This window comes from Denitrificimonas caeni (assembly GCF_905120345.1).
Classification (GTDB): Bacteria; Pseudomonadota; Gammaproteobacteria; order Pseudomonadales; family Pseudomonadaceae; genus Denitrificimonas; species Denitrificimonas caeni_A.
In genome coordinates this window covers 1-57671 of record NZ_CAJHOA010000010.1, presented here as the reverse complement: position 1 = coordinate 57671, position 57671 = coordinate 1, and the positions used below count along the sequence as shown (strand labels likewise).

55 protein-coding genes, 1 tRNA gene and 1 pseudogene (1 of these 57 running past the window's edge) are annotated in these 57671 nt (G+C 47.2%); 18 read left to right on the top strand and 39 right to left on the bottom strand.

From position 1 onward, the window contains the following. A protein-coding gene (locus JYJ62_RS15180) for an ATP-binding protein (RefSeq protein ID WP_205343081.1) crosses the window boundary here: on the bottom strand, positions 1-323 show its beginning. It extends 1291 nt beyond the left edge of the window; only the first 323 of its 1614 coding nucleotides appear in the window; the start codon lies at positions 321-323; the stop codon falls past the left edge of the window. Next, positions 320-1027 carry a response regulator gene (locus JYJ62_RS15175; protein ID WP_205343080.1) on the bottom strand — a complete coding sequence of 236 codons (708 nt, stop codon included), beginning with the start codon at positions 1025-1027 and terminating at the stop codon, positions 320-322. The genes JYJ62_RS15180 and JYJ62_RS15175 overlap by 4 nt, the downstream gene beginning before the upstream one ends. A 76-nt stretch (positions 1028-1103) precedes the next feature. On the opposite strand from JYJ62_RS15175, the gene JYJ62_RS15170 reads away from it, so the two are divergent. Next, positions 1104-1547, top strand: coding sequence for a GNAT family N-acetyltransferase (locus JYJ62_RS15170; protein WP_205343079.1), 444 nt, complete (start codon positions 1104-1106; stop codon positions 1545-1547). A gap of 290 nt (positions 1548-1837) precedes the next feature. Next, complete coding sequence (locus tag JYJ62_RS15165; RefSeq protein WP_205343078.1) at positions 1838-5302, top strand: PAS domain-containing hybrid sensor histidine kinase/response regulator; 3465 nt, start codon at positions 1838-1840, stop codon at positions 5300-5302. Positions 5303-5426: 124 nt separating this feature from the next. Here the strand turns inward: JYJ62_RS15165 and ccoM are convergent, their stop codons facing one another. From ccoM to JYJ62_RS15155, 3 genes are all read right to left on the bottom strand, one after another. After that, on the bottom strand, positions 5427-5537 hold the full coding sequence (ccoM, locus tag JYJ62_RS15925) for a cytochrome c oxidase subunit CcoM (RefSeq protein WP_420042854.1): 111 nt from the start codon (positions 5535-5537) through the stop codon (positions 5427-5429). Between the two features lie 140 nt (positions 5538-5677). Next, positions 5678-5848 (bottom strand): hypothetical protein, encoded by a 171-nt coding sequence (locus JYJ62_RS15160; RefSeq protein WP_205343077.1) that lies wholly within the window; start codon positions 5846-5848, stop codon positions 5678-5680. A gap of 65 nt (positions 5849-5913) precedes the next feature. Further along, positions 5914-6210, bottom strand: a complete 297-nt coding sequence (locus JYJ62_RS15155; RefSeq protein ID WP_205343076.1) for an aspartate-semialdehyde dehydrogenase — start codon at positions 6208-6210, stop codon at positions 5914-5916. A gap of 157 nt (positions 6211-6367) precedes the next feature. On the opposite strand from JYJ62_RS15155, the gene rapA reads away from it, so the two are divergent. Together rapA and tsaA are read left to right on the top strand one after the other, a co-directional pair. After that, positions 6368-9232: an RNA polymerase-associated protein RapA gene (gene rapA / locus JYJ62_RS15150; protein ID WP_205343075.1), complete on the top strand. Its 2865-nt coding sequence runs from the start codon at positions 6368-6370 to the stop codon at positions 9230-9232. Positions 9233-9285: 53 nt separating this feature from the next. After that, entirely contained in the window at positions 9286-9978 is a 693-nt protein-coding gene (tsaA, locus tag JYJ62_RS15145) for a tRNA (N6-threonylcarbamoyladenosine(37)-N6)-methyltransferase TrmO (protein WP_205343074.1), read from the top strand. 238 nt (positions 9979-10216) lie between these two features. On the opposite strand, the gene lolD is transcribed toward tsaA, so the two are convergent. Next, positions 10217-10912, bottom strand: a complete 696-nt coding sequence (gene lolD / locus JYJ62_RS15140) for a lipoprotein-releasing ABC transporter ATP-binding protein LolD (protein ID WP_205343073.1) — start codon at positions 10910-10912, stop codon at positions 10217-10219. Continuing rightward, complete coding sequence (locus JYJ62_RS15135; protein WP_205343072.1) at positions 10905-12152, bottom strand: lipoprotein-releasing ABC transporter permease subunit; 1248 nt, start codon at positions 12150-12152, stop codon at positions 10905-10907. The genes lolD and JYJ62_RS15135 overlap by 8 nt, the downstream gene beginning before the upstream one ends. A gap of 90 nt (positions 12153-12242) precedes the next feature. Here JYJ62_RS15135 and JYJ62_RS15130 point away from each other — a divergent pair, with 90 nt between their 5' ends. Both JYJ62_RS15130 and JYJ62_RS15125 read left to right on the top strand, forming a co-directional pair. Next, complete coding sequence (locus JYJ62_RS15130) at positions 12243-12806, top strand: PilZ domain-containing protein (RefSeq protein ID WP_205343071.1); 564 nt, start codon at positions 12243-12245, stop codon at positions 12804-12806. Then, entirely contained in the window at positions 12803-13525 is a 723-nt protein-coding gene (locus JYJ62_RS15125) for a glycerophosphodiester phosphodiesterase (RefSeq protein ID WP_205343070.1), read from the top strand. The genes JYJ62_RS15130 and JYJ62_RS15125 overlap by 4 nt, the downstream gene beginning before the upstream one ends. Positions 13526-13576: 51 nt before the next feature. Here the strand turns inward: JYJ62_RS15125 and sthA are convergent, their stop codons facing one another. From sthA to JYJ62_RS15075, 10 genes are all read right to left on the bottom strand, one after another. Continuing rightward, the gene (gene sthA / locus JYJ62_RS15120) at positions 13577-14968 is read right to left on the bottom strand and encodes a Si-specific NAD(P)(+) transhydrogenase (protein ID WP_205343069.1); all 1392 of its coding nucleotides are present in this window, start codon (positions 14966-14968) and stop codon (positions 13577-13579) included. 101 nt (positions 14969-15069) lie between these two features. Next, positions 15070-15276 (bottom strand): (Na+)-NQR maturation NqrM, encoded by a 207-nt coding sequence (gene nqrM, locus JYJ62_RS15115; RefSeq protein ID WP_205343085.1) that lies wholly within the window; start codon positions 15274-15276, stop codon positions 15070-15072. A gap of 8 nt (positions 15277-15284) precedes the next feature. Continuing rightward, positions 15285-16319, bottom strand: coding sequence for an FAD:protein FMN transferase (locus JYJ62_RS15110; RefSeq protein WP_205343068.1), 1035 nt, complete (start codon positions 16317-16319; stop codon positions 15285-15287). 1 nt (position 16320) lies between these two features. After that, complete coding sequence (nqrF, locus tag JYJ62_RS15105; protein WP_205343067.1) at positions 16321-17544, bottom strand: NADH:ubiquinone reductase (Na(+)-transporting) subunit F; 1224 nt, start codon at positions 17542-17544, stop codon at positions 16321-16323. Between the two features lie 13 nt (positions 17545-17557). Then, a complete protein-coding gene (nqrE, locus tag JYJ62_RS15100) occupies positions 17558-18166 on the bottom strand; it encodes an NADH:ubiquinone reductase (Na(+)-transporting) subunit E (protein ID WP_205343066.1) in 609 nt (202 codons plus the stop codon). After that, positions 18166-18834, bottom strand: a complete 669-nt coding sequence (locus tag JYJ62_RS15095; RefSeq protein WP_205343065.1) for an NADH:ubiquinone reductase (Na(+)-transporting) subunit D — start codon at positions 18832-18834, stop codon at positions 18166-18168. Before JYJ62_RS15095 ends, nqrE begins: the two co-directional genes overlap by 1 nt. Before the next feature lie 2 nt (positions 18835-18836). Continuing rightward, on the bottom strand, positions 18837-19625 hold the full coding sequence (locus JYJ62_RS15090; RefSeq protein ID WP_205343064.1) for a Na(+)-translocating NADH-quinone reductase subunit C: 789 nt from the start codon (positions 19623-19625) through the stop codon (positions 18837-18839). Then, positions 19618-20829: an NADH:ubiquinone reductase (Na(+)-transporting) subunit B gene (locus tag JYJ62_RS15085; protein WP_205343063.1), complete on the bottom strand. Its 1212-nt coding sequence runs from the start codon at positions 20827-20829 to the stop codon at positions 19618-19620. Before JYJ62_RS15085 ends, JYJ62_RS15090 begins: the two co-directional genes overlap by 8 nt. A 3-nt stretch (positions 20830-20832) precedes the next feature. After that, positions 20833-22170 (bottom strand): Na(+)-translocating NADH-quinone reductase subunit A, encoded by a 1338-nt coding sequence (locus tag JYJ62_RS15080; protein ID WP_205343062.1) that lies wholly within the window; start codon positions 22168-22170, stop codon positions 20833-20835. A gap of 267 nt (positions 22171-22437) precedes the next feature. Beyond that, positions 22438-23886 carry a glyceraldehyde-3-phosphate dehydrogenase gene (locus JYJ62_RS15075; protein WP_205343061.1) on the bottom strand — a complete coding sequence of 483 codons (1449 nt, stop codon included), beginning with the start codon at positions 23884-23886 and terminating at the stop codon, positions 22438-22440. A gap of 159 nt (positions 23887-24045) precedes the next feature. On the opposite strand from JYJ62_RS15075, the gene mfd reads away from it, so the two are divergent. Both mfd and JYJ62_RS15065 read left to right on the top strand, forming a co-directional pair. Further along, positions 24046-27480, top strand: coding sequence for a transcription-repair coupling factor (gene mfd, locus JYJ62_RS15070; RefSeq protein ID WP_205343084.1), 3435 nt, complete (start codon positions 24046-24048; stop codon positions 27478-27480). Positions 27481-27501: 21 nt separating this feature from the next. After that, positions 27502-28077 carry a CsiV family protein gene (locus JYJ62_RS15065; RefSeq protein ID WP_205343060.1) on the top strand — a complete coding sequence of 192 codons (576 nt, stop codon included), beginning with the start codon at positions 27502-27504 and terminating at the stop codon, positions 28075-28077. 106 nt (positions 28078-28183) lie between these two features. Here JYJ62_RS15065 and msrAB read toward each other — a convergent pair whose 3' ends face one another. From msrAB to JYJ62_RS15005, 12 genes are all read right to left on the bottom strand, one after another. Next, positions 28184-29770 carry a bifunctional peptide-methionine (S)-S-oxide reductase MsrA/peptide-methionine (R)-S-oxide reductase MsrB gene (gene msrAB / locus JYJ62_RS15060; protein ID WP_205343059.1) on the bottom strand — a complete coding sequence of 529 codons (1587 nt, stop codon included), beginning with the start codon at positions 29768-29770 and terminating at the stop codon, positions 28184-28186. Positions 29771-29974: 204 nt separating this feature from the next. After that, positions 29975-30421 carry a hypothetical protein gene (locus tag JYJ62_RS15055; protein WP_205343058.1) on the bottom strand — a complete coding sequence of 149 codons (447 nt, stop codon included), beginning with the start codon at positions 30419-30421 and terminating at the stop codon, positions 29975-29977. A gap of 12 nt (positions 30422-30433) precedes the next feature. Further along, entirely contained in the window at positions 30434-31624 is a 1191-nt protein-coding gene (locus tag JYJ62_RS15050; RefSeq protein WP_205343057.1) for an NAD(P)/FAD-dependent oxidoreductase, read from the bottom strand. Positions 31625-31673: 49 nt separating this feature from the next. Further along, positions 31674-32153, bottom strand: coding sequence for an iron-sulfur cluster assembly scaffold protein (locus JYJ62_RS15045; RefSeq protein ID WP_205343056.1), 480 nt, complete (start codon positions 32151-32153; stop codon positions 31674-31676). Between the two features lie 148 nt (positions 32154-32301). Beyond that, a complete protein-coding gene (gene murB / locus JYJ62_RS15040) occupies positions 32302-33342 on the bottom strand; it encodes a UDP-N-acetylmuramate dehydrogenase (protein WP_205343055.1) in 1041 nt (346 codons plus the stop codon). Further along, a complete protein-coding gene (locus JYJ62_RS15035; protein ID WP_205343054.1) occupies positions 33339-33803 on the bottom strand; it encodes a low molecular weight protein-tyrosine-phosphatase in 465 nt (154 codons plus the stop codon). The genes murB and JYJ62_RS15035 overlap by 4 nt, the downstream gene beginning before the upstream one ends. Then, positions 33803-34570 (bottom strand): 3-deoxy-manno-octulosonate cytidylyltransferase, encoded by a 768-nt coding sequence (gene kdsB / locus JYJ62_RS15030; RefSeq protein WP_205343053.1) that lies wholly within the window; start codon positions 34568-34570, stop codon positions 33803-33805. Before kdsB ends, JYJ62_RS15035 begins: the two co-directional genes overlap by 1 nt. 3 nt (positions 34571-34573) lie before the next feature. Further along, positions 34574-34756, bottom strand: a complete 183-nt coding sequence (locus JYJ62_RS15025; protein ID WP_205343052.1) for a Trm112 family protein — start codon at positions 34754-34756, stop codon at positions 34574-34576. A gap of 13 nt (positions 34757-34769) precedes the next feature. Beyond that, on the bottom strand, positions 34770-35771 hold the full coding sequence (lpxK, locus tag JYJ62_RS15020) for a tetraacyldisaccharide 4'-kinase (RefSeq protein WP_205343051.1): 1002 nt from the start codon (positions 35769-35771) through the stop codon (positions 34770-34772). Continuing rightward, positions 35771-36193, bottom strand: coding sequence for an ExbD/TolR family protein (locus JYJ62_RS15015; protein WP_205343050.1), 423 nt, complete (start codon positions 36191-36193; stop codon positions 35771-35773). Before JYJ62_RS15015 ends, lpxK begins: the two co-directional genes overlap by 1 nt. Continuing rightward, positions 36190-36822: a MotA/TolQ/ExbB proton channel family protein gene (locus JYJ62_RS15010; protein ID WP_205343049.1), complete on the bottom strand. Its 633-nt coding sequence runs from the start codon at positions 36820-36822 to the stop codon at positions 36190-36192. The genes JYJ62_RS15015 and JYJ62_RS15010 overlap by 4 nt, the downstream gene beginning before the upstream one ends. Before the next feature lie 75 nt (positions 36823-36897). Further along, entirely contained in the window at positions 36898-39132 is a 2235-nt protein-coding gene (locus JYJ62_RS15005) for a DNA internalization-related competence protein ComEC/Rec2 (RefSeq protein ID WP_205343048.1), read from the bottom strand. Positions 39133-39271: 139 nt separating this feature from the next. On the opposite strand from JYJ62_RS15005, the gene JYJ62_RS15000 reads away from it, so the two are divergent. Together JYJ62_RS15000 and JYJ62_RS14995 are read left to right on the top strand one after the other, a co-directional pair. Next, positions 39272-39802 carry a DUF2062 domain-containing protein gene (locus JYJ62_RS15000; protein WP_205343047.1) on the top strand — a complete coding sequence of 177 codons (531 nt, stop codon included), beginning with the start codon at positions 39272-39274 and terminating at the stop codon, positions 39800-39802. 48 nt (positions 39803-39850) lie between these two features. Then, positions 39851-39927: transfer RNA gene (locus tag JYJ62_RS14995), tRNA-Met, on the top strand. 230 nt (positions 39928-40157) lie between these two features. On the opposite strand, the gene JYJ62_RS14990 is transcribed toward JYJ62_RS14995, so the two are convergent. Further along, complete coding sequence (locus JYJ62_RS14990) at positions 40158-40370, bottom strand: helix-turn-helix domain-containing protein (RefSeq protein ID WP_205343046.1); 213 nt, start codon at positions 40368-40370, stop codon at positions 40158-40160. A 150-nt stretch (positions 40371-40520) separates the two neighbouring features. On the opposite strand from JYJ62_RS14990, the gene JYJ62_RS14985 reads away from it, so the two are divergent. The 5 genes and pseudogenes from JYJ62_RS14985 (at position 40521) to JYJ62_RS14960 (ending at position 44653) form a co-directional block, all read left to right on the top strand. Further along, the gene (locus JYJ62_RS14985) at positions 40521-40766 is read left to right on the top strand and encodes a hypothetical protein (RefSeq protein ID WP_205343045.1); all 246 of its coding nucleotides are present in this window, start codon (positions 40521-40523) and stop codon (positions 40764-40766) included. Continuing rightward, positions 40759-41997, top strand: coding sequence for a tyrosine-type recombinase/integrase (locus JYJ62_RS14980; RefSeq protein WP_205343044.1), 1239 nt, complete (start codon positions 40759-40761; stop codon positions 41995-41997). The genes JYJ62_RS14985 and JYJ62_RS14980 overlap by 8 nt, the downstream gene beginning before the upstream one ends. After that, positions 41984-42925: a TraI domain-containing protein gene (locus JYJ62_RS14975; protein WP_205343043.1), complete on the top strand. Its 942-nt coding sequence runs from the start codon at positions 41984-41986 to the stop codon at positions 42923-42925. The genes JYJ62_RS14980 and JYJ62_RS14975 overlap by 14 nt, the downstream gene beginning before the upstream one ends. 69 nt (positions 42926-42994) lie before the next feature. Then, positions 42995-44183, top strand: a pseudogene (locus tag JYJ62_RS16000) (IS91 family transposase). A gap of 68 nt (positions 44184-44251) precedes the next feature. Then, a complete protein-coding gene (locus JYJ62_RS14960) occupies positions 44252-44653 on the top strand; it encodes a hypothetical protein (RefSeq protein WP_205343040.1) in 402 nt (133 codons plus the stop codon). Positions 44654-44982: 329 nt separating this feature from the next. Here the strand turns inward: JYJ62_RS14960 and istB are convergent, their stop codons facing one another. The 4 genes from istB to JYJ62_RS14940 all read right to left on the bottom strand — a co-directional run bounded on the left by istB (position 44983) and on the right by JYJ62_RS14940 (position 48718). Next, complete coding sequence (gene istB, locus JYJ62_RS14955; protein WP_205343039.1) at positions 44983-45765, bottom strand: IS21-like element helper ATPase IstB; 783 nt, start codon at positions 45763-45765, stop codon at positions 44983-44985. Continuing rightward, positions 45762-46781, bottom strand: coding sequence for an IS21 family transposase (istA, locus tag JYJ62_RS14950; protein WP_205343083.1), 1020 nt, complete (start codon positions 46779-46781; stop codon positions 45762-45764). Before istA ends, istB begins: the two co-directional genes overlap by 4 nt. A 73-nt stretch (positions 46782-46854) precedes the next feature. Then, a protein-coding gene (locus JYJ62_RS14945; protein ID WP_205343038.1) for an IS3 family transposase occupies positions 46855-47978 on the bottom strand; the annotation gives its coding sequence in 2 pieces (ribosomal slippage) (positions 46855-47732 and positions 47732-47978; 1125 coding nt in all). A gap of 254 nt (positions 47979-48232) precedes the next feature. Next, positions 48233-48718 carry a hypothetical protein gene (locus JYJ62_RS14940; protein WP_205343037.1) on the bottom strand — a complete coding sequence of 162 codons (486 nt, stop codon included), beginning with the start codon at positions 48716-48718 and terminating at the stop codon, positions 48233-48235. Positions 48719-48942: 224 nt separating this feature from the next. Here JYJ62_RS14940 and JYJ62_RS14935 point away from each other — a divergent pair, with 224 nt between their 5' ends. The 3 genes from JYJ62_RS14935 to JYJ62_RS14925 are packed head-to-tail and all read left to right on the top strand — an operon-like array spanning position 48943 to position 53495. After that, positions 48943-51927, top strand: coding sequence for a hypothetical protein (locus JYJ62_RS14935; protein WP_205343036.1), 2985 nt, complete (start codon positions 48943-48945; stop codon positions 51925-51927). Further along, on the top strand, positions 51905-52372 hold the full coding sequence (locus tag JYJ62_RS14930) for a hypothetical protein (RefSeq protein WP_205343035.1): 468 nt from the start codon (positions 51905-51907) through the stop codon (positions 52370-52372). Before JYJ62_RS14935 ends, JYJ62_RS14930 begins: the two co-directional genes overlap by 23 nt. Continuing rightward, the gene (locus JYJ62_RS14925) at positions 52353-53495 is read left to right on the top strand and encodes a hypothetical protein (protein WP_205343034.1); all 1143 of its coding nucleotides are present in this window, start codon (positions 52353-52355) and stop codon (positions 53493-53495) included. Before JYJ62_RS14930 ends, JYJ62_RS14925 begins: the two co-directional genes overlap by 20 nt. A 407-nt stretch (positions 53496-53902) precedes the next feature. Here JYJ62_RS14925 and JYJ62_RS14920 read toward each other — a convergent pair whose 3' ends face one another. From JYJ62_RS14920 to JYJ62_RS14900, 5 genes are all read right to left on the bottom strand, one after another. After that, complete coding sequence (locus JYJ62_RS14920; protein WP_205343033.1) at positions 53903-54556, bottom strand: hypothetical protein; 654 nt, start codon at positions 54554-54556, stop codon at positions 53903-53905. 33 nt (positions 54557-54589) lie between these two features. Next, positions 54590-55789 carry an MFS transporter gene (locus tag JYJ62_RS14915; protein WP_205343032.1) on the bottom strand — a complete coding sequence of 400 codons (1200 nt, stop codon included), beginning with the start codon at positions 55787-55789 and terminating at the stop codon, positions 54590-54592. 62 nt (positions 55790-55851) lie between these two features. Further along, positions 55852-56355, bottom strand: a complete 504-nt coding sequence (locus JYJ62_RS14910; RefSeq protein ID WP_205343031.1) for a MarR family winged helix-turn-helix transcriptional regulator — start codon at positions 56353-56355, stop codon at positions 55852-55854. Between the two features lie 169 nt (positions 56356-56524). Next, positions 56525-57019: a hypothetical protein gene (locus tag JYJ62_RS14905; protein ID WP_205343030.1), complete on the bottom strand. Its 495-nt coding sequence runs from the start codon at positions 57017-57019 to the stop codon at positions 56525-56527. 80 nt (positions 57020-57099) lie between these two features. Further along, the gene (locus tag JYJ62_RS14900) at positions 57100-57585 is read right to left on the bottom strand and encodes an aspartate/glutamate racemase family protein (RefSeq protein WP_232365819.1); all 486 of its coding nucleotides are present in this window, start codon (positions 57583-57585) and stop codon (positions 57100-57102) included. Between the last annotated feature and the right edge of the window lie 86 nt (positions 57586-57671).

Genomic DNA, 57671 nt, shown 5'->3' with positions numbered 1-57671 from the left:
GTAGTATCACTGTGTTTAACCAGCACGCGGCCACGTAGAAGATGCCTGAGATCGCCCCGATCAAAAGTTAAAGACTCTATCGACTTAATCGTCAGCGGGACACCCAATAGCCGACCCCATAATGCAGTAGCGCGTTTGCGCTCAATCGTATCGAGCGCCTCTAAATTAGCGGCCATCAGACGAAACGTGCCGCTCGCTAAGCGTTCACGGTGTTGATCAGCTCGAATCTCATGCGTCAGATGCAGCGCCAGCGCCCCAAAACCTGCGGTTAATATAAGCGCAGCGAGTAAACCGCCATAGATCCTGAAAAAAATCGAGCTCACAACAACTCTTGCGCGGCTTCGCGTACAAATAAGTAGCCTTTATTACGAATGGTTTTTATCACTCGAGGTTGCTCGCCATCATCACCAATGCGTGGCCGGATGCGTGAGATACGCACATCAATAGAACGATCAACACCATCGTACTCAATGCCGCGCAGCTCACTGAAAATCACCTCTCTCGACAGCGGTGTCCCAGCATTGCTCGCGAGTAACCAGAGCAAATCAAACTCAGCACCCGTTAAATCAATATATTTATCGCCTAAGAATGCACTGCGTCGAGCATGATCAATCGTCAGCCGACCAAAGCTCAGCACGCCTGAGGTTGCTCTAGCAGCATCAATAGTATCTGCACGGCGCAATAACGCTTTAATGCGTGCTAACAGGACGGCTGGACGCACCGGTTTGCAGACATAATCATCTGCCCCATCCTCAAAGCCTTGAACTTGATCAGCATCGTCGGTACGTGCGGTTAGCATCAGGATAGGTCCTTTATACTCAGGTCGCACACTGCGGCAAATTGAAAAGCCATCGAGTCCCGGCAGCATTAAGTCTAAAACAACTAAATCTGGCTGCTCGTTAAGAATTCTTTGCACGGCTAAATAACCATCACTTTCCAGCAGCACGAGAAAACCTTGCGCCTCGAGGTACTCACAGGTGAGCTGCGCTAAACGCTCATCATCTTCAACGATTAAAACCGTACTCATAACACCTCTAAAAGCAGACACTCCAAGCGAGTGATTAATAAAGTATGCTTTAGCTATTAAAATGATGGTGCCGATAATGGATCAACACTCTACAAATTTTAGCGCTCAATGCTTAGCTGAAAATCAGCATACTCTATTACGTAAGTTTTATCGTAGCCACAACAGCCCAATGCGTATGACCCAGCAAGCAGATGCCTGGGTGGTACGCGCACCATCAATTATTGCGGGCGTCTGTCTTTCACCTATAGCTGACGGATACTGGTTAACCAGTTTACTTACCGCTCCAGAACATCGCCAACAAGGTGTTGCTAGTTTTTTAATACGACACCTCCAAGTCGCTTATCAACACTCGCCAATTTGGTTGTTCTGTCATCCTGACTTAAGAGGCTTTTACGGTTCTTTGGGGTTTAGACAGACACAGGATTTACCTGAGTCTTTAAGTGGCCGCTTGGCACGCTACCAACAACACAAATCATTAATTGCTATGGCATTTATATGCCACAGCTCGCTAGAAAAATAAGCAACGGTCATCTACGCCGTGTTTCTATCCTATGTTGGCAATTACAAAATAAAAACCAACGCGCCCCTTCTGTCAACGCAGCAAATACTGCAGTGATCGCCCAGTATTATTAAATCGCCATAAAATCAATTGAAACAGTTCAGCTGGTCCAACACATGACTGTATATACATTGCTTACTGGTGACCTTATTAACGACAACACGCGTAAGCATCAGTACCTGTACACGCTATCTTATAGCAACAGTTTTCCTTAATATGATCCTATCTTATTCATGTTTCAGGTCAGGTTAATGTCAATTTCCACAGGACTTATCGCTCTGGTCGCGCTGGCCTATATGGCAATTCTATTTGCTATTGCATTTTACGGCGATCGCCGCGGCACAACTATCAGTCCGCGCATGCGCTCAACTATCTACAGTTTATCGCTGGCAGTGTATTGCAGTAGCTGGACGTTTTTTGGTTCTGTGGGTCAAGCGGCTGAGCAAATCTGGTCTTTCTTACCTATTTATATCGGTCCTATATTGCTACTGACGTTGGCGCCTTGGGTGCTAAAAAAAATGGTCATCATCAGCAAGCAAGAAAACATCACCTCAATAGCTGACTTTATTGCCGCGCGCTATGGAAAATCACAACGTTTAGCCGTTGTGGTCACTCTAATTGCTGCGGTTGGTGTATTACCCTATATCGCCCTACAACTGAAAGGTATTGTCCTCGGCGTCAACTTACTAACCGGCAGCTCAGCTAACTCAACAGGGATGCACGCACAAGATACAGCTCTTATTGTCACCGTTGCTCTAGCCTTATTTACCATTTTATTTGGCACGCGTAACTTAGATGTGACCGAACACCACCGCGGCTTAATGTTTGCTATTGCTTTTGAATCTCTAGTAAAGCTGATGGCATTTATGGCTGTTGGCCTGTTCGTTATTTTTGGACTCTATAATGGCGTGGGTGATTTATGGCAACAGGCAAAAGAAGCGCCAAAGCTCGAAGCGTATTGGAATGAAGCGACCAACTGGCCAGCAATGATTGTACAAACCTGTGTGGCCATGATGGCTATTTATACTTTACCGCGACAATTTCATGTCACGGTAGTGGAAAACAATGACTATAAAGACTTACGTATAGCGCGTTGGGTGTTCCCTGTTTACCTACTTCTTGTCGCACTATTTGTTATCCCGATTGCTCTTGCGGGGCAGTTACGTTTGCCTGCATCCGTTGTGCCTGACTCATTTGTTATTAGTCTGCCTCTTGCCGAAGGTAATCCAACTTTAGCTATTTTGGCCTTTATTGGTGGGGCTTCAGCAGCAACCGGCATGGTGATTGTCGCGGCCGTCACCTTATCGATTATGATTTCCAACCACATTTTACTGCCATCCATGCTGGCTGCACGCACCACTGATCGCCCTTTTGAAGCATTCCGCTATTGGATGCTGACCGCTCGGCGTCTGAGTATTATCATTATTTTATTACTGGCTTATACCAGTTACCGCTTATTAGGCGCCAACACCAGTCTTGCCACTATCGGGCAGATTGCCTTTGCTGCGCTGACACAACTTGCGCCAGCTATGCTGGGCGCATTAATTTGGAAGCAAGCCAACCGCCAAGGCGTTTTTGCCGGCCTCATTGCAGGCTCACTCTTGTGGCTTTATACGCTGATTTTACCTTTGATTGCTAGCAGCATGGATTGGTCCTTAGCATCCTTCCCAGGTCTTATGTGGTTGTCTAACAATCCCTTTGGCCTGCCAATCGACCCCTTAACTCTTGGTGTTTTACTGTCGTTAAGCGGAAACTTTTTACTCTTTGTGCTGGTATCTCTATTTTCGAAGACCCGGGTTTCAGAGCATTGGCAAGCCAGTCGCTTTATTGGCCAACATGTGGGTAGCCGTCAAACATTTACCGTCCAAATCAACGACCTACTCACCTTAGCAGGACGCTTCGTTGGCGAAGACCGCGCCAAGCAAAGCTTTATTCGCTTCGCCTATAAAAAAGGCTCGGGATTTAATCCAGCAGAAACCGCCAGCAGTGAATGGGTGGCTCACACAGAGCGCCTACTCACGGGTGTTTTAGGTGCGTCATCAACCCGTGTTGTTGTTAAAGCAGCGATTGAGGGTCGTGAAATGTACGTCGAGGATGTGGTACGCATCGTTGGCGAAGCGTCCGAAGTGTTACAGTTCAACCGCACATTGCTGCAGGGCGCTATTGAAAACATTACTCAGGGCATTAGCGTCGTTGATCGCTCATTGCGTCTAGTCGCATGGAATAGTCGCTATTTAAAGCTGTTTAATTATCCCGATGACTTGATTCAAGTGGGCCGTCCTATCGCCGACATTATTCGCCATAATGCTCAGCATGGTCTTTGCGGACCGGGCAACGCTGATGCGCATGTCAACAAACGACTGTACTGGATGCGTCAAGGCACTGCCCACACGTCAGAACGCTTGTTTCCTAATGGCCGTGTGATTGAACTGATCGGCAATCCTATGCCTGGCGGCGGTTTCGTGATGAGTTTTACCGACATTACCGCTTTCCGTGAAGCTGAACACGCTTTAAAAGAAGCCAATGAAAGCCTTGAGCAACGCGTTAGCGAACGTACTCATGAATTATCACAATTAAACATTGCCCTCAGTGAGGCTAAGCATGTTGCTGAAAGCGCGAACCAGTCTAAAACCCGTTTTTTAGCAGCCGTCAGCCATGACTTAATGCAACCCTTAAATGCTGCTCGTCTTTTCTCTGCTGCGCTCTCACACCAAGACGCACTGCCTGAAGATGCACAAGAACTGGTAAAAAATCTAGACAGTTCTCTGCGTTCAGCCGAAGATCTAATCAGTGACCTGCTGGATATTTCTCGCTTAGAAAGCGGCCGTATCACTCCGCATTGTCAACCTTTTGCCCTTGGACCTTGGCTTGAAGCCTTAGGTGCTGAATTTACTGCTCTGGCTGAACAGCAAGGGATTGATTTTCGCTTACGCAGCACCTCGCTAAATATCATCAGTGACCCCAGATTACTGCGCCGTATTGTGCAGAATTTTCTCACCAATGCCTTTCGCTATGCCAATGGCAACGTCTTGCTTGGTGTGCGCCGTCAAGGCGAACACGTGCGTATTGACGTTTGGGACCGAGGCCAAGGCATTCCCGAAGATAAGCTACAGTTTATTTTTGAAGAGTTTAAACGTCTCGACAGCCACCAAACACGAGAAGAAAAAGGTTTGGGTCTAGGGCTGGCCATTGCTGACGGTCTTAGTAAAGTACTAAACCACCACATTGAAGTGCGCTCTTGGCTAGAGAAAGGCAGTGTATTTAGCATCACAGTACCGATGTACCGCGGCGTGCTGAATAAAACCATTGAGCCAACTAAAAAAGATAATTATGCGGCGCAACCCTTAGCAGGTTTACGCATACTCTGTGTTGATAATGAAAGTAGCATCTTAGCGGGTATGCACAGCTTATTATCGCGCTGGGGTTGCGAGGTCCTAACGGCCAGCAACCGTGAAGGGTGCCGAACTATTCTCGAAGAAGCTGCCAACCCTGACATAGCTTTAGTCGATTTCCACTTAGACGGTGGTGATACTGGTATTGCTCTGATGACGTGGCTACGCCAGGAAATTAATACACCTATTCCTGGGATTGTGATCAGCGCTGATGGGCGTCCGGAACTGGTCAGTCAAGTCCATGCAGCAGGCCTTAGCTTTTTAGCAAAGCCGGTAAAACCTGCTGCGTTACGTGCACTGATTAACCGTCATATACCCAATTAAGAAAAGGTCTGAATCTGCTTTACTGATTCAGACGCGGCAACGAACGTTATGGCAAACAGCAGACAAAAAAAAGGGCAACCTAAGTTGCCCAAATTGCCTTGCGTGCTCGTGCTGTTAAAAAAGATCAGTTTGACTTGCGATTCTGTTCTTCTTTTCTAACGAAATAGTAAAGTCCAAAGAAGAAGGCGACCATAAGGGCGACTGTACCGATGCCTGCGAAAACCACTACATCCATAAACATTGCCATCTCCTCACGCTTCTAAGTTAACTGCCTATTAAGATACGTCACAATACCCAACAACTCATTGACAGAGGTCAATAGATCTACACTAGATTGCAATCAAAGCACGGAAATTGTGGCATTAAGGTCCAAATTTAACGTTTTTTCTTAGGTTTTTTCTTCGCCTTAGCAAGGATGGATGGCAGAGGCAGTACTTTTATAAAAGCCGCACGAACACCTTGTAAGCGTTTTTCATCTAAATCATGCACACGCCGTGCACGTTCAGTCGACAAATCAATAATATTTTCTAGCGTCTCATTACTCATATTGGCACCTGTTACTGATATTCAAAGCGATCTACTGCAGTCGTTAAGTCTGACATGATGCTCAGCTAAACCTTTAGATCCACCCATAACCCCTTACGCGATAACTCGCTGGTATCTTTATGCTCTGTAGCAGGCAACTCTACTTCGAGTTCGGGTTCAGCCTGCTGCTGTCGCTGTTGTCGTCGACGTTGCTCTTCACGGGCACGCTCCTGGGCGGCAGAGATATTATCTTTTTCGACACCTAGCGCACTGGTTTTAGCACTTTCCTGTACCGGCGTTACCGGTGCAATAGCCGGTTTAGGTTTCACTTCGTCTTGCTGCGACGTCACAGGCACCAAGCCTTGGGGGATGGGGGGCAGCATCTTGGGCACTCCTGCGATAAGTATGCAATCTGCACTATAACCAGTCGCGAATACATTGTCTCGTGGATAACTTTGCGCAGTGTCAGACGATTCAAACGTGTCCTATGCGCAAGTATCCGTTATCATAGCGCGCTTTTTACATCACGCGGAGACAAGCATGACGCAGCAGTATCAACCGGGACAACGATGGATCAGTGACGGCGAGGCAGAACAAGGCCTTGGTACCGTTCTTACTTGTGATGGTCGCCTACTGACCATCCTCTATCCTGCCACTGGGGAAACCCGTCAATACTCGCAGCGCAATGCCCCCTTAACCCGCGTGCGCTTTGTGCCTGGTGATGAAATCAGTCACTTTGAAAGCTGGACTATGACTGTCCGTGAAGTTACTGAAGTCGACGGTTTACTGATTTATTTGGGCTTCAACAGTCAAAACGATGAATGCATATTGCCAGAAACACAACTGTCCAATTTTATTCAATTTCGGATGGCCAGTGATCGTTTAGTCGCCGGACAAGTCGATCCTTTACCTTGGTTTACCTTGCGCTATAACTCGCTGCAACATAACAGTGAGCTACAACAGTCAAATCTTTGGGGTCTGGCTGGTGCTCGTGCACAGCCCATTGCACACCAGCTACACATTGCTCAAGAAGTCGCCGATCGAATTGCCCCTCGCGTGCTCCTCGCCGATGAAGTGGGTCTGGGTAAAACTATCGAAGCGGGTTTGATTATCCATCGTCAGCTCCTCGGTGGCCGTGCCAGCCGTGTCTTATTAATGGTACCGGAAACACTGCAACATCAGTGGTTAGTCGAAATGCGCAGGCGCTTTAATTTGGATGTAGCCCTCTTTGATGCGCAACGTTTTCTCGCCAGCGACGCTGACAACCCCTTTGAAGACTGCCAAATCGCTTTAGTGGCAATGAATTGGCTGGTCGAGGATGAGCGCGCGCAAGCAGCCTTGTGCAGCTGTGACTGGGATATTTTGGTGGTCGATGAAGCGCATCACTTAGTTTGGCACCCTGAGCAGTCGAGTCCTGCCTACCAGTTGGTAGAAACCTTGGCCACTCTTATTCCCAGCGTTCTCTTGCTCACAGCGACTCCTGAGCAACTCGGGCAAGACAGTCACTTTGCTCGCCTACGCCTGCTTGACCCACACCGTTTCCATGACTTAGCGGCTTTCCGTGAAGAAAGCCAACACTACCAAGCCATTGCCGACGCGGTGCGTGAGCTGCTGGAGCAACAGCAGTTAAGCAACAGTGCGCAACAGACTATCCAAGAATTTTTAGGCGATGATAGCCAAGTGTTGATCAGCGCCTTTAATGCCGGCGATCAGCAAGCAGCGCCGCGTTTGATTCGCGAACTGTTAGACCGTCACGGCACCGGACGTTTGTTATTTCGTAATACCCGTGCAGCGATTTCTGGATTCCCTGAGCGCAAACTGCATGCGGCGCCGTTGTCCTACCCTGCGCAATACCTAAATAATCCTGATGATTTGCACGCTCAACTGTACCCTGAAATATATGTCGACGGACCAATAAACGAATCCGACGAGTCCGAGAGCAAACAACACTGGTGGCGCTTTGATCCCCGTGTGGACTGGCTGCTGGAAACTCTGAAGAACCTTAAGCAAGAAAAAGTATTGGTCATTTGCGCTCATGCCGAAACGGCTTTGGATCTCGGTGATGCACTGCGTATTCGTAGTGGCATTCCAGCGACAACCTTCCATGAAGGTATGAGTATTATCGAGCGTGACCGTGCGGCTGCTTGGTTTGCCGATGATGAGTTTGGCGCGCAAGTGCTGTTCTGTTCAGAAATTGGCAGTGAAGGCCGTAACTTCCAATTCAGCCATCACTTAGTCTTATTTGATTTACCTCTGCACCCTGACTTGCTTGAGCAACGAATTGGCCGTCTTGACCGAATTGGTCAACAGCACACCATTGAAATCCATGTGCCCTACTTAACTGGTACCGCGCAACAACGCGTCTTTGAATGGTATCAGCACGCGCTGAATGCATTTTTATCGACCTGCCCTACTGGCAATGCCTTACAACTGCAATTTGCGGAACCGCTAGAAGCGCTGTTGCAGCAGGATGAAGACGATGAAACAGCTTGGCAGGCCTTGTTGGCGAGTGCCAGTGCTGCACGTGTACAACTGGAAAGCGAAATGGAAAAAGGCCGTGACCGTCTTTTGGAAATCAACTCCAGCGGTTCCGGACGTGGACAGGCTTTAGTGGAGGCCATTGCAGAGCAAGATGACACCTTTGCTCTACCGATGTATATGGAACAGCTGTTCAATGCCTTTGGGATTGATAGTGAAGACCATTCGGATAACGCACTGATTTTACGTCCAAGCGAAAAAATGCTCGATGCCAGCTTCCCGCTCGGCGACGATGAAGCGGTCACCATCACCTATGATCGTGAATTGGCGCTGAGTCGTGAAGACATGCAATTTATCACTTGGGAACACCCAATGGTGCAAGGTGGTATGGATTTAGTGTTGTCAGGTTCAATGGGCAACACCGCTGTCGCTCTGTTAAAAAACAAAGCCATTAAAGCTGGCACGATGCTGTTGGAATTGTTGTATGTCAGCGAAGCGATTGCGCCGAAGCATTTACAACTCGGACGCTTCTTACCGCCTATTGCCCTGCGTTGTTTGTTGGATGACAAAGGCAATGACCTGGCCAACCGCGTCAGCTTTGCGACGCTCAATGAGCAATTAGAAAGCGTGCCACGCTCCAGTGCGAGCAAATTTGCTCGCGCGCAACGTGATACATTATTGCGTTTAGTCGACAATGCGCAAGCCACCATGCAACCACGCCATAACGAGCGCGTTGCCCAAGCCAGTGCGGCCTTCACTGCCAGCATGGATGAAGAGATTGCACGTCTGACAGCTCTGCAAGCCATCAACCCCAGTGTCCGCGATGAGGAAATCGACACCTTACACGCCTATAAAGAACAAGGCTTAAGCATGTTTTCTAAAGCAGCGTTACGCCTTGAAGCAGTACGCGTACTGGTCGCTGGCTAACCTGATTGACGCTGCTGCTCAGCTGCAGCGTCAATCGCTACGGAGACAGCAGCATGTCTTATACGCTCAGCCCTATCGGCTATGTACGTTCCTGCTTTAAAGAAAAGTTTGCCATTCCTCGCCAACCTCTCTTAGCTCCTGCCGCACAGGGTTGCATTGAGCTCTTGCCTCCTTATGATCAAGCAGACGCCATCGCCGGTTTAGAAGAGGTCAGCCATATCTGGGTGATATTTCTCTTCCATAAAACCCTAGAAAACACACCACGCTTAAAAGTGCGTCCACCCCGTTTGGGCGGCAATAAAAGTATTGGCGTGTTTGCCAGTCGTGCGACGCATCGCCCCAATGGTATAGGCCAATCAGCTGTGCGCTTAGAGCGTGCAGAAGCTGGGCGCTTATGGATTTCAGGGATAGATTTATTGGATGGCACACCGGTGTTGGATATCAAACCCTATGTACCCTATGCCGATAGCGTACCTACAGCTCACAATGCGATTGCCGATAGCGCTCCCACGCGGGTTCAAGTGGGCTGGCAGATGATCGCTCTACAACACGCTGAGCAGCATGCGCAACGCTTAGAGCAACCACTGGTGGATCTGATTGAGCAGTGCTTGGCGCAAGATCCACGGCCGGCGTATCAGCAACCAGCGCCTGAGCGTATCTATGGGGTCAGGTTTTACGATGTGCAAGTACGCTGGCATTATCTGACTCTGACACACATTGAAGTACTTGAAGTCAGCCCAGCTTAAGCTGTCGATGAGATAACGCTCAATTTGTGCATACTTAAGCACTTGAATGACTCGTGCTTCGAGAGTGAAACACTACAAATGCTCAGAGGTCGATGTGGTGAGCGCAACCATCAAGGGCCTAATAGCGGAGTTCAGCCCTGGATGGGTTCAGCGACGGATTAATATCCACCCCAAAGCACGACACTCCTCCTGCTTATCCTTTGCGAGACACAACTCTATTTTCTTTCTTAGTCTGTCACTACTGTGTTTTAGCCACTGGAATTAAGCGTCCGTTTTCCAAGGTTAGAATGCGGTCCATTTGTTGCGCTAAAGCAGGATCGTGGGTCACCACTAAAAACGCCGTGCCTAGTGAAACCGACAGCTCTAAAATCAACTCTTGAATCGTTTGCGCGGTGCTGCGATCAAGGTTACCGGTTGGTTCATCCAGCAACACGAGAGCAGGCTGATTGACCAACGCTCGGGCAATCGCCACGCGTTGCCGTTCACCACCGGATAACTCAGAGGGCTTATGATGAATACGATGAGCAAGGCCTACACGCGTCAGCAACGCTTCTGCGCGTTGGCGGGCTTCTACAATAGGCAAATGACCAATCAGCAGAGGCATACAAACGTTTTCGAGGGCATTAAACTCAGCCAGTAAATGGTGAAACTGATAAACAAAACCCAAGGCACGATTACGTAGCAAACCACGTTTTTTTTCTGATAAAGCCGACAGCTCTTCACCCGCCAACCAAACACTACCGGCACTGGGCGTGTCTAAACCACCAAGCATATTCAATAATGTCGTTTTTCCAGATCCTGAACTGCCAATAATCGCAACGCGCTCGCCCGGCTTTAAGTACAACTCAACATCTTGTAAAACATGCACCTCAGCAGGGCCTTCACTGTAGCTCTTACCTAAATGGCGGCACTCTAAAACAGCTTTATTACTCATAACGCAAAGCCTCTGCAGGTTCAGTACGTGAAGCGCGCCACGCAGGGTATAGGGTCGCTAAAAAACTCATCAACAAAGCAGCGCCACAAATCATCAACACATCGTTGCTACGCAACTCTGACGGCAAGTAGCTAATAAAGTACACATCCGAACTTAAGAATTGGTGACCAAAAAATTTCTCTAACGCCGCCACCCAAGTCGTCACGTTGAGTGCACTGATCACACCTAAAACGCCACCAATTAAAGTGCCGACCACGCCAATCAGCGAGCCTTGCACCATAAATATCGCCATAATCTGCCCAGGCGAAGCGCCTAAGGTACGCAAAATAGCAATATCCGCTTTTTTATCAGTCACCACCATGACTAGGGTGGAAATAATATTGAAGGCTGCCACCGCAACAATCAGCAGTAACAGTAAAGCAATCATGGTTTTTTCCATTTGAATGGCTTGGAATAAATTGCCATGACTGCGAGTCCAGTCCCGTGGATGTAAATCGCTATCGGGCATACTGCGAGCAATTTCCCAAGCCACACGCGGTGCATCAAATAAATTATTCAGTTTTAAGCGTATGCCTTCGACTTGATTGGGCTGCCAGCGTGACAAACGTGCGGCGTCTTCAATATGAATCAGCGCTAATGAACTGTCTAATTCGGCACCCACTTTAAAGACACCGACCACAGTAAAGCGCTTTAAGCGCGGAAAAACACCAGCCGGCGTAATCGAGGCTTCGGGCAAGACAAAGGTCAGTTTTTCACCCACCGAAGCATTAAACATCGCTGCCGTTTGCTGGCCAATGACAATGCCAAACTCACCGCTTTCTAAAGCGTCTAAACTGCCTTCAACCATATGGTCTTTAATAATCGAGACATTCTTTTCAGCACTGGGCAGCACACCATTGACCAACACCGGCTGGACGCTACCACTGTGGGTGAGCATGCCCTGCAGCTGGGTAAAAGGTGCAACGGCGACAACATCAGGATGCTGCAACACTTGATCGCCCACCTCATGCCAATCATTTAGTGGTGTATAAGAGCTGACTGTGGCATGCGGCACCATTCCGAGAATTCGGGTTCGCAGTTCACGATCAAAGCCATTCATCACCGACAAGACTAAAATCATCACTAAAACACCCAGAGCCAAACCGACCATAGACGTTAAAGAAATAAAAGAGATAAAGTGATTACGACGTTTGGCGCGCGTATAACGCATACCAATAAATAGAGCTAAAGGTCGAAACATAATGGCTACATTCACAAAAAAATTCGATAGGTTGGCAGTTTATTGCATGCCGATTTACACTCTGACCTCCATTGCAGCTATGGGTTCGCTATGTCCACACAAGATACCGAAGATCGCCGCGAATACTATCGCATTGACGATCAAATCGCACTGCAAATTCGTTTAGCGCAGACGCAGACTGAAGAGGACTCCTTGCTTTTCAGTTTATTAGGTGACTTACACCTGTTGGAGTATGAAGCACAGCCGTTGCTACGTGCCGTTGGCGAAACCGATCGCAGCGTCGCCAGCTATTTTAAAGTCATCAACAAGCGTATTGATTTACTCGGCCAAGTTTTGGCACACAACTTACTGAAAGACATTGGACCTGCGCGCGATGTCAGCCTCTCAGAGTCCAGTCTGGTCTTTGTTGACGAGTCGGTGCACCCGATTGGTACGCTGCTCAGCTTAAAAATTGTTTTGCTGCCACAAGGCTTTGGCTTAAGGGTTGATGCACGAGTGATTGAGCACCGCCACAGCGTTGACGGTGTGCAAACTGTCACTCTCTTTGAAAATCTCACCGATGCAACACGACAAATTCTGGCTCGGCATATTTTGCATAAACAAGCTCAACAAAGGCGCTTAGCACTGCAACCCGATGATGTGTCTGCACTATGACTCTTATTTACGGTCACCGCGGCGCTCGCGGCGCAGCACCAGAAAACACCTTAGCCAGTTTTCAAGCGTGCTTAGCAACCGGCGTCACTCGTTGCGAGCTGGATTTGCATCTGTCGAAAGATCAACAGCTGATGGTGATTCATGATGCCACATTGAAACGCACCACTGGGCGGCGTGGCAAAGTCAGCCAGCATACTGCCGCGCAATTAATGCAAATGGATGCTCGGCACACTACCGCACCTTGGCCGCTACCCTGCCCTATTCCAACGCTTGAGCAATTGTTTGAGCAGTGCCCATTCACGCACTGGCAGCTGGAAGTTAAAGAAGCGTCTAAAACTCGTGCAGCAGAGATTGTCCGCGCGATTGATCAGCTCAGCGCAGATTTTTCACTGCAAGATAAAATTATAATCACCAGCAGCTCACGTACAGTATTACGCGCAGCACAGCATCTCACTCCACACTTGGCCAGAGGGTTGGTGGCTGAATACGCATGGTTAGATCCAATAAAAACGGCACAACGCTACGGCTGTAGCATGTTGGTATTGAAGTCGACGCTAGCAACAGAACAGCGCTTAAAGAAAGCACAACAGAAGGGATTACATGTCTCGGTGTGGACAGTCAACGAGCCAGCGCTAATGCGCCGACTCGCTGCGTGTGGTGCAGACAGTCTGATTACTGACTTTCCCGGTTTGGCCATTGCCATCCTTGGGAATCACTGAAACGCTGTTCCAAATAGGCTCCGACCGAATCAGGCCACTGACCGGAGCCGCTTAAAAAAGTCGGTTCAGGCCATCATAGGCTGCGACACGATACGCTTCAGCCATGGTAGGGAAGTTAAACGTGGTATTAATAAAATACTTCAACGTATTGGCTTCGCCAGGCTGATTCATAATCGCTTGACCAATATGGACAATTTCTGAGGCTTGGTAGCCAAAGCAATGCACGCCCAAAATAGCTAAGGTTTCACGGTGGAACAGAATTTTCAGCATGCCCACAGGCTCGTTCGAAATCTGCGCACGCGCCATGCTTTTAAAGAAGGCTTTACCCACTTCATACGGCACTTTAGCTTCAGTCAATTCACGCTCTGTTTTACCAATTGAGCTGATTTCCGGAATGGTATAAATACCAGTCGGCACATCGTCAACAAAATGCCAGCTGTCCTGATCGATAATATTACCCGCCGCTGAACGACCTTGGTCATAGGCAGCACTGGCTAGACTGGGCCAGCCAATCACATCACCCGCAGCGTAAATATTCGGCACGGCAGTGCGGTAGAATTCATCAACATCGATCTGACCACGACCATTAGCCGTCAAGCCTACGTTTTCTAGACCCAATTGATCGGTGTTACCGGTACGGCCGTTACACCATAAGAAACCATCGGCTTTGATTTTCTTACCGGATTTCAGATGCAAAATCACACCTTTATCGACGCCTTCAACCCGCTCATACTCTTCATTGTGACGAATCAACACGTTGTTGTTACGCAAGTGGTAACTCAGCGCATCAGAGATCTCATCATCCAAGAAACTCAATAACTGATTACGGTTATCAATCAAGTCAACCAACACACCGAGACCACTAAAGATTGATGCATATTCGCAACCAATCACACCCGCTCCGTAAATAATCAAACGGCGCGGAGTATGACTCAGACTTAGAATGGTATCGCTGTCATAAATACGCGGATGGGTAAAATCAACGTCAGCGGGTCGGTACGGACGTGAACCGGTAGCAATGATAATTTCATTAGCAACGAGTTTTTCAACACGGCTGGGACCCACCACATCAACGCTATGCTCATCAGCAAAGCTTGCGGTACCAAAATACACATCAATACGGTTGCGCGCATAATAACCGGTACGTGACGCCACTTGACGCTCAATCACACTTTCCGCATTTTTCAACACATCAGGGAAAGAAAACCAACGCGGCTCACCAATTTGTCGAAACATTGAGCTGGTATTAAAACGTAAAATTTGACGCACGGAGTGACGCAAAGCTTTCGAGGGAATCGTACCTAAGTGCGTACTATTACCACCTAAGACACCACGGCTTTCTACAACAGCAACCTTGCGACCTGCTTTAGCGGCATTCATTGCCGCGCCTTCTCCCGCAGGTCCTGAACCTAGAATAACTACATCATAGTTGTAAACTGCCATTTGGACTCCTTCACAACATGCGCAATATACAAAGGACTAGACACTGCAACATGTTTACAAAAAAATTGGCTTATTGGGCCAGCATTACCAACACTTGACAATTAGCGCTTGGTCGCGTCATACGCTTGCGCCGCGCTCACTTCATCACACTTCTCGCGCACTCCACCGCAGATAGAGCATTCTTTCTCAATACCCAAGTTGGCAATTCCACCGCAAGAACCAGCGATCGGTCGACGTCCAGCGAGCACACCCGCCGACATTCCTAACACCACTAATAACATCACGGCAAATACGACGATAAATAACATGATTCCGCTCATGGGTTACCTCCTTCAGGAAACATCCTGGAAAACTCTGAGCTGACTTGCGTAGCAAAGCCCTCACCGTCACGCATTACAAAGAAAGCAGCAATGTCGTGCTCCTCCGCAAAAGACAGACCACGTTCAGGCCCTAAAACTAATAACAGTGTACCTAAACCATCGGCATGTAAGGTAGATCGATCCACTACAGTTACCGAAGCCAGTCGATGACTGATCGGCGCACCCGCTTGCGGATCAATAGTATGGGAGAAACGTATACCATTTTCCTCAAAGTAATTACGGTAATCACCCGAGGTATTAACACCATAACCATCGATTTCTAGCACCCGCTGAATGACTCGCTGCCCATCACCAAGCGGTTGCTCCATAGCGATACGCCAAGGCGTACCATCAGGTTTACGCCCTTTAGCAATCAGTTCGCCAGTGACTTCGATCATATAACTATCAATATTCAGCTCGGCGAAACGCTCACTGATACGATCGACCGTGTAGCCCGCCGCAATACTATTGAATTCAATTTTAACGTCAGCATCTTTACACAACTGGCCATCAACGACACGCACATGCTGATAACCCACGCGAGCTTTTGCCTCAGCAATCGCCTCAGCGCTTGGCACATGCTTAGAACGCGCTTGTGGACCAAAACCCCAAAGATTCAACAAAGGCCCTAAGGTCAAATCAAATGCACCGTCGCTGAGTTGTGATAACTCAAAGCCATACTGGGCTAAATCCAATACAGGCTGCGGCATTGGCATGCAGGTCTGGGCGGGGGATTGATTAAAGCGGGCGATATCAGAATCTAAGCGGTAGGTCGACATTTGACGGTCAACCTGATCCAAAATGCTTTGCACTTCAACACCCACAGCATCAGCCGCAGGTGTTGTCGCGTTATAGACATACTTGATGGTGAAAGTGCTGCCCATGGTTGGACCTGACAGCACTTCAACACGCTCAGAGTTGCTCTCGCAACCACTGAGCGCTAAAACTAACGTTGACACTAAACACGCTCCCTGCAACAGGTTGCGTAACATACTAGCCTCCAAAGTCATCAAGTAAGATATTTTCAGGTTCAACACCCAAATCAAGCAACAGATTAACTACAGCGTTGTTCATCATTGGCGGTCCGCACATGTAGAACTCGCAATCTTCCGGCGCGGGGTGATCTTTCAAGTAGTTCTCATAGAGAACGTTATGAATAAATCCAGTCGGGCCCGTCCAATTATCCTCCGGCAATGGATCTGACAACGCCAGATGCCAAGTGAAGTTAGGGTTCTCTGCTTGTAGCTTATCGTACTCTTCTACGTAGAAGGCTTCACGCATTGAACGCGCACCGTACCAGAAGCTGATTTTACGCGTGCTATGCAAGCGTTTAAGCTGATCAAAGATATGCGAGCGCATCGGCGCCATACCGGCACCACCACCAACAAAGACCATTTCTGCCTCGGTATCTTTGGCAAAGAACTCACCAAACGGACCGTATACAGTGACTTTATCACCTGGCTTCAGGCTGAACACCCACGATGACATAATACCGGCGGGTAAATCATCACGGCCTGGTGGCGGTGTCGCGACCCGGATATTAAACTTAACAATACCCTTTTCATCCGGATAGTTCGCCATCGAGTAAGCGCGAATGGTTGACTCGGTGACGGTCGAACTGTAACGCCAAATATCAAACTTATCCCAATCGGCATGGAACTCTGGCTGGATATCAAAATCCTTGTACTGCACCACATGCGGCGGGCATTCCAACTGCACATAACCACCCGCACGGAAGTTAACATCCTCGCCATCAGGAATACGCAGAGTCAGTTCTTTAATAAAGGTCGCTACGTTCGGGTTGGATTCAACCGTACATTCCCATTTTTTAACCCCAAAAATCTCTTCTGGGATGTCAATGTCCATGTCCTGTTTAACCGCAACCTGGCAGGATAGACGCCAGCCTTCTTTAGCTTCACGCTTGGTAAAGTGTGATTCTTCAGTCGGCAACATTTCGCCACCACCACTGCTGATCACACACTTACACTGGGCACAGGTACCACCACCGCCACAGGCAGAGGATAGGAAAATATTGTTACCTGCTAAGGTTTGTAGCAACTTGCCACCAGCCGGTACGGTAATCGTACGCTCGCCGTTGATATTAATGGTTACATCACCGTCCGATACCAAACGCGCACGAGCGATAAGAATCATCACTACCAGCGCGAGCACGATCGCGGTGAACATACCAATAGCGAGAAAAATCTCAAAATTCATTACTCGCTACTCCTTACAGTTGAACGCCAGAGAATGACATAAAGCCTAATGACATTAAGCCAATCGTGATAAACGTGATACCGAGCCCTTGCAGACCTTGTGGCACGTCACTGTATTTCAGTTTTTCGCGAATCGCTGCTAATAACGCAATCGCTAACGCCCAGGAAAAACCTGAACCTAAACCGTATACGGTACTTTCTGCGAAGTTGTAATCACGCTCAACCATAAACAAGGTACCACCCATGATGGCGCAGTTTACCGTGATCAACGGCAAGAACACGCCCAACGCGTTGTACAGCGCGGGCACATACTTATCGAGGAGCATTTCCAAGATTTGCACAATCGCGGCAATTACGCCGATGTAGCTGAGCAAGCCCAAGAAGCTTAAATCAACTTCAGGCATGCCTGCCCAAGCCAATGCGCCATCTTTGAGTAAGTAGGTATAAATCAGGTTGTTGGCCGGCACTGTAATCGCCTGCACCACTACTACCGCAATACCGAGACCAATTGCTGTTTCCACTTTTTTGGAAATCGCAATAAAGGTACACATGCCCAAGAAGAACGCCAAAGCCATGTTTTCAACAAAAACGGCCTTAACAAATAAGCTGATGTAATGTTCCATCAGTACGCCTCCTTCTCTTGAGAGTGTGCGGCAATGCTGAAGTCAGGCTTTTCAACCTGCTCTCGTTTCCACATCCGCAGTCCCCAGATAATCAAACCAATTAAGAAGAATGCCGATGGTGGTAACAGCAACATACCGTTAGGCAAGTACCAGCCGCCATCATTGACCACAGGTAGAATGGTGTAACCCATCAATTTACCGGCGCCAAACAGTTCGCGGATAATACCCAGAACAACCAGCATGGCACTGTAGCCTAAACCGTTACCGATACCGTCAAAAAATGACAGTACTGGCGGATTGGCCATAGCAAAGGCTTCGGCACGACCCATCACAATACAGTTGGTGATAATCAATCCGACAAACACCGATAACTGCTTAGACAATGAGTAGGCATAAGCTTTCAGAACCTGATCGACCACGATCACCAATGAAGCAATGATCACCATCTGCACAATCATACGAATTGAGCTTGGAATCTGCTTGCGAATCATCGAGATAAACATGCTCGAGAAGGCGGTTACCAAGGTTAAGGCAATCGACATCACTAACGCAGTTTTCAGGTTTGAAGTCACCGCTAGGGCTGAACAGATACCAAGGATCTGCAAGCCAATGGGGTTGTTATTAAAAATAGGATCAAAAAGAACTTGTTTAATCGTTGGCTGTGACATGCTTAAGCCTCCCCAGCACGTAAATGCTCAATAAAGCTACCAAAGCCGTTCTCACCCAGCCAGAACTGCACTAAGTGAGTCACGCCGTTACTGGTCAAGGTCGCACCGGCCAAACCATCAACTTGGTTAGCCGCTGTTGGACTGCTTTTATCGACGTTGCCTTTAATCACGCGAATGGCCACTTCATCTTTGCTGTTAAACAAGTTCTTGCCTAACCACAGATCGCGCCACTTTGGATTATCCACTTCGCCGCCCAAACCTGGGGTTTCGCCGTGTTCATAAAAACCAAAGCCGGCGACGGTATTGAGATCACCTTTCACGGCAATAAAGCCATGTAGGGTTGACCACAGGCCATAACCGCGTACAGGAATGATTAAAGTATCCAACTGTCCATCATGCTCCACCATATACACCGTGCTATAACGCTCACGACGCTTGATCGAGGCAATATCTTCAGATCCGCTTAACACTTTAGATAAAGCAGGGTCCTTCGATGAAGCTAATGGATCAAAGGTGATGGGATTCTGCGCATCAGAAAACTTACCGGTTTCTAAATCGACAATCCGCGCTTTAATGCGCTCATCAAACATTTGCTTGACTTGCGTAGCCGATAGACTGGCGTCGCCCAACCCAGCAATCGCTAGAATACTGCGCTGTTTATCCAGTAGACGGTTTTCAATTTGTGTTGGGCGTAGAGCAACGGCGGCTCCAGCCACAAACACTGAACACACCAAGCACACCAGTAAAGCGACGGTGAGTGTGCGTGCGGTTGATTCTCTTTGACTAGACATTGCGTGCCAGCCTCCGCTTGATATTGGCCTGAACAACAAAGTGGTCAATCAGTGGTGCGCATAAGTTGGCAAATAGAATCGCCAGCATCATGCCTTCTGGGAACGCTGGGTTAACCACACGGATCAACACCACCATCACCCCGATCAGTGCACCAAAAATCCACTTACCCGTATTAGTCATGGACGCAGACACAGGGTCAGTCGCCATAAAGATCATACCGAAGGCAAAACCACCCACAACCATATGCCAGTACCACGGCATAGCAAACAGCGGATTGGTATCTGAACCCAGCATGTTAAACAGTGAACTCAAGGCCACCATGCCAATCATTACGCCAGCAACAATGCGCCATGCGGCAATCCGCATAATCAGCAACACTGCACCGCCAATAAAGATCGCTAAGGTACTGGTTTCACCGACTGAACCGTGCACTTTACCAATAAAGGCATCCATCCAAGTGATACCTGAACCGATCACCTGCTCCATACCACCCTCAGCACCTAAACTCAGAGCAGTGGCGCCAGCGAAACCATCCACGGCAGTCCACACCGCATCTCCAGAGAGTTGCGCAGGGTAAGCAAAGAACAGGAAAGCACGACCAGCAAGAGCCGGGTTTAAGAAGTTTTTACCGGTACCACCGAATACTTCTTTGGCAATCACCACACCAAAGCTAATACCCATGGCAACTTGCCATAAAGGAATGCTTGGCGGCAGGATCAAGGCAAAGAGAATGGACGTAACGAAGAAACCTTCGTTGATCTCATGGCCGCGGATCGAAGCAAATAGCACTTCCCAGAATCCACCGACAATAAAGGTCACCAGATAAATCGGCACAAACCATGTTGCCCCCTGGATCATATTGTCCCAGACACTGCCCGGATCAAAACCCGCCAAAGAACCGCTTAAAGCCATACGCCAGCCTTCTTGAGCGGCCAACAGATCAGGGTTTGCCGCGAAAATCAGGTTAGCTTGGTAACCGATGTTCCACATACCAAAGAACATCGCTGGAAACGCACATAACCACACGGTGATCATTATACGTTTTAGGTCAACCCCATCACGTACGTGTGCGGTGGTTTTAGTGACGCTACTTGGACGATAGAAAATGGTGTCAGCCGCCTCATACAGGGCATACCACTTTTCGTACTTACCGCCTTTTTCAAAGTTGTGCTCGATCTTATCAAGGAATGCACGAAGACCCATTGCTTATCCCTCCTGCTCAATACGCGTTAGATTATCCCGTAAAATCGGGCCGTACTCGTACTTACCAGGGCATGCAAAGGTACACAGCGCAAGGTCTTCCTCATCCAGCTCTAAGCAGCCTAGCTTTTGTGCCACGTCGGTATCACCGACCAGTAGTGCACGTAGTAACTGCGTTGGCAAAATGTCTAGCGGCATCACTTTTTCATAGCTGCCCACAGGAATCATGGCGCGTTCGCTGCCATTCGTCGTTGTGGTGAAAGCAAATTTTTTATTAGCGAATAGCTTAGAAACGAAGATATTAAGTACGGAGAACTTATCTACACCCGGGCGTAAATAGTGCAGTACTTGGCGCTCATTACCTTCAGCCAAACAACTCAGCTGATTATGGTAACGGCCAAGGAAATCACAGGTACCTCGTGCGGTACGCCCACCGAAGACCGAACCAGAAATCACCCGATTGTTACCGGCTTGTAATTCACCGCTGACTAAATCACTGACATTGGCACCCAAACGGGTACGGACTAAACGCGGTTGCTGCGCCACAGGACCGGCTAAGGAAATAACGCGTTCAACCCAGAGTTGGCCAGTGGTAAATAATTTACCGATAGCGATCACGTCTTGATAACCGATCTGCCATACGCTACGCGTGGCATTGACGGGATCAAGGAAATGAATATGTGTGCCTGGCAAACCCGCTGGGTGAGGACCAGAGAACGCCTCAGTGTGTACGTTGGCTAGGTTTTCACCCGGCAAGGTCACACCGTCGGCTTTGCATAAAAACACTTTTGCTAAGCGCGTCAGAACGGTCAAACCACGACTGAAGTCTTCTGCATACTCAGTGATGACAATCGCTGGGTCTGCCGCGAGGGGATGGGTGTCGATCGCGGTGACAAAGATCGAACATGGACTGGCGTCAATTGCCGGTATTTTGCTGTAAGGGCGCGTACGCAGTGCTGCCCATAAACCCGACTGCTGCAAGTTTTCGCGCACTTGCTCATCCGCTAAGCTAGCGAGTTTATCTGCAGCGTAGCTGGCAAAAGTGATTTGTTCATCACCATCCAACTCTATTACTACAGACTGCAGTACGCGGCGCTCGCCACGATTCACTGCTTTCACAACCCCAGCGCCTGGCGCCGTAAATAGCACTCCAGGTGTTTTTTTATCAGAGAAAAGAACTTGGCCAAGCTTGACCCTATCCCCTTCATGTACCTGCATTGTTGGCTTCATCCCATTATAGTCGAAGCCTATGACTGCAACACTGCGCACGGGCTTTGCAGCCTCAATACGCTGTATTGGCATACCAGTCATGGGCAATTCAAGCCCACGTTTTATTTTGATCATAGGTCTGCCTAACCACGATAGTGAAAATTAGAGTTATATCGAAATACCTGCTTAGATCCTCTACAAAAGTAGTAACTATGCAGCTATATCGACGTTAAAAAGTAATCTGCATGATTATAAAGAGGCATGACGGTGACTTGCCAGCCAAAAGAACAATTTTCTACTAAATAGTCTCTTTAGTTGTATCTCGCATCACGCATAGGGAGTAAACAAAAGGGAGCCATAAAGGCTCCCTTTTTTACACAGCTAACAACCACCCAGCACCACTTACTGTGGAAATGCCGGTGGGTTGACGCCTGCGATCTCTTCCATAACACGCACAACCTGACAGCTGTAACCATACTCGTTGTCATACCAAACATACAGGATGACACCGTTCTCGGTGCAGATAGTCGCTTCCGCATCCACTACACCGGCATGCCGTGAACCAACGAAGTCAGTGGAAACCACTTCTTGTGAGCAGACATAGTCAATTTGCTTTTGCAGCTCAGAGTGCATCGCCATCTGACGCAAGTACTCGTTCACTTCTTCGCGCGAGGTACCGTTCTTAAGATTGAGGTTAAGAATCGCCATAGATACGTTTGGTGTTGGTACGCGAATCGCGTTACCGGTCAGCTTGCCTTTAAGAATAGGCAAGGCTTTAGCTGCAGCAGTTGCTGCACCTGTTTCGGTAATCACCATATTCAGCGGTGCTGAACGGCCACGACGACTGCCGGTATGGAAGTTATCAATTAAGTTCTGATCGTTGGTGTACGAGTGCACAGTCTCAACGTGACCATTGATGATACCAAACTTATCATTGATCGCTTTCAACACTGGCACAATGGCGTTAGTGGTACAGGATGCTGCAGAAATAATTTTATCGTCTGCAGTAATCTCTGCATGGTTAATACCATGGACGATATTTTTAATATCGCCTTTACCCGGCGCAGTCAAAACAACACGCTCAACACCAGGACAGCCTAAGTGCTGGCTCAAGCCTTCAGCATCGCGCCAGCGACCGGTGTTATCCACCAGCAACGCATCCTTGATGCCGTACTGAGTGTAATCGACAGTTTTCGGATCACTTGAATAGATCACTTGAATCAGATTGCCATTGACTGTCATCGTGCTGTTTTCTTCATCAATCACGATGGTGCCGTCAAACGGACCATGCACAGAGTCACGACGCAACAAGCTGGCACGTTTAGCCAGATCGTTTTCAGCGCCTTTACGCACCACAATAGCGCGTAAGCGTAAACCATCACCGGCACCCGTCTTGGCGACGAGGATTCGCGCTAATAAACGACCAATACGGCCAAAGCCATAGAGCACGACATCGGTACCTTGATGCACATTGCTGTCGCGTTTACCGGCCACACTGGCTAGCTCGTCACGCACGAATTGCTCGAGGCTGCGACCCTTAGCTTCGCTGTTAAATTTAACCGCCATTTTACCCAAGTCGACAGACGCACTACCAAGATCCATTTCGCTCATGATCTTCAGAATAGGGTAAGTATCACGCACGGACAGTTCAGAATCATCACCAATACGGTGACGAGCAAAGCGGTGCGCTTTAAGAATTGCAATCACAGAACGGTTGATCAGGCCTCGTCCATAAATCGACGTTACCACATTATTATTGCGGTACAGTTGGCCAACAAGCGGAATCATTGCCTCGGCAAGCGCTTCGCGATCAATCCATTCACCAAGACACTGGTCAGTCTTCTGAGTCACGTGGGATACCTATTCTAGGGGCTAAAAAAGAGCTGTATTATCGACTGCAGAAACGAAAGCAGCAAGCTCTAAGCGTACATTGTGTTGAAAACCTTATCTAGCGAGCAACTCAATAGCCCGTTACAATCGATTCTTTTATTATTCATACAAGAGCCAACTGTGTCTGTATTGCGCTTTCCTAAACTACCTACACGCTCGACAAAACAACTCTGGGGCAATCTACCAGGTGCCACTCAAGGCCTTGCTATTGCTGAAGCTGCGCGCAGTGTGCAACGTTTCACCCTGTTGTTAACCGACAATAGCCAGAGCGCTGAACGTCTTAAAGAAGAATTGGCTTTTTTTGCCCCAGAGTTACCAGTTTTGCATTTCCCTGACTGGGAAACCTTGCCTTACGATGTTTTTTCTCCGCATCAGGATATTATTTCCCAGCGCGTGGCCACCTTGTATCAACTGCCGCAATTGCAGCAGGGTATTTTAGTGGTGCCGATTAATACCGCCCTGCACCGCTTAGCGCCGAAGTCCTTTATGCTGGACGCGAGCTTAATGCTCGACGTTGGCCAGAAGTTGAACATGGAGAGTATGCGCAGCCGTCTGCAAGCGTCCGGTTACCAATGTGTTGATACTGTTTATGAGCATGGCGAATTTGCTGTGCGCGGCGCCTTGCTGGACTTATTCCCAATGGGCAGTGACGTGCCCTACCGTATTGACTTGTTTGATGATGAAATCGAAACACTACGCACCTTTGATCCAGAGACCCAACGCTCAAATGAGAAAGTTGAGAGTATTCGCCTGTTACCGGCGCGCGAGTTCCCTTTAGATAAAAAAGCCCGTGGTGATTTTCGTGCACGCTTTCGTGAACGTTTTGATGTTGATTTTAGACGCTGTCCGCTCTATCAAGATTTAGCCAGCGGCATTATCCCAGCCGGGATTGAATCTTACTTACCGTTGTTCTTTGAAGACACCAGCAGTCTATTTGATTACCTGCCTGACGATGCACAAGTTTTCTCCTTACTCGGCGTCGATGCGGCTGCCGAAGCGTTTTGGCTGGATATTCGCAGCCGTTTTGAAGAACGACGCGGTGATATTGAACGTCCGCTACTGCCACCTAACGACTTATTTATTGCCATAAACGAGTACTACAGCGCACTAAAAGACCATCCTCGGATTATTATTGATAGCGAGGATGTCAGCCCTGCTGTTGGCCGCGAACGCTTACCGGTACAGGCATTTCCAGACTTATCAATTGATGCGCGCGCTGCAGAACCGCTCAGTAAAGTTAAAGAGTTTTTAGCGACCTTTAGCGGCCGTACGCTCTTTACCGTAGAAACTGCCGGTCGCCGTGAAGTGCTGTTAGAGCTACTACAGCGGATTGATGTTGCGCCGATTGAAGTGGCTAGCTGGGAAGACTTTTTGACCACCGACTTCAAGGTCGCCATTTGCGTCGCACCGATTGAAGCGGGTTTGCTACTTGATGATTTAGTTCTAATCCCTGAAAGCGCCTTACTCGGCCAGCGGGTGATGCAGCGCCGTCGTCGCGATAAAAACCGTGATGGCAACCATGAGCATGTGATTCGTAATCTGACCGAACTACGCGAAGGCGCACCGGTGGTGCATATTGATCACGGTGTCGGGCGCTACCAAGGTTTAGTCACCTTAGAGATTGATGAGCAAGCCACTGAGTTTTTAATGCTTGAGTACGCTGATCAAGCCAAGCTCTATGTGCCTGTGGCTAATCTGCATTTAATCGCCCGTTACACCGGCAGTGACGACAGCAGCGCGCCCTTGCACCGCCTCGGCACCGAGCAGTGGCAAAAAGCCAAGCGGAAAGCCGCCGAGCAAGTGCGTGATGTTGCGGCTGAGTTGCTCAATATTTACGCGATTCGTGCCGCTCGTGAAGGTTTTGCCTTTAGCAATCCAGGCATTGATTACAGCACTTTTAGCGCCGCCTTCCCGTTCGAGGAAACTCCCGACCAGCAAGTGGCGATCGACAATGTGCGTAATGACATGTTGTCAGGCAAGCCCATGGATCGCTTAATTTGCGGGGATGTGGGTTTTGGTAAAACTGAAGTAGCGATGCGCGCGGCCTTTATTGCCGTACACAGCGGCAAGCAAGTCGCGGTACTGGTGCCGACCACGTTATTGGCGCAACAACACTACAACAGTTTTCGCGACCGTTTTGCTGATTGGCCGGTGCAAGTGGAAGTCATGAGCCGCTTCAAAACCGCCAAAGAAATTAACCAAGCCATCAGCAATCTCGCCGAAGGCAAAGTCGATATTTTAATCGGCACGCATAAACTACTGCAAAGTGATGTTAAATTTAACAACCTTGGTTTGGTGATTATTGATGAAGAGCACCGCTTTGGTGTGCGTCAAAAAGAGCAACTCAAAGCGCTGCGCAGTGAAGTGGATATTCTCACCCTCACCGCCACCCCGATTCCACGCACACTGAATATGGCCTTTGCCGGCATGCGCGATATGTCGATTATTGCCACGCCGCCGGCACGCCGCTTGTCGGTGCGCACCTTTGTCATGCAACGCCAAGATGCCGTGGTCAAAGAAGCCCTATTGCGTGAATTACTGCGCGGTGGTCAAGTCTACTTTTTGCATAACGATGTGAAAACTATCGAAAAATGTGCAGCTGATTTAGCTGCTTTAGTACCTGAAGCGCGCATTGGTATCGGTCACGGGCAAATGCATGAGCGTGAGCTTGAGCAAGTGATGGCCGACTTCTACCACAATCGTTACAACGTGCTGGTTGCTTCAACCATTATTGAAACCGGTATTGATGTACCCAACGCCAATACCATTATCATTGATCGCGCCGATAAGTTTGGCTTAGCCCAACTGCATCAACTGCGCGGTCGTGTGGGTCGTAGCCACCACCAGGCGTATGCTTACCTGCTAACGCCGCCGCAAAAAAGCATGACCCCGGATGCGCAAAAACGTTTAGAGGCAATCAGCAATGCACAAGATTTAGGTGCAGGCTTTATGCTCGCCACCCATGATTTGGAAATCCGTGGCGCCGGTGAATTACTTGGTGATGGTCAAAGCGGTGAAATCCACGCGATTGGTTTTACTCTGTATATGGAAATGCTTGAGCGCGCGGTGGAATCGATCCGTAAAGGTGTAGAGCCTAATTTAGAACAACCGCTGGATAGTGGCACCGATATTAATCTGCGCGTAGCGGCCTTGATTCCGGATGAGTACCTGCCCGATGTGCATACACGCTTGATTCTCTACAAGCGTATTTCATCAGCCAAAGACAGTAACGCCTTAAAAGAACTGCAAGTGGAAATGATAGATCGCTTTGGCTTATTGCCTGATCCAGCTAAGCAGTTAATCCGCATAACCGAACTCAAACTGAAAGCACAAGCACTGGGTATTCTAAAAATTGATGCCGGACCCTACGGCGGTCGCTTAGAGTTTGCTGGGGATACCTGTGTTGATCCAATGCGTTTAATTAAACTGATCCAAAGCCAGCCCAAGCACTATCGCTTTGAAGGTGCGACAGTATTTAAATTTACTGTGCCGATGGATAATCCGCAACAGCGTTTTGCTACAATCGAAGCACTCTTAGGGCAACTGTCTGAATAATAATAATTTAAGGAGCTGTACATGCGTTACTTAGTTCACACCGTTCTTCTGTTCGCTTTGTGCAGCACCAAAGCGTTTGCAAATGACACACAGTTGGTTGAGTTGATTGTCTTTCGCCAAGGCAGCGAAAGTATGCCAGCCAGCCGTATTGCGCCTGATAACTGGGCCAACGGTGCTCCAGCTATCACGGCGGAGATGCAACGCAGCACACACCTTGGCCACTTAGCTGAAAAGCTCACCCCTGAACATGGCTATCAGATAGTGCTGCATAAGGCTTGGCTGCAAAGCAGCAACGAGGAGACTTCCGTACAAACAGCCATTAGTGAGGGTCAAGAGCATTTTGATCATTACCCTGTGGAAGGCACACTGACCTTTGAGTTTGACCGTACCAGTACAGTACAACTTGATCTCTGGATTAACCAATTTAACCCTGATCAAACCTTGCTTAGCAGCGAACACTTTAAGCAGAATGCCATCGTCGCTAACGGCCAAGTGACCTTTATTGACTACAGCACTCTTGGCGCCTTGATTCGCATCCAAGCACAAAAAACATCAACTCAAACCAATGATGAAAGCCATGCTGAAGATTTTGAGTAATCGCTAAACGCCCCACTCGATCTGAGCGCTGCGCATAACAGCGCATACGCGATAACGTCCTCAGAGCAAAGACGTTATCGCGATTTATTATTGATATCTAGCTGACTTATTCCACATTTTTCAGCCACTGCGCATAGCCTTGCTCTTGTAGCTGCGCTTTGGGAATAAACTTCAAACTGGCGCCATTGATACAGTAACGTAGCCCGCCTCGATCACTCGGACCATCAGGAAAGACATGGCCTAAATGTGAGTCAGCAACCTGACTGCGCACTTCAATGCGGCGCATGTTATAGCTGGTGTCAGTTTTTTCAAGCACCGCACTGGCATCAATCGGCTTAACGAAACTCGGCCAACCACAGCCCGATTGATACTTATCACGTGAACTGAACAATGGTTCACCGCTGACAATATCCACATACAAGCCCGGCTCAAACAGCTCATCATAGCGGTGGCTAAAGGCACGTTCAGTGCCGCTGTTTTGCGTGACCTGATATTGCTCACGACTCAAGCGTTGCTGCAAGGTTTTGCTATCCGGCTTTTGGAAGCGACTGGCATCAAAATCCTGTTGGGTTTTGTCTGCTGACTTGGCTTTGCCCGGCAGCGGCTCATCAGCCTTATTTAAATCAACATGACAATAACCATTAGGATTTTTCATCAAGTAATCTTGATGGTATTGCTCTGCTTCATAGAAATGCTGCAGTGGTTTATTCTCAACAACCACAGGTCTTTTATAGCGCTTTTGCAATTCATTTAAAGATGCGGCAATCACAGATTGCTCGGCCACATCACTGCTGTAGACACCGGCACGGTATTGCTCGCCGCGATCATTGCCTTGCTTGTTCAAGCTGGTCGGATCAATGATGCGAAAATAATACTGCAAAATATCATCGAGACTGAGCTTGTCTGGGTTATAGACTACTTTTACCGTTTCCGCATGGCCAGTATTACGATAAACCACATCCTCATAACTTGGGTTTTCTGTACGGCCATTGGCATAGCCCGACACCGCATCCAGCACACCATCAATGCGCTCGAAATACGCTTCAACACCCCAGAAGCAACCACCGGCTAAGTAGATCGTGCGCGCATTAATCGGCACAGAATCTTGATTACTTTTCGGCTGATAAAAAATATGAGCGGCATCATTAAGATCCGCTTCAGGGTTAGCCAACAAAGCTAAAGCTTGTGATTTATTGATACTGCCTTTAATCACTCGCGCCAACTGGCCTTGCTGATCAATCAGTGCCCAACTGGGATAGACCTTAACGCCTAGACGTTTAATCAACTCGCCACTGCTATCAACGCGCACGGGTAACTGCGGATAATCTAAGCCGCTATACCAGTCTTTAAAGGCGGCTAAAGGCTGCTCTCCCAATACACCTGGTGAGGCCACCGTCAGCAAATTAGCGGCTGATAAATCCGCATCGGTGACCCATTCTTCCGTTTGCCCAAGTTCAGACAGGCATAAAGGACACCAACTGGCCCACAACTTAACCAAGGTTGGCTTAGTTTTATCAAAAGCCAGCGCAGGCTGCGCAGCACTCACTTCTGGTAAGTTATAAACGTGCTGGGCCAAATTGAGCGGATTTGCTTGAGCAATGGCCTGCGACTGCGAGCCTGAAACCAACCACAGTAGCAGTGCCGCACATAGCGCAAGAACAACCACAATGGGCCAACGAATAGATTGCGACATAATCTCTTTCTCGATGTGTAAGTACAGATTATTATGGCACAAAATTTATTTACTTCACGAAAAACATATACACAACCAATACCAAATCGATACAAAACAATACAAGCAATTAAAAAACCATGCAGTCGACCTCAGACAACACATTAGTATTGGCGCATAAAAAAGCCCAATATTTTTATTGGGCTTAATCACAGTCGTTATAGCTCAATCTTCAGGCATTTTTTGTCCTTTGATAGCAGACTGACGACCCAATTCAGCCAAGATATTCGACACCACATCCAAGCCACGCCGAGCATCTTCATTCTGGTTAAATTTCTTCACGCTTTGCCACAAAGTGGGCGGTGTGGAGTTGGCAGCTGCTTGCGCCGATGCATAACGCAGCGCATTGGTTAGCATCCAGACACCGCCAATGCTCTCTTCGTAGAGCGCCATAAGTTTCTGCAGCATGGCATCATCGGTCATTTCAATCACGTCCGATGTAGCGGCCAGCAGATCAACAATGTTGTGCAGACGCCGGCCTTGTAACAGCGGCGCGAGCTTGTCTAACAGATCAGCAAGTCCGGCCTGTGTCGCTTCGTTTTTCAGGGCAGGCAAACACTCGAGCAGTTGCTCTAAGGTCTGCGTGGATGTTTCTGGATTTTGATGAGTCATTTTATAATCTCCTTAAACCAAGCCGCGAGCGACTGACCAGTAAACGCCTCGGTTAAAACCTTTGCGCATGAGGCCACCAATTTTGGTCGCGGGAGTGGGGATCACATCGACATCATAGTCGTACCACAGCGGCATACCGACATCCATTCCCATCTGCGCAACGGCCTGCACCTTGCCATCATATTCAGCAACCGTTTTGCCCCAGCGCATCAGACCAGCGATATTGTTACAAATCACCGGTGATTGGTTGTGGCAACTACCGCCTGCCTTACTGATTGGTAGGTCAACCGTATCGCCCATCACAAAGACGTTTTCAAAACCCTCTAACTGTAACGAATAACGATCAGTCGGCAGCCAACCTTCATTGTTAGGCGCTTGCGACACTCCAGAATTGAGCACCGCATCCACCGCGCGGATGGGCGGCGTTTGAATGAGAATGTCAAAATTCTCTTCCTCGCCTTCTTCAGAAATAGCCACTTTACGCTCGGGATCAACACTGGCCAGAGTAAAGCTACGCTTATGGATAATGCCTTTCGAGTCAAACACACTGGGCAAGACTTCACCGGTTTGTTTTTGCAAGAATAGACAGTTACGCACCAACTGCGAAATCGTTGGATAGGTGTAGACGATCTCAATTTGATCACGTACGCCTCGCTTGCGCAGAAACTCATCCAACATCAAGGTGGTTTCCATCGGTGCAATACCACACTGATGTGGCACATTCGGGGTTTTCGGGAAGGTTACACCGATGAAAATCCGACCCTTTTCAATCGTGGAAATTTTCTCATAGAGTTTGCGTGCGGGGTCGTGCTGATAGAAGTGATCTCCTGCTTCCTGCAGGCCTTCAATACGTTCGGGGGAAGGAATGCAACCGGTAGACACCACAAGATAGTCGTAGTCATAAGTCGCACCGGAGCGCATTCTTAAGCGACTCTGCTTGAACTCAAAGTTATCGACTTGGTCAAGCACGAAGTCGATTTCTGGGCGCAGTAACGACGCTTGGTGACGCCTGAGTTCTTCTTTGTAGAACGCGCCAAAAGCTACATACATAAACGCCGGTTTGTAGTAGTGCCAAGGGCTATTGGAGATCAGCAGAACGCGTACTTCACCACGACTGATTTCTGCGTAAAGCTTGCTGACGAGATTATTGGCCGTCATGGTACCGCCAATACCACCGCCAACTACAATAATAGTTTTGATCATTGTCTTACTCCTTAATTACTGTTTCATTCCATCGAATTTGGATGAAATCTTATTCTTGCTCGTGCTGTTGTGCTGGGTTCTCCTCTAAAGTCAGTAATTGCTGTAAAACCTGGAAAGGTAGCAAAGCAACCTCATGCCGATCAGGCATTCCTGCTGCACTTTGCAACACCAACAGTTCTGGCCAAATCAATGCCGAATCGGCAGGAGGCGCATCCTGCAAGATACGCTCTAGGTCTTGCCGAGCGGCAAGTAAGGTGGGCGCTGTGAGCCCAGGAACACGTGCAGCAATAATACCGGTGATTGCCTGAGCCAGAGAGCACGCACGCACGCGATAGCCAAGCTCGGTAACGACGCCCTGCTCAATTCGAACATCAAGGGTGACACTGTCTTGGCTTTCAAGTTGGCTTTTAAGCGTTAAAGTGCGGACATTCGTGCCGCTGAGTCGCCGATCGCGGCGCACACTGGAGGCATACTTTCGAAACAAAGTAAGTCGGTCGGGCTGACTCGCTGTCACTGCATGGTGATCCAATGAATACCTCCAGCATTTGATAAACCAGAAACTCCGCTGGCCCACCCGACGCTGTCACTCAAGGAACGCAACAACAATACGACGTTAGTATAAATGACTGTTGAGTCACATAATCAAAATGTTAAATAAATGGTAGGTATTTTGACCGCTAAGCTGGCGTATTAACCTGACCCATCACATTGGGTTCGATTTCCAATTCAACGGCAAAGCGCTGAAAAATATCAGCCTGAATCTGCGCAGCCAGCTGAAGGATTTGTATACCGGTTGCGCCACCATAGTTAACCAAGACCAAGGCTTGTTTAGCGTGCACACCAGCATCGCCCTGACGCACACCTTTCCAGCCTGCTTGCTCAATCAGCCAGCCAGCGGCTAATTTTACTGAGCCATCGTCTTGCGCAAAACTGACAAGAGCCGGATAGTTTTGTTTAAGTTGCTGCGCATGCTCAGCACTGATGACTGGGTTTTTAAAGAAGCTACCGGCGTTCGCCAACTGTTGTGGATCGGGCAGTTTCTCGGCGCGAATGGCACAAACGGCACGACTGACATCTTGCGCTGTCGGCTGCAACACCTGCTGCTCGGCCAAATAACTGCGCAGGTGACCATAATCCAAATGCAAGGTCGCCTGTTTAGGCAACTTAAAAATCACACTTAAAATCACCCGCCGACCTGACTCGCGCTTAAACACACTGTCGCGATAGGCAAATTGGCACTGCTCAGCGCTTAGACGCTGGGTTTGCCCAGTCTCACGATCCAAGACTAAGACACTCTCCAGGTGATCTTTTAGCTCAACACCATAAGCACCAATATTTTGCACGGGCGCAGCACCGACACTGCCTGGAATTAAACTGAGGTTTTCTAAACCACTAAAGCCTTGCGCCAAACTCCACTGCACAAAGGCATGCCAGTTTTCACCGGCCTGCACTTCGATCTGCGCAGAATGTGCATCTTCACTGAGCAGCTGGATACCGCGTAACTGGATATAGATCACGAGCGCATGTAGATCTGCGGTCAACACCAAGTTACTACCACCACCCAGTAAAAACACCGCGACGCCCTGCTGTTTGGCCCAGGCTAACGCGTCTTGCAGTTGCTCTAGCGAGTGCACCGCAACAAAAAAGCGCGCACTCACATCGACAGCTAAGGTGTTGTAAAGCTTAAGCGAGACATCCCTTTCGATAAGCAAGCTCACACACGCTCCTGCAGCTCAGCTAACAGCGCCTGGCTGGCACCTTCCAGCAAATCGAGAACCTCTTCAAAACCTTGTTCACCACCATAGTACGGATCAGGCACTTCATTGCGCGCCAGCTGATAACGCTGCAATAGCAAGTCCAGCTCGGCACGACTATTAGCCGGACGCAGCGCTTCTAAGTTGGCCAGGTTACTGTTATCCATTGCCAAAATGAGATCAAAGGCATGGAAGTCCGCCTCTGTCACTTGCCGAGCTTGTAACTTTGACAAATCATAACCACGCTTGAGCGCTGCGCTACAAGTGCGTGGATCTGGGGCTTTGCCGGTATGCCAATCTGCCGTGCCGGCGGAATCAACACTGACCTTATTGGCCAGCGGTGAGTCAGCCAAATACTGACGAAACACCCCTTCGGCAGTGGGTGAGCGACAAATATTACCTAAACAGACAAAAAGAACCTTCATTACTTTTCCTCAAAATAACGTCGAACACGCTGTAGATCTTCCAACGTGTCAACGCCTGCGGGCGGTGCCTCAAGCGCATCAGCCACATGAATACGCGCACCATTCCATAAGGCACGCAACTGCTCAAGGGACTCGGTCAATTCTAATGCACAAGAGCCCCAGGCGACAAAATCTGCTAAAAAACCAGCACGATAGGCATAAATACCAATATGCCGACGAAACTCAACACCTGCAGGCATCACGTCTTGGCTCTTGGCAAACGCATCACGTGGCCACGGCACAGGCGCACGGCTAAAAGTCAAAGCATAGCCTTGCACATCGGTGCTGACTTTCACCACGTTCGGATTAAGCACACTGGCAATATCGGTGATCGGTTCGGCTAAGGTGGCCATCGACGCTTGCGTGTAGCGCGCTAAATTTGCTGCCACTTGATCAATCACTGCTGGCGGAATCAAGGGTTCATCACCCTGCACATTGACCACAATCGCATCACTGGACAAGCCCAACTGCTCAACCACTTCAGCTAAACGATCAGTGCCTGATTCATGATCATCACGAGTCATCAACACCTGTGCACCAAAGCTCTGACAAGCAGCAAAAATACGTTGATCATCAGTGGCAATTACCACCTGCTGCGCCGCACTTTTCTGCGCTTGCAGCCATACCCGCTGAATCATTGGCATACCGGCAATATCTTGCAACGGCTTACCAGGAAAGCGGCTAGAGGCAAAACGAGCAGGAATCACCACACTAAAAGCTTGGCTCATGATTTAATCCAAACGCTCATCATTACTTAAAGTACGTGCTTCGGTTTCCAGCATCACTGGAATATCATCACGAATTGGAAAAGCTAAACCATCAGCCTTGCACCACAACTCAGTTTTATCGGCATTGAGTTGCAGCGCACTTTTGCATAACGGGCAGGCTAAAATATCTAAAAGTTTCGGGTCCATCAGCATATCCTCATCACGAATCAGTCAATAAACGCTTTAGCTGCTCAGTAAACCAGCGCGCAAAAGCAGGTGAAGGCTGTGCTGCTACCGCTAAATACCAACAATTATCTGCGGCAAACTCACGGCACTTCACCGCATCTTTTTCGGTCATGACAACCGGTAAATCATCAGCAAATTGCAAATCTTGCGCGGTAAACTGCGCGTGATCCGCAAAGGCATGGGCAATGGTTTGCCAGTTTAACCCTTCAAGCGTCTTGAAGAAACGCTGCGGGTTGCCAATTCCGGCCACGGCATGCATTTTTTGCTGAGCAGGGAAGTAACTTAATGGCTCACGGCGGCCACTGCGCACATGCACCAGTTCGGTCGGTTGCAGTTGCATAGCAAAACCACTGGTACTGTCTTGCAGCGCGCCATTGAAGAGCACAGCATCGACACTGTGCAAACGCTCAACGGGCTCACGCAACGGCCCGGCGGGCAAACAACGTTGATTGCCAAGACCGCGCGCCGCATCAATCAGCACCAGCTCTAAATCACGCGCTAAACCATAATGCTGCAAACCATCATCGGACAAAATAATATCAACGCTGTGCTCAGCCAATAGTTGCTGCACCGCTTGCGCACGCTCGGGGGCAATCACTAACGGTACGCCACTGCGCTGCACAATCAACAACGGCTCATCGCCCGCTTGCTCGGCTGAATCAGTCGCCTTAACCGTCCACGGAAAATGAGCGGGACATGCACCATAACCACGACTGACCACACCCACCCGTAAACCTCGTACGCGGCACTGCTCAATCAACCATAAAATTAAAGGCGTTTTACCGGTACCACCAACGGTGATATTACCCACCACAATCACCGGCACTGACGCACGGTAGGCTGCACTGTCACCGTTAACAAATCGCGCTCGTTTACGTTTTACAATCCAACGGTACAGTTGTTCCAGCGGCCATAATAAAGACAACGCTGGATGCCCGTGATACCAAGCCTGCACGATACGGTCGCCAAGTTTCACTATTCAGCCTGAGCCTCAACCGTAGTAATGCGCAAATGGGCAAAGCCCAGCTTAGACGCCGCATCCATTGCGGTAACGACCGCCTGATAAGGTGCTTTAGCATCAGCACTTAGCATGATCGGTAAGCTTTGATCACCGCCGGACTCAATACGCAGTGCTTCCATTAGTGTACTCAAATCATTTTTACTTAAACTTTTGCCATTTAAAGCAAAGGAGCCATCCACCGCCACTAAAATCTCAAGCGGAATGGTGACAACTTCTGGTGGCGTGCCACTAACGGCTTCTGGTAAATCAACTTTAAGCTGAGTTTCACGGTTAAAGGTTGTCGTCACGACAAAAAACAGCAAGAGGATAAACACCACATCAATCAGTGGAGCTAAGTTGATATCAACCGGCTCACGGGGTTTACGAGGGAATTTCACACCTGATCCTCACTCAACTCAACCTCACGATTGCCCTGTACAACCTCAACCAATTTAATCGCTTCTTGCTCCATATTGACCACCAATTCATCCACTCGGCGCTGTAAAAACCGGTGGAAGAACACCGCTGGAATAGCCACAATCAAACCAGCCGCAGTGGTCACCAAGGCTTTAGCAATGCCGCCAGCCAACTGTGGAGCATTGGCCATACCTGAGTTCATAAAAGCACCAAAAATCTCAATCATCCCCAATACCGTACCGAGCAAGCCCAGCAACGGTGTAATCGCGGCAATCGTACCCAATGGCGTCAAATAGCGCTCCAGTTCATTGACCACCTTGGAGCCTGCTTCTTGAATACTTTCTTTCATCATCTCGCGACCGTAGCGTGAATTTGCTAAGCCAGCAGCGAGGATCTGGCCCAGAGGAGAGCCTTCACGTAACTGATTAAACTTATCTTTATCCATTTGCTTAGCCTGCACCCAGCGCCAGACTTGGCCCAGCAACAGCGGAGGACTGATTCGCGAGGCGCGTAATGTCCATAAACGCTCAGCGATGATGGCAACTGCAATAATTGAACACAACACAATAGGCAGCATAATCCAACCGCCTGACTTGATCAGTTCCCACACAATAGCGACTCCAAAAATAAGTTTTGCTAACTTTAGCACAGGCTAACCGCTACACCGTACGTAAGCCTGCGCATTTTAGCGCCAAAAGCGTAATTGCATGGCCATTGTCCAAGGCTCTTTATAGTGACCTAAATAAACCAGCACAGCTTTATCAACCGCCGTGTCATAAATACGCACCTGCTCACGCTCTAAGTTGGCTAATACTTGCGGGTGTGGATGACCATAACTATTATGTTTACCCCGAGAAATCACAGCATATCGAGGACTAATAGCTTGCACAAAGCGTCGCGAGCTTGAGGTGCGACTACCATGGTGTCCGACTATCAGCCAATCGGCTTTTATCCAAGGCCAGTCGGCTAATAAAGCGGCTTCGCCAGCTGCATCTAAATCACCGGTTAACAGTAAGCGCTCACCTTGCGCAGCAATCAGTAATACACAGGATTGCTGATTGCTATCTTTAGCGTTACGCCACTGCCAGCGCCAAAACCAGACACCATCCCAATGCCACTGCTGCTCGGTACAGGTTTGCGCAGATAGGTGTGCAGGATGCTCTGTTGGCTGACCGCTCACGACTTGCGCAACAGTCACAGCATCAAGAATGGCCTGCGCGCCGCCAGCATGATCAGTATCAGCATGTGAAATCAGCAGTTGATCTAAATGGGTTTGATAAAAACCGCGTAACACCGGCAACACAATACGCTCACCAGAATCAAAACCTGAGGTTAAAGGTCCAGCATCATATAAGAGGCTGTGGTGTGCCGTTTTCACCCAAACCGCCTGTCCTTGACCCACATCTAACACCCATACTTGCGCCTCGCCATCAACCAACTGTTGGTGACTAGGATTGATTAACGGCAAACAGAGCGCTAAGCCTGCGGATAAGGGCAACAGTGGGCGCGGTAATATAAAACATAAGACGCCGAGCAAGGCGAGCAGTAAAGCGACTGTTGAAACACCACCACCCTGCCAAGCCGGCCAGCCTTGAGCAAACCAGTCGAGAGTAATGAACATAGACTGCAAGCACCAGCCAGCCACACTTAAAACCCAAGCAGCAAGAGCGGGCCATGGCAACAACAAAGTACCCAGCAGAGTGAGCGGCAAGGCTATTAAGCTCAACCACGGCACAGCAAAAATATTAGCCACAGGCCCCATCATACTGACGGGTAAACTTAAAGCTAATAAAAAAGGCGCCAAGCCAATCGCTGCAATCCATTGCGTTCGCCCCATGATATGCCACCAGCGCCACGGTCCTAAGCGTGCTGAAAAAGCTAAGACCAACGCCCCTACCGCAGTAAACGACAACCAAAAACCAGCCTGCAAAACAACTAAAGGCTCATACACTAACACTAGACATAAGGCAGCTAAATAAGCCGTCCACGCACTTAAACGTTGAAAACGCCAACGCCATAACAAAGCAACCATCACCATAATACAAGCACGCTGGACCGGCACAGCAAAACCTGCAAAAGCACCATAGGCCAGTGCTGCAGACATCGACAGCACACAAGCGACCGGCAGCCATGGGATCCGCGATGGCCACCAACCTAACCGCACCAGCCACACCACAGCCCCATAGGCGATCAGCGCAATCAAACTAATATGCTGGCCAGAAATTACCATTAAGTGCACTGTGCCGGTGGTCTGGAGTGTTTGCCACTGCTGTGCACTTAGACCCGAGCTATCACCAAGCACCAGCGCGGCCATAACACCTTGAGCCTGTTTTGGCGCATAACGTTGTAAACGCTCTCTAATGTGTTCTCGCCAATGATGCAGCCCCTGCCCTGTAACTAAACGCTGCCCCGTTTTTACTGAGCCTGTGGCACCAATACGCTTAGCAAACAGCCATGCTTGATAATCAAAACCGTGCGGATTCAGCGAGCCATCAGGACGTTTTAAGCGTACAGCTAAACGCCAGCGTTCACCGGCTTTGATCTGCACGGGTGGCGTACGCCATGCTAAACGCATACGTTTGGGTAACTCGGCACGTCGCGAGACAGCATCTTGCAGCTCGAAGCGTACCGTCGCTGCCTGCCCCGGCACGATCGGCCATTCTGGTAAGCCGACGACAATGCCTTCAATCCATAGCGTGCGCCCGTCCAAGTCAGTTGCGAGCTGATCAGCAAGCGCCCACTGCGCACTTAGGCAAGCCCAGGATAAACCCAATAGAGCAAAGCCAAGTAGATACAAACGACTCAACAACAGTAGCAGAGCCATAAGCACAAAAAGCAACAACCAAGACGAGTTTGGCAGCCAAGGTAACCCGCGCAACCCCAGCAGACCAAAAATAAAAGCGAGCACTGATAAACGCACAACACTACCTCCCTGTAGCATTTGCAAACAAATATTCACGTCAATACCACGTTTTCTCGTGCTTTTGTCACTCCCTGCGACAGCACCGTGCGCGAATAAGATGCATAATAGATGAGCTTTAGCATGTCAGAGAAAATTCATGCCTCGTCAACTGTTTAAACGATACATGCCTGATCCAGAAAAACTAAAACATAATCCGTCATTACGTTTTTTGGGCAGCCTTATTCATGATCCCAATTTATGGCATCTGAACCGTCACTCTGTGGCGCGTGCAGTTGCTGTAGGTTTATTTTGGGCGATGATCCCAATGCCGATGCAAATGTTTGCTGCGGCTTTTTTGGCGATTCCTGTTCGCGCCAACCTACCCATTTCTGTCGGTTTAGTCTGGTTAACCAACCCGATTACCATGCCACCAGTGTTTTACGCCAACTATAAACTGGGCGCATGGCTACTCAATACACCCACCTTGCATTTACCTGAAAAAATCAGCCTTAGCTGGATTTTAGAGGTCACCACCACGCACTGGCAGCCGTTATATTTAGGCTCTTTTACGATGGGGTTGGCGCTTGCCGTGATAGGTTATAGCAGTACAGTTTTATATTGGCGTTGGTGGGTCAACCACAGCTGGAAAAAACGTATTAAGCTACGTAACTCGCGTCTAAACGATTGATTTTAAAATAAGTTTTGACACATCTCGAAAAGTGCGTATACTTATCGGCGCGGGATGGAGCAGTCTGGTAGCTCGTCGGGCTCATAACCCGAAGGTCGTAGGTTCAAATCCTGCTCCCGCAACCAGATACTAAAGCCTTAACTTTCAATAAGTTAGGGCTTTTTTTATGCCTGTAATTCACATCTTAAAAATCGCCTAAAAAGGCTCTGTGACACTTCTGTGACGCATGTGTGACAAATCGCTCACACCGATTTTTCCCAACTCCACAAAAATGACCTTAAGTCTTTTTTGTCACACCACCTAAGCAACCTCCTTTTGCCAGTATATTGCTGAGCCATCCTTGGCTGCTTTCTGCCTATTCTGTCTTATCTGGTAAGTACTCCAGCAAATCGCTGACCTCGCACTGAAACAGTTTGCATAGCTTGTCGAGCGCATCAAGCTCAATTCGCTGTGCAGTTTCTTTATAAAGAAGAGTCACCGTATTTCGGTTTAAACCTGTCTCCCTAGCTACATCAGCAATGTTCATCTTGTGCTCGCCCATCATGCGAGCAAGGTGGCAACGAACCATAAAATCACCTCAAGTGTAAAAATATCATTCTAAATGACAAAAAGCGCTTGTAAATGCAATTCTGTCGCGTAATATGTGACTCAAGATGACATTTCGTTATTAGAAACGTCTTTTAATCATCTAGGATAAACTAGCAAGAGGAAGAATGCGATGAGCACTTCATACACATATCTGACTACTGAGGAACTGGCCGAGCGTATCAAGTATGACTGCCGAACCATTAGGCAGTCGCTGAAGGATACTGTTCTGCTTGAGGGTCTGCATTACATCAAACCATTTGGCCGCAGGAAAATACTTTTCCTATGGGAAGCTGTTGAAAAGGAAATGCTTAGCGGTGCTAAAAAGCATGAGCGTTTGGCTATTCCAATGGCTAATGGAGGCTTCTGCCATGTCTAAAGTCAGGGTTCGAAAAGAAACCGGCAAGCTCTACCTTGACTTCATGTATGCAGGTCATCGCTGCCGCGAGCAAACAATACTTACTGATACGTCTGCAAACCGGAAGCAAGTAGAAGCTTTACTATCAAAAGTTCAGGCAAAAATTCTTTTGGACGAATTGGACTACGCAGAGTTTTTCCCAGGAAGCCTTAACCTTAAAAAAATCCAACAAAAGCAGATGTCAGGATTTGAGGCAAGTAACGACATTAACTTGGACTGTAAGCAAAAAAACACCCCTCTCTTCTCAGACTTTGCCGACCAGTGGTTTCTTGAAGTAAAAATTCAATGGCGCAGCTCCCACACTCGCAATGTGGAGTCCATTCTCGAAAGCTCATTGAAGCCAAGTTTTAAGAACAAGCGCACCGGTGACGTTACTAAGGCCGACATTCTTGAAGCACGCAACCAGATGGCGCGTCGTAAAGGTCGTGGCGCTAGCGGCTTAATGTCACCTAAGTCGATCAACAATCACATGACCATCTTACGAATGATTTTGACTGAAGCAGCTGACAGGTATGAGTTTGAAAACCCGTTCCGCAATATCAAACCACTAAAACTGCAAAAGGTGCATATCGAGCCTTTCTCACTGACAGAGGTGGAAACCATTCTGCAAACCGTCCGCGAGGATTACCGCAACTATTACTTGCTACGCTTTTATACAGGCATGCGTACTGGCGAAATCGACGGACTCAAATGGGAATTTGTTGATTTCGAAAGGCGTGAGATTTTAGTGCGTGAAACGTTAATCAATGGCGAGACTGAATACACTAAAACAGACGGCTCTCAGCGCGAAATACCCATGTTTGGCCCTGTCTATGAAGCACTCAAAGCTCAGCATGTAGCAACGGGGAAGTTGAGTAAGTTTGTGTTTTGCAACAGCGAAGCCAAGCCGCTCGATCACAACAATGTGACTAAGCGGGTTTGGTATCCATTGCTGCGTGCATTAAATCTCAAAAAACGTCGGCCTTATCAGACACGGCACACTGCGGCCACGTTACTACTTGCCTCTGGCGAAAACCCTGAGTGGGTTGCTCGCACCTTAGGGCATTCATCAACTGAAATGCTATTCAAGGTGTACTCACGTTACATCCCTAACCTGACTCGTATGGATGGCAGTGCGTTTGAGCGCTTGATCCAGAGCCGCGTCATTGAGGAAGTCGTTGAAAACGAGGAGTTAGTTTATGAAACTGAATAACCTGCATCCAATAGAGCATGCAAGCTTTAGCGGCACCTTCCGTCTAACTGGCCGAGTGGCTTGCTTTGACGATGAAGGTATTCCTTATCTGCGCATACGACTCAGCAGTTGTGCAAATGATTATGTCGCTCTGGCCGTGATTGACTCTTTAGTAATCCCTGAAAAACTTGGACACATGGAGTTGGTGACGGTCAAAGGACAACAATATGCAAGCATGGATGGCGATGTCATTCTACTCAATAACATGCATCGTCCACTGCAGCGCGACGTTGCAAAGCTTCCGGCCTTACAGACTTTGCCAAGACTGGCTTGCCCAAAGCCAGAATCTCTTGATCGCTTGGTAGCAGCCGTTCGTTCACTTAAGTTCACAGCCCTGCAAGTCTTTATCAAGCTTGTACTGGAGCGGCAGCGTAGTCTTGAAGTTTTTCTCAAGGCACCTGCGAGCAAAAGCTATCACCACAATGAAGCTGGTGGCCTGCTTGAGCACTCGCTTGAGGTCGCGCAGAATGTGCTCAGCATGATCCAAACTAATGAGCCGGAGATGCCAAGGGTATTGCAAGAAATTGGTTTCGTGGCTGGTCTGCTTCACGATATCGGTAAAACCTACACCTACGACATTCACGGCAACCAAACTGCAGCAGCACGGCTGTGTGATCATGCCGACCTAACGCTTGAAGCTTGTGCACAAGGTTTAGCTTACTTAGATCAGATTGCCCCTGAAGTAGCTCTGACACTGCGTCATATCTGGACTTGCGCATCACCTGGCGCACGCTACGGCACCACGCCAGCGATGACACTGGCACGCTATGTACGAGATGCTGATGGTCAGAGCGCTATGGCTGATAACCAGCGCATAGCATATAGGCATAGACCACCAGCAGGATTTGGACGGTTAGGTAAAAATGTTTATTGGATACCGTCTGCGTGAGCATATAGGTGATACAAACAAAACCGTTTTTTATAAAGTAATAAATGATCCGCTTGGAACCAAATCCAAGTGGATCGCATCGATAATAATTATCTGTTTAAAAACTATTCTCTCCACCACTACACATCTTTGTTTAACAGCAACTCTACACATATCGCATTAACCCATTGCCGTACACGTGCATTGGGTGCCAGTTATTACCGCTGCAAGTTTAACCATGCCGAGATAGAACAACTGCACTCGTGTCGCCACCGCAGCTATTATGTTTGCGCCCATAAACAACGCCTTGACTGGATTGAAAAGCAAAAAACGCGCTTGCTTGACGTGCCGTACTTCCATGTTATTTTTACCTTACCGCATGAGTATTTACCGCTGTGGCGTTATAACGAAGCCTTATTTGCTGGGATTCTATTTAAAGCCAGCCAAGAAACACTATTGCAACTGCTTGCACAGCAGCATCATGGCGGTGTCACGCCCGGGATTTTAATAGCGCTGCATACGTGGGGACGACAGCTCACACCTCACCCACATACCCATTGCTTGGTGGCTGCCGGTGGTCTTGATTCAGTTAATGCTTGGAAGGCGCTTGGCAATTACCTCGTGCCCAGTGCCGTGATGCGTTCAGTTTATCGTGGCAAGGTACAGTCTTTTATTAAAGCTGCATAATGTGGGAGAGTTGAGCTTGCCGCCAGCAATAACTATCTCTCAGTTTTGGTCTATGTATCGGAGTCTGTACAAAAAGCATTGGTGTGTGCGTATTGAAGAACGCTATGCGCACGGTAAAGGTGTGGTGCTTTATCTAGCGCGTTATTGCAAAGGTGGGCCTGTTGATCCGCGACAGTTAAAGCAGATTACTGCTGACGTGGTGACTATGAGCTATCTGGATCATCGTGATAAACAGCAACGACTCAAGCCGATGGATTTTATAACTCGGTTACTTCAGCATGTGCCGCCCAAAGGCTTACATACCATTTGCTATTACGGGCTGTATGCTTCGGCAAGTACATTACGGTATGAGCCATGCCGGCAACAATGCGGAACGGTCGAGTATATGCCGCATGCAAGTAGTGTTGACCGGCTATCGATGTTAGTTTATTGCAAAACCTGTGGCGGGCCAGCGCAGTTAAGTCGTCGCTGGTGGTCACGTAGACTAAAAGGAATTTCCATTAATAAAGAAACGCTGAGCAATTGTGTCAGCGGCTCTGTACAACAAGTCGATGAACCGCCCCTTGCGGGTAGTTTTTACAATACGTCCTAAGGCTCCGAGTGGGCTTTTTTTGGCGAGGCAAGGACGGTTATCTAAGCGTTCGAAATAGACGAGTGCATATGAACGCAGATGAAAAGATACTCCAGAGGCTACAGCAACTGATTGATCGCGGCCTAGAAATTAAAAATACTAAGAAATCTCCTCCGTCAAATTTTATAGGGTTCGACGCAACAGTAAACTCAGAAGCCGCGAATCAGTGGCATGCAAGTGCAAAGAGTATCTTGGGAAAAGCTTTCGGAAGAGATAGTGAGCATTATTCTTTATTTGAGGCTTGCTTCGAGAAGGGCGTAACTTATTCCCCTTTCGTTCGTGGCATCGGCATACTGAAGGCAGCTCAAGAAGATTTTGAACATGGATACATTCAAGATGTAAAAAATCTTGTAGCAGCAGAAATGTTTTCAGACCTACAGTCTCAGCTTCTGAGCTGCTCGACGCTGGCTATATTGGACCAGCGGCAGTAGTGGCAGGTGCTGCCCTTGAAGATAACCTACGTAAGCTATGTATAGGCCAGTCTATCGAGCTTCCCGACAAGCCAAAATTAAACTACATGAACTCCCAGTTAGCTAAAGAAAAAGTCTACAACAAACTTACACAGAAGCGATTAACAGCTATTGCTGACATCAGGAACTCTGATAAGGCCTGATTTTCTCAGACACTTTTTTGATTCATAAAATACTGCTTTTCATAGTTCATTGGTGACACCCGCTGATTGTGTCAACGGCAACTGAAAACTGACCCACTTACCGCTTAAATCGGCAATCTAAATTTGACCCACCCTAAGCGTTTTTCATCAATTTGCTGCTTCTATATTAACTGGGGCTACACCAGCCATTTTCTTACCTTTTAGACGATAGCTGTTACCGCTAATTTGAACGATATGCGCATGATGTAGAAGCCTATCAAGCAGTGCTGCAGTTAATGTTTGGTCATCAGCAAAAGCCGTGGACCACTGTGAGAACGGTAAGTTACTGGTCACAATAATACTGCCTTGCTCATAACGCTTGGCGATGACGTTAAAGAACAGATTGGCTTCTTCTCTGCCGAAAGGTAAGTAACCAATTTCATCAATCACCAGCAACTTAGGTGATAGCACGCTACGCTTTAGATACGCGTCTAGACGCTCTTGTTTTTTAGCTGTTGCCAGTTGCAGCATAAGGTCTGCCGCAGTGATAAAACGTACCTTAATACCGCGCATAATCGACTGATAGGCAAGCGCCAAAGCGAGATGACTTTTGCCAACACCGCTTGGTCCAAGTAGCACAATATTTTCTTTGCGCTCAAGAAAAGCTAAGCCTGTCAGCTCTTGTAACTGCTTACGCGGTGCTCCAGTGGCAAACTTAAAATCATACTCTTCAAAATGCTTGATAGCCGGCATGCCTGATGTTTTTAATAGCATGTCTTGGGTGCGCTGCATGCGTCCATCAAGCTCAGTATTGAGTAGGCGCTCAAGGAAATCGGCAAAGCTATCATCTTGAGCGGCACAGTGGTCGGCGATAGCTGACCATTCTGCTGCCAAACGAGGTAACTTGAGCTGTTCACAGGCTTCTTGGATGCGCTGATGCTGAAGGTTCATAAGCGCACCTCCAGCAGTTGGTCATATATCGATAATGGGTGCTGAAAACTCTCTATCGGCACAGCAAAAGCGCGCTCAACGTAAGTTAATTTAGGAGATAAACCACGCTCTGGCAGGGGCTGCAGGCTAAATCGTTCTTGCTCTAGTAGTACAGCGGGTTTCTCGCCTGTTGTCCCATGAATGCGCTGATTAGCGACCTCGTATAACCACGGGCCGACATAGGCATTCGCTGTGGCAACATCTAGATTTAAATTAGCCTGCTTGAGTTTAGCGGCCAAAGGAATGATAAAACTCTCTTTTAAGTAGCGATTAAAACGCTCGACTTTGCCTTTTGTTCTCGCTCGATAAGGACGGCATGCTCTGAGTTTAAAACCGTAATCTTTAGCCATTTCCAAGAGCTTTGCATTCCAGCGGTGCTGGCCTTCACCGTAGGCATCACGCTCAGTCATAATGCACTTGGCGTTATCAAACAGCAGTTCTTTGGGCACGCCGCCAAAGTACTGCAAAGCCTCTTCAATACCTCGCAGCCAGTCTTCTTGCTTCTCGTATTCACTAAAGCGAACGAAAGAAGCACGACTGAAACCTAGGGTGGCCACAAGCGCTTTTAACTTAAAGCGGCCTCGGTTAATGGTTGTGAAATCAACCTGTAATTGCTGACCTGGCAGTGTTTCAAAACGAACCACAGGATCATTTTTCTTCAACTTAAAAGGTCGTATATGGTTTTTTAAGATGCCCACTTGGCCTGTGTAACCCAGTTCCAAAATCTCCCTAAACAAAACCTCTGCGGGGATCCAGTCAGGCTTTGCAGCATCCATTCGCTCTTGGATATAAGGCTTGAACGGTTCAAGCTTGGAGAGCTTTGGGGCTCGCTCACTGTAGGTTGGCACCTTGATGGCATCACGAAAATACTTACGAACAGTATTGCGTGAAATATTAAGCGCTTTAGCAATGGAACGAATGCTCTCGCCCTGCTGGTGACGTACATGAATATCCACTAATAACTCCTGAGTTAGCATCAGAAACATACCGCCATATCCAGTTAGAATTTGGCGGTTATTTTGCTTCAGGTGGGTCAATTTTGAATTGCCACTAGTGGGTCAGTTTTACATTGCCGTTAACATTGTGCATGTGCCTGCGTTTTGGATTGTAAAACATCACGATGTAATGAAATGTAGCTCGCTTTGCTTCTTCCCGTGTTTTGTACTTATGGCGGCGTATTTTTTCTTTTTTAAGGTTGCCAAAGAAGCTTTCAGCAACTGCATTATCCCAACAATTGCCTCTGCGGCTCATGCTGGCTTCCATATTAAGTGAGCTGAGCAACTTCCTAAAATCACGGCTGCTGTATTGAGAGCCTTGATCCGAATGCAGTCGCACAGTGCCTTCTGGTTTACGGCGCCAGTAAGCAGCCATTAAAGCATCTTGAACCAGAGTGTCAGTCATTCGCTCAGACATCGACCAGCCAACAATGCTGCGTGCGAACAAGTCCATGACTACCGCTAAGAACAAGAAGCCTTCCTGGGTGTGAATGTAGGTGATATCGCTGACCCACCACTGGTTTGGTGCAGACACATTAAAAGCACGGTCGAGCGTGTTGGGCGCTGTGATATCAGGCTTACCACTATAATAACCTTTAGGTCTTTTATAGCCGCGTTGCGCACAAATCTGCGTCAATCGCATTAATCTCAGTGTTCGATCGCGCCCACATTTGATACCAGCCTCAGCAAGATCAAGATGGATGTTGCGATAGCCATAGTGTCCACCGCTTGCCAGCCAATAGTGTTTAACCAAAGGCAATAAGCGCTGATCATCCTTGTAACGCTTACTCTCTGGCGTTTTAACCCAAGCGTAATAGCTGCTGTGATGAACACGCATCACTTTGCAAAGCAAGCGCACAGGATAACGGTGGCGACGAGATTTTATGAACGCGTACCGTTCTTTGACTCGCTGGCAAAGAACACGGCGGCCTCCTTTAAGATGTTGCGCTCTTGCTCAACACGCTTCAGTTCGCGCTTTAAACGAGCGATTTCAGTCTGTAAATCAATATCTTCCAGTCGTTTTTTAACCGGTTTGGAAAAGATCTTAATCCAGTTGTACAGCGTCTTATCACTGATGCCTAAGCGCGTAGCAACGTCTACAACAGCATAACCATGGACGGTCACTTGGTTGACAGCTTCTTGCTTAAACTCATCTGAATAACGGTAGCCTTTGCTCATGTTTAACCCCTTATGGTTGTTCATCTTTTTACCATAAAAAGTGTCGGGGTTAGTCAGGCCTTATCACTCCTTTATCAAGATAGATTGCGAAACTGTATGGCAACAAGCGACTTCAGAGCATTCAGAACCCGCTGAGCACAATGAGCCGGCACAGCCTAAAAATGATACTGATGCAGCTTAACGCTCCAATCCGCCGCACTACCAAGGCTCCCAACTTTGAAAGTTTGGAGCCTTTTTTGCAACTCAATCGTTTTTTACCAGCGCATACCAGCACCAATAATACGGCAGTCATCTGGTTTTTCGTCTCTAATGGATTTTACGTATTCGTTCCACTGCTCTTTATTCATGAGTTTATCGTTTTCATTTACTTCGCTCTGCAATTGAGCACATGCTTTTTCATTATGCTCAATAGTTATTAGCCGTTCGGCAAGGTATTGGCTGTCAACGCGTGTACCATTTACTGGGCCAAAATAAATGATATTCCCGCTCTCGGATAGCTTCAACGGTATATTGTCATAGGATAATCCATCAGCTGTTTCTGCAAGAGCAATAGCATTACTTTTACGAATAACATCCTCAATAAAGAGGTATGCACCACCATCTTTCTTAATCTCAGCAATTTTCTCAGTGCCCGATAGATTATGACTGTACTTATAAAGCCCAACAGCACTTTCATTACTATCACTGCAGGCTGTAATGCCAAATGCAAGCGCTATAACAATCAGTAATTTAATCTTCATGCCACCTCCATTTACATCTTGAGTAAAATATAAAATTGACCTTGCCGAGGCTTCCAAAAAAGCCTCAAATGAGGTTTGAATTTTCCGGGGGGATTACCGTATCATTCTGATATGGTAACTTGATAGATGAGATTAAAGTTTCATCTCTATGATTTCAAAAATGGACGCTGTAAAGGGAACGCTAAAACATTAGCAATGATTGAAAAACAGGAGCAAGAGTATTCATGTCTCATAGACCTCAAGTTTCACATACAGTGCGTCCCGCTATAATTTTCAGGTTAATATCCCAAGTAACGGCGCTAGACAAGCGCAATTTAGTACGCGGCTATGCTTCAAAAGATTTGCGAACCAGTTCTGAAATAGAGGCTATACGTGAGGGGAACTCTCTTCAGGATATAATGACAATCGGGGCTTTATTAAAAGGCGCTGATGGGCTTCTGGATGGCAATAAAAAGAAAGCTAGCACCGACTTGTTCAAATTTACTAGATTTTGCCCGCTAGGCTGGAAAGATGAGATCCGATACACTGCAGGATATTTGAATTCATGTGAGTCTGAATGCTTGAGTGCTGTGCAATTAATGCAGTCCCTAGGCCAAATCGAACGCCTAGAAACGAACGTTGCACTTGAGGCTATACATGCGTTCGCACGCACATATGGTGCATCAAATTTTCTATCATATAAACTCGCATACCTTCGTGTGGCTCGGCAACTAACTGCACCGCAACTAGCGAAAATCAGCAGTATCGAGGAAGAGTTTGCTCATAGAGATAAGCCGGGGTTTCACTTTAGTGCAATGGAAAATCTAAGCCCTAGGGTTTCGTTATTTTTAATTGCACAGCGGAGAGTAAGTAGCTTGGTTGGTAAAGTCGATGGTGAACTCAGAAAGTCGTACGTTCTGAGTAACTTCATTCCCACACCACTTGACGACGAGGACTTAGCTGCATTCTTATTACGAGCAAGTGAGTCATCTCTCGTAGACACTTTGCACGCTTTGATCGTTATTCTAAATCTTCAGGGAAAGTTCCCAGAGCCTATTTATGAAGTAAAAAAAAGACTTACTCCTCCAATATTAGCCGCGCTGGAAGAATTAACTCGATACAACGAGTCTGTAGATGATGGCTTGATCTTGACTGATCACTATCAGAGTGGAGATGGCGAAAGTGAATCTTCTCTAGATCTATATAGGTTGTCATCTGCATTTCTTGAGCGAAAGCATCTAGCGAAATTTAGGCATGAACTGGATAGTGTGATTGGAACTAGATTGCTAGCTGAGATTATTACTGAGAAATGCAATTATTCGGGTGAGGCACTACCTGATAAAAATACTCTATTACAACCTGACGGGTCAATTGTCAGAACCCATCCTCAAATTCCTCTCGACTCATTTTATCGTACTTTTTTATTTTTACAATTTATAAAAGATCGTACGAATTTTCTAGATCTAACGGATAGTGACATAAAATACATTTTTGAAAACACGATGTCTCTTGAGAGCTTATTCACCGAAGCAGAGGTTAGGTCTCTGTATGGAGTCGCTCCAGATGAGAGTCAAAAACTAATTGCTGTTTTGGCTTTGGCATTATTTCGGAAAACATCAATTGACCCTGATGTGGACTTTGCATTTCGAGAAGATTTAGTTTCGCACGTTAAATCGCATCATAATGGTTCTATAGTAGATTTTATAGATTCTTTAATTAGCGACTCGCCTCAGATAGCAAGTTACATAGCGGAATCCCTGGATGAGGTTACGCTGGAAAAAATGTATGAAATTATTGAAACTGCTTCGCAAGCCGCGGAGATTCGAAGAGATCTATTAAGGCTTTTGGGTCGCAAGCTTAGTCGAATCGAATATCTAATTGAAGCAGACGCCATCGAGACGAGATCCAAGCTTTCTACTTTGCAGAAATATTTTGATAGCAGTCGTATGTACGTTGATAGTGTTGCTATGAAGAAGTGGCTTGACGGAAATCCATCTGTTTCAACAGAGCAACTCAGAACACTCCAACCAAGTATTCAAGCGACACTTCGCACGATAGAGTCAGAGCTTGGCGAAAGTACAGATATTTATTTTATAGCACTAAACGCCCAAAGCGAGGAGTTGATTGAGCAAATAGCTAAAGACTCTTTCGAGCAGTTTTGCTTAAATACAGAGTTTGGTATTGAGTCCTACTTAGGACGTCGAATTCGCCATAATACGTTAGATGGCGTTACAACTGAGACAGTGGATGCTGTATTTAATAAGCCTGAGTATAATATGGTACCCAGTATGAAGCGAACCGTCGATGCTTGGATGAGTCAATATCGAGCCATTGTAGATAAGTTACGTAAAGAGCATCTACAGTTTAAATCTGGGGGGTCCTTATTTAATTCAAATATTGACTTTGATGATTCCACCACTAAGGAAAATATCCGCTTACTGTCAAGTAGTCTTCGCATAGCGGGTAGTCAGCTTTTAAATGACTTAGTTATATCATTTTGCTGGAAGCAAATTTCTCCTCAACTAGAGAACGCAGCTAGATATATTAAAACGGATCTATTACAGGAAGCTACTAGTAGTATAGATAAACACTTTTCCGGATCTTTCGGAAGCGTTGAAGAACAAATAAAAATCGGTCTTCATGAAGCTGTTAGTAGTGTATTCATGAAAGTTTCAGATTGGTTTAGAGTACCTCAAACAGGTTTTATATCTGCGTCAGTGAAAGAGCTATGCGAGATCATTCTGTATGACTTAAATCGATCAAGACCCGTAGAATATGAAGGTGAAGCACTCGAGAATAAATATACTGGAATTAGTGTGCATAGGCTGTACGACTGTCTAGCTGTCCTTTTGCAGAACGCTCTTACTCATGGCGAGGAAGGCGAGCCAGTTGTCGTAAACGTAACAGCGCGCAAGTCCGAAGGCAATGAGATTTTTGACGTCGTCTTGGTGGAAGTAACCTCAACAGTTGCCCCTGCTCTTTATGATAACTCAAAACAGCGAATTGAAAGAGCAATCAGTGCTATTGAACATGGCACCGATATGGTGACCGAGGGTTATACGGGCATTAAAAAAGTCAAATTCATCACACAGAAAAGTGAGGGGCAGCACACCGTGGCGTATACAGCTAATATTGAGGCTAAATCTTTGATGTTAAGTTTTTCCTTGCATTCTGAAATCATGTTGGAAGATCCAGTTGGAGTGCGCGATGAGCAAATTATTGCTTGTTGAAGATGAGATTCATAAGCGAGATGAAATAAATAGTTGTATTAAGGAGGTTTTTGATCTACTCCCCGATATGGCCGATAGCGTAAGCAGTGCCGTACTAAAGGTTAAATCGCAAAACTACGACCTTATTATTTTGGATATGGCGCTATCTACATTCGGTGAGAATGCTGCGGACAACAAAAAAGGGCATGACCAAGCACAAGGGGGAATTGAAGTCCTGCGCACTCTTAAGGCATATAAAAAGTGCACAAAAATTCTAATTGTCACGCAGTATCCTGATTTCTTTATTGGTGGCTCTAAAGTTAAATTGAAAAACTCCATTGATATTATACGTGAAAAATATTCGCAGGATGTGGTCGGAGCTATACTGTATACCTATAAATCTAAATCCACTTTGCAAAAAATAACATCCATACTGAGATCTGTTCGTGAAAATATTGCTGATTGAAGACGAAGACATAAAATATAAGGAGATTGCCGCTCATTTGAAAGAGCGAGGCGTTGCCGATAGCGACATCATTCATGCAAAAAACATGACTGATTTTGCAGCGGCTCTTAGTTTAGAGATTGATCTTTTCATAATTGATCTAAAAGTTCCAAACTTAGACAGTGGCAGTGCAATTTTTAATGGCAAGGTGATTCTTGAATCAATAGTGAAGGCAGGGAAAAATGATGCGCTTCTTCTCGCTATCAGCTCGTATCCTGCAGACTTTCCAGAGGTTCGTGAGCAGTTCGAAGCACAGGGTTGCATTCTCGCCGATTACACAAATACTTCCGGTTGGAAGTCTACACTGAATCATCTTCTCACTCAGCTTAAAAAGAACATTAAATTTGACTTTCTCATCTTCTGCGCATTGAAAGAGGAAAGAAAGCCATACAGTGCTTTTATTGATGGAAGGCTAGTTAATCGTGCTGGCATAAATTTTCTTGACTTTGAAATTAATAAGGCGAGAGGGTCTGTAGTGTTGCTCCCGCAGATGGGACTCGTCAATGCGGCTGTCGTAGCATCCATATGTATCGACAGATACAAACCAGAAGTCGTTGCGATGAGCGGTATCTGCGGTGGGTTTGAAGATCGAACGGAATTAGGGCAACTTCTTGTTTCAAAAATGGCTTACGAGTACCAAAGCGGAAAATGGTTCGATCATGAGTTTCAAAATGATCCATATCAAGTGCCAACCAATGCTGAATTCGTATCTTATATAGAATTATTACTTGATCAAGAAGACCTTTTAGAGGAGCTCGAAAGGGGCTTTAAAGGCGGAGATAGACCATCAAAACAGTCTAATCCAGCGGTTGGAATATTTACTAGTGGATCGGCAGTTATTGCTAGTCAGGATTACATGAATAAGATCAAAAACTTGCACAGAAAAGTCAACGGGCTGGATATGGAGATTTTCGCCATACAGAGGGCTGCAGAACTTTCTATGATAAAACCGCTCTGCCTGTGTGCGAAAGTTGTCGTGGATCTATGTAACTCAGAGAAGGGCGATAAAATTCATCAATATGGTTCTTATATTTCCGCGAAGTTTATATTAAAGGTTATTGAAGGACATTTTTCCCAAGCTTAATGCTTGAATCTGACATGTCACACGAATAGTTTTGTGGTGATTTTTGAAAGGCATTGATCTCAGGGTGATGTTCTGGTCATTCTAATATGTTGCCATCAGACAATCTATCAAATATGCGTAATGTAGATACCATCTCTCGCAATCAGGTTTAAGGTAAGCGTAACACCAACCACACCTAGCACAACTCAGAACAGCAGTTAGAGCGTCCCAATGCTTAGCTGAGTTTGATGTTCCAAGGCGAAAGCGTATCGATGTCAACATCGCTGGTGTGCGGCAGTTGTTCGAATAAAGCTTGAAGAAATACATTGATAAGGACTGTAATTCTCACAAAAAAGCCCCGTAACTATAAATGACAGTCAGCTCATAAAGTAGCGGGGCTTTATATTGCTTTTAAACTTTACCTCCCTTTATAGCTGCTCCTTGAGCCAGCTGTCGTGCAGCCATTTTTCAGTTTTACGGTGACCTGGAAAAGTGATCCAAGTGATGTCGCGCTCGAAAACCATCGGATTCTCGTCTGCACCGACAATCACCCAAAACCACAAGCCATCAGCAAGGTTACGAGCTTTAACCTTCATACCCGTGAGCGTTTCCGTCTCATAGCGGCCATTACGCTCAACACGTATAGGTTCATCATGCGGCTTCACCCAGCTTATTTTCATACGTGGAAGTAGCTCTGGTGCATGCTCTTTTAGGAACGCTAAAGCGATTTCTTCACTACGCTCAGGACTAGGTAGTGCAGTATTTACCAGATCAAGAGATATATTGGCAAACCCCTTCAACGTGCCATTGGCCGCGACGACACTGCTGAAATGCTCGCCTGTTATACCGTTATTACGATCGTCCTTACGCACATACCGCGTCAAGACGGCTGCTTCGCCATCAATATTAACCTCACGACTCCAATTCATTTTATGAGTCGCTGGTACGAACTGTGAAACAACTGCGTTTTGCATTGAATATTCCTCACCGTGGATGGCTGCTTGCGTGTAAGCAGGCAATAAAGTTGTTGCTGAAACGTTCAATATCGTCAGCAAAATCCCATAAGAAAATGATTTCCTCATCGCTGGTACCTCCTGTCATAAAGATAAGTCGTGTTACACACTAGATGAACTGTTGATCGCCCCACTCTTACGGACAAAGCCAGTGATGGCATAAAGAGCACAGGCACCCAACAATCCAGATAATAAAAGATGCATACTTCCAAGAGACAAACCTGCGGTTTGCTGTGCTAACCAAGGTCCGAGACTCGCTCCTATCCAGAGCACAAAGGTGTAGAGCGCTACGGCCATACCACGCATAGAAGCATCACTAACACTGGTCACCTGAATAATCAGTCCCGGCACACTAATGCCAATACCTGCAACAAACAGAAAGCTCGCAGCTAACAAACCCAGCATATGACTGCTATCTATGAATGCGCTCAACACAAGCCCAGCCGTTGCACACAGCAAGCCAGCACCCATAACACTCTCTGCACCTAAACGAGGTATCATTGCTGCCACAATTAAAGGCATAAGAAAAGCCGGAGCAGCCAACGCTCGAAACATCAGCGGAGAAATATGATGGCGGGCAAGTTCAGCATCAAACCGCATGTCCAGCCCCATGTAGAAGGCAACGAAACACATCAATATAAAAAACGCAGGTATATATACTCGACGCAACCTTGAGTCGAGTAATAAGCGGCCTAGTGATAAGTAACTACGTAAAAAGCTCGTTAGATCCAGTGACCCCGAATGCTCTATAGGCGTACGCCAAAGTCGCCAAGCCGTTACTCCATAAATACAACTTAAAGGCAAAAATGCAGCGCCTATTCCCCAGCGCAGAGTCACTAGCCCTCCATAAATTTGCCCTAAGAGTCCAGCGGATAAGAATGCTGTGCTCATCCATGCAATGCTCCACGCTCGTTGGCGCAAGGTTCCATGTTCAGCCAAGTAAGCAATAGCAACCGGTGGAAAGGATGACGCGACTAATCCTTGCAACACGCGCCCGGCTACTAATTGGGACTGTGTTTCAGCTATAGCAAGTAAAGCCGTAACGACCGTAAGTGCAAGCAAACCACAAACCATTACTTTTCGCCTACCTAGCCGATCAGATAACGGGCCAAATAATAAAAACCCAGCAGCATAAGTGAAGCCAAAAGCACTGATCATGCCAGTTGCTCCTACTCCATGCGTTCTCTCCAGTACATGCAGCACTGGTAACGGTAAGTAGAGCAAAGAAACCACTGCCAACGCACAGAGCACAACTAAAGCTCGGAGAGCTAATGTAGGTGACTCCCTATTAGATACAGCCATATTAAACACCTTGCTGTTATGTAGCCAGCTACATATTTAGGTAAAAAATTAATGCGCTCTATTTACACATAAAACGCATTCGCTTGATTTATTTTGAGCATTAAGCGTTTAAGCATCTGTCTTTCATCATCATCAAAATGACTCATCAACTGAGCAACCCAAACATAATGAGCAGGCAAAGCTTTGCTTAAAATCTCATCACCACTTGGTGCCAAGAACACCAGCCAAGCTCGACGATCTTCTGGATCAGGTTCGCGATAACACAATTCGCTCACTTCCATACGATCAATCACGCGCGTCATTGTTTGTGAGGTCACAGAAACGCCATCAGCCAGCGCCCCTATACTCAATCCTTCAGGGTTTCGCTTAAGTAGAATTAATACAAAAAATTGTGTTTGTGACAATCCACAGGTTTGCGCAAGGTTAGCTTCAAACGCTGACAGCATCTCACTTGTAGCAGAAGCCCAGACCAGCCAATGGTGCAATCCATCCACATCAGGATTTTTGTACTCTTCACCCAGTCTCACCAAGGTTTCATAACTCGGTAAATCTTTAAGCTCAAACATAGTCTGCAGCGCCACTAGATAAATATTAATAGCTGTAATGTAGCTAGCTACACAATTGCTGTCAAGATTTATAATCTAATCACCGGCGATACTTTTTATACTCAGTACAAATCTAATATAACGCTAAGCTAAGTGACGCACGTTAGTGCGTCCTTGCTTGAGCGCCTTGTTAGCCATGTTTTGGGGTTATTTTTTTACTACTTTGTGCACAGTGAATATATGGTGTAATAATTATATTCGCCAAAATCACAGCATAAAGTGCATTCATGTCGTAAGCTTCGGCTATGGCGACCACCCAAATCCCTGCGAGAGATGCAATCATAACTGTTGTATAGAAGACATTTGCATTCACTATCGACGGATAGCTTTTTGCTGCTTCTGCAAGCTCTTGATCTTGGATTTTTATTATTAATGAGCAGCAGCGTTTGACTGCAAAACTCATATAAACACCTACAAGAACAAAGAAAAATGCCGAAATTGCAATAAATTTTTCTTTTGAATCAATATCTATACCAACCAAAGGTATTTTTGCTTGATTAACCTCCCTAGGATTAAAAGCAACAAAAACCGCCAAAAAAGAAAGCAGCAGCCCAAGATTAAACATCCTTTGAGAGAGCTTCAGAGAGTCAATAAAATTCTGGATTCTTACTTGGTCTGTAGTCACGTTTATCTCATTATAGCTAACGCCTTGCTCATCGGAAAACTGGGAGCGCAGCGAGTAATTTTTCCGAATGCAGCAACTTGTTATATTGCCCACTCGACTGCTTTCTGAGCATGGATATAAGTTGTATCTAGAAGTGTGATTTTTGTATCACTTTGAGCGACTAGCATTCCAATTTCAGTACATCCTAGAATTACAGCTTCTGCGCCTTGACTAGCTAAAGACTCAATAATTCTTAAATATTCAGCTTTAGAGGATGAAATTAAATTCCCTAAGCAAAGTTCTTTATAAATAACATTATGAACAATTTTTCTATCTTCTTCATCGGGGACTAAAACTGTTAAACCATAATTGTCCTTTAGTCGCCCCTTGTAGAAATCTTGCTCCATTGTAAAAGCGGTACCCAATAACCCAACAGTTTTAATTCCTTTTTTCACAAGAACTTCGGCTGTGGCGTCAGCAATATGAAGTAAGGGAATATTAATCGATTCTTCTATTTGCGGGGCTACTTTATGCATAGTATTCGTACAGATAAGTAAGAAATCAGCTCCTGCAAGTTGAACATTCATTGCAGCTTCAGACCCTGTAAATGATTCTGTGTAACTGCCAAGGTTAAATATAATCCGTTAAGCGGTCTTCAAATTCAATCATAAAT

Excerpts from the sequence above, each read along its gene's own strand:
- JYJ62_RS14935 (WP_205343036.1), top strand. The coding sequence starts at position 48,943 with ATGTCTCATAGACCTCAAGTTTCACATACAGTGCGTCCCGCTATAATT.
- nqrF (WP_205343067.1), bottom strand. The coding sequence starts at position 17,544 with ATGAATTTTGAGATTTTTCTCGCTATTGGTATGTTCACCGCGATCGTG.
- JYJ62_RS15155 (WP_205343076.1), bottom strand. The coding sequence starts at position 6,210 with ATGCTGCCCCCCATCCCCCAAGGCTTGGTGCCTGTGACGTCGCAGCAA.
- msrAB (WP_205343059.1), bottom strand. The coding sequence starts at position 29,770 with ATGTCGCAATCTATTCGTTGGCCCATTGTGGTTGTTCTTGCGCTATGT.
- JYJ62_RS15085 (WP_205343063.1), bottom strand. The coding sequence starts at position 20,829 with ATGGGTCTTCGTGCATTCCTTGATAAGATCGAGCACAACTTTGAAAAA.
- JYJ62_RS15035 (WP_205343054.1), bottom strand. The coding sequence starts at position 33,803 with ATGAAGGTTCTTTTTGTCTGTTTAGGTAATATTTGTCGCTCACCCACT.
- JYJ62_RS15095 (WP_205343065.1), bottom strand. The coding sequence starts at position 18,834 with ATGTCACAGCCAACGATTAAACAAGTTCTTTTTGATCCTATTTTTAAT.
- JYJ62_RS14960 (WP_205343040.1), top strand. The coding sequence starts at position 44,252 with ATGAACGCAGATGAAAAGATACTCCAGAGGCTACAGCAACTGATTGAT.
- sthA (WP_205343069.1), bottom strand. The coding sequence starts at position 14,968 with ATGGCAGTTTACAACTATGATGTAGTTATTCTAGGTTCAGGACCTGCG.
- JYJ62_RS14985 (WP_205343045.1), top strand. The coding sequence starts at position 40,521 with ATGAGCACTTCATACACATATCTGACTACTGAGGAACTGGCCGAGCGT.
- JYJ62_RS15165 (WP_205343078.1), top strand. The coding sequence starts at position 1,838 with ATGTCAATTTCCACAGGACTTATCGCTCTGGTCGCGCTGGCCTATATG.
- JYJ62_RS15065 (WP_205343060.1), top strand. The coding sequence starts at position 27,502 with ATGCGTTACTTAGTTCACACCGTTCTTCTGTTCGCTTTGTGCAGCACC.
- JYJ62_RS14940 (WP_205343037.1), bottom strand. The coding sequence starts at position 48,718 with ATGAAGATTAAATTACTGATTGTTATAGCGCTTGCATTTGGCATTACA.
- JYJ62_RS15125 (WP_205343070.1), top strand. The coding sequence starts at position 12,803 with ATGACTCTTATTTACGGTCACCGCGGCGCTCGCGGCGCAGCACCAGAA.
- JYJ62_RS15110 (WP_205343068.1), bottom strand. The coding sequence starts at position 16,319 with ATGTTACGCAACCTGTTGCAGGGAGCGTGTTTAGTGTCAACGTTAGTT.
- JYJ62_RS14900 (WP_232365819.1), bottom strand. The coding sequence starts at position 57,585 with ATGAATGTTCAACTTGCAGGAGCTGATTTCTTACTTATCTGTACGAAT.
- JYJ62_RS14930 (WP_205343035.1), top strand. The coding sequence starts at position 51,905 with ATGAGCAAATTATTGCTTGTTGAAGATGAGATTCATAAGCGAGATGAA.
- tsaA (WP_205343074.1), top strand. The coding sequence starts at position 9,286 with ATGTCTTATACGCTCAGCCCTATCGGCTATGTACGTTCCTGCTTTAAA.
- JYJ62_RS14980 (WP_205343044.1), top strand. The coding sequence starts at position 40,759 with ATGTCTAAAGTCAGGGTTCGAAAAGAAACCGGCAAGCTCTACCTTGAC.
- lolD (WP_205343073.1), bottom strand. The coding sequence starts at position 10,912 with ATGAGTAATAAAGCTGTTTTAGAGTGCCGCCATTTAGGTAAGAGCTAC.
- JYJ62_RS15175 (WP_205343080.1), bottom strand. The coding sequence starts at position 1,027 with ATGAGTACGGTTTTAATCGTTGAAGATGATGAGCGTTTAGCGCAGCTC.
- JYJ62_RS15000 (WP_205343047.1), top strand. The coding sequence starts at position 39,272 with ATGCCTCGTCAACTGTTTAAACGATACATGCCTGATCCAGAAAAACTA.
- kdsB (WP_205343053.1), bottom strand. The coding sequence starts at position 34,570 with ATGAGCCAAGCTTTTAGTGTGGTGATTCCTGCTCGTTTTGCCTCTAGC.
- JYJ62_RS15160 (WP_205343077.1), bottom strand. The coding sequence starts at position 5,848 with ATGAGTAATGAGACGCTAGAAAATATTATTGATTTGTCGACTGAACGT.
- nqrE (WP_205343066.1), bottom strand. The coding sequence starts at position 18,166 with ATGGAACATTACATCAGCTTATTTGTTAAGGCCGTTTTTGTTGAAAAC.
- JYJ62_RS14910 (WP_205343031.1), bottom strand. The coding sequence starts at position 56,355 with ATGTTTGAGCTTAAAGATTTACCGAGTTATGAAACCTTGGTGAGACTG.
- JYJ62_RS15025 (WP_205343052.1), bottom strand. The coding sequence starts at position 34,756 with ATGGACCCGAAACTTTTAGATATTTTAGCCTGCCCGTTATGCAAAAGT.
- JYJ62_RS15080 (WP_205343062.1), bottom strand. The coding sequence starts at position 22,170 with ATGATCAAAATAAAACGTGGGCTTGAATTGCCCATGACTGGTATGCCA.
- istB (WP_205343039.1), bottom strand. The coding sequence starts at position 45,765 with ATGAACCTTCAGCATCAGCGCATCCAAGAAGCCTGTGAACAGCTCAAG.
- JYJ62_RS14975 (WP_205343043.1), top strand. The coding sequence starts at position 41,984 with ATGAAACTGAATAACCTGCATCCAATAGAGCATGCAAGCTTTAGCGGC.
- nqrM (WP_205343085.1), bottom strand. The coding sequence starts at position 15,276 with ATGTTATTTATCGTCGTATTTGCCGTGATGTTATTAGTGGTGTTAGGA.
- JYJ62_RS14990 (WP_205343046.1), bottom strand. The coding sequence starts at position 40,370 with ATGGTTCGTTGCCACCTTGCTCGCATGATGGGCGAGCACAAGATGAAC.
- rapA (WP_205343075.1), top strand. The coding sequence starts at position 6,368 with ATGACGCAGCAGTATCAACCGGGACAACGATGGATCAGTGACGGCGAG.
- JYJ62_RS15130 (WP_205343071.1), top strand. The coding sequence starts at position 12,243 with ATGTCCACACAAGATACCGAAGATCGCCGCGAATACTATCGCATTGAC.
- JYJ62_RS15090 (WP_205343064.1), bottom strand. The coding sequence starts at position 19,625 with ATGTCTAGTCAAAGAGAATCAACCGCACGCACACTCACCGTCGCTTTA.
- JYJ62_RS14915 (WP_205343032.1), bottom strand. The coding sequence starts at position 55,789 with ATGGCTGTATCTAATAGGGAGTCACCTACATTAGCTCTCCGAGCTTTA.
- JYJ62_RS14920 (WP_205343033.1), bottom strand. The coding sequence starts at position 54,556 with ATGAGGAAATCATTTTCTTATGGGATTTTGCTGACGATATTGAACGTT.
- JYJ62_RS15050 (WP_205343057.1), bottom strand. The coding sequence starts at position 31,624 with ATGATCAAAACTATTATTGTAGTTGGCGGTGGTATTGGCGGTACCATG.
- istA (WP_205343083.1), bottom strand. The coding sequence starts at position 46,781 with ATGCTAACTCAGGAGTTATTAGTGGATATTCATGTACGTCACCAGCAG.
- JYJ62_RS15055 (WP_205343058.1), bottom strand. The coding sequence starts at position 30,421 with ATGACTCATCAAAATCCAGAAACATCCACGCAGACCTTAGAGCAACTG.
- JYJ62_RS15170 (WP_205343079.1), top strand. The coding sequence starts at position 1,104 with ATGGATCAACACTCTACAAATTTTAGCGCTCAATGCTTAGCTGAAAAT.
- JYJ62_RS15135 (WP_205343072.1), bottom strand. The coding sequence starts at position 12,152 with ATGTTTCGACCTTTAGCTCTATTTATTGGTATGCGTTATACGCGCGCC.
- ccoM (WP_420042854.1), bottom strand. The coding sequence starts at position 5,537 with ATGGATGTAGTGGTTTTCGCAGGCATCGGTACAGTCGCCCTTATGGTC.